The sequence below is a fragment of the Stenoxybacter acetivorans DSM 19021 genome (genome assembly GCF_000745895.1).
In the GTDB taxonomy this organism is placed as follows: Bacteria; Pseudomonadota; Gammaproteobacteria; order Burkholderiales; family Neisseriaceae; genus Stenoxybacter; species Stenoxybacter acetivorans.
Genome location: NZ_KN050771.1, coordinates 1 through 57,671, shown reverse-complemented (window position 1 = coordinate 57,671; position 57,671 = coordinate 1). Strand labels below are relative to the sequence as shown.

General features: G+C 46.4%; 50 protein-coding genes, 2 tRNA genes and 2 pseudogenes (1 of these 54 running past the window's edge). 34 read left to right on the top strand and 20 right to left on the bottom strand.

What is annotated here, in order from left to right; genetic code table 11:
- From thiL to Q384_RS11295, 5 genes are all read left to right on the top strand, one after another.
- Nucleotides 1–72, top strand: the final stretch of a protein-coding gene (thiL, locus tag Q384_RS11315; protein WP_037588266.1) for a thiamine-phosphate kinase. It extends 912 nt beyond the left edge of the window; the window shows 72 of its 984 coding nt (coding positions 913–984); its start codon lies beyond the left edge, outside the window; it ends in the stop codon at nt 70–72.
- The gene (locus tag Q384_RS11310; protein ID WP_245608553.1) at nt 65–565 is read left to right on the top strand and encodes a phosphatidylglycerophosphatase A family protein; all 501 of its coding nucleotides are present in this window, start codon (nt 65–67) and stop codon (nt 563–565) included. Before thiL ends, Q384_RS11310 begins: the two co-directional genes overlap by 8 nt.
- A 69-nt stretch (nt 566–634) precedes the next feature.
- Complete coding sequence (gene apaG / locus Q384_RS11305) at nt 635–1,000, top strand: Co2+/Mg2+ efflux protein ApaG (protein ID WP_037588264.1); 366 nt, start codon at nt 635–637, stop codon at nt 998–1,000.
- A 63-nt stretch (nt 1,001–1,063) separates the two neighbouring features.
- Nucleotides 1,064–1,312 carry a hypothetical protein gene (locus Q384_RS11300; RefSeq protein WP_037588262.1) on the top strand — a complete coding sequence of 83 codons (249 nt, stop codon included), beginning with the start codon at nt 1,064–1,066 and terminating at the stop codon, nt 1,310–1,312.
- Nucleotides 1,313–1,577: 265 nt separating this feature from the next.
- Nucleotides 1,578–2,606, top strand: coding sequence for an ABC transporter substrate-binding protein (locus Q384_RS11295; RefSeq protein ID WP_037588259.1), 1,029 nt, complete (start codon nt 1,578–1,580; stop codon nt 2,604–2,606).
- A 213-nt stretch (nt 2,607–2,819) separates the two neighbouring features.
- Here Q384_RS11295 and Q384_RS11290 read toward each other — a convergent pair whose 3' ends face one another.
- Nucleotides 2,820–3,494: a TetR family transcriptional regulator gene (locus Q384_RS11290; protein WP_051940962.1), complete on the bottom strand. Its 675-nt coding sequence runs from the start codon at nt 3,492–3,494 to the stop codon at nt 2,820–2,822.
- 340 nt (nt 3,495–3,834) lie between these two features.
- Here Q384_RS11290 and Q384_RS11285 point away from each other — a divergent pair, with 340 nt between their 5' ends.
- Genes Q384_RS11285 through Q384_RS11275 form a run of 3 tightly spaced genes read left to right on the top strand, consistent with a single transcriptional unit; the run spans nt 3,835 to nt 9,752 of the window.
- Nucleotides 3,835–5,028, top strand: coding sequence for an efflux RND transporter periplasmic adaptor subunit (locus Q384_RS11285; RefSeq protein WP_425423492.1), 1,194 nt, complete (start codon nt 3,835–3,837; stop codon nt 5,026–5,028).
- A gap of 9 nt (nt 5,029–5,037) precedes the next feature.
- The gene (locus Q384_RS11280; protein WP_084224478.1) at nt 5,038–8,292 is read left to right on the top strand and encodes an efflux RND transporter permease subunit; all 3,255 of its coding nucleotides are present in this window, start codon (nt 5,038–5,040) and stop codon (nt 8,290–8,292) included.
- Nucleotides 8,292–9,752 (top strand): efflux transporter outer membrane subunit, encoded by a 1,461-nt coding sequence (locus Q384_RS11275; protein ID WP_037588256.1) that lies wholly within the window; start codon nt 8,292–8,294, stop codon nt 9,750–9,752. The genes Q384_RS11280 and Q384_RS11275 overlap by 1 nt, the downstream gene beginning before the upstream one ends.
- Before the next feature lie 173 nt (nt 9,753–9,925).
- Here Q384_RS11275 and Q384_RS11270 read toward each other — a convergent pair.
- Nucleotides 9,926–11,344 (bottom strand): annotated as a pseudogene (locus Q384_RS11270) (amino acid permease).
- A gap of 792 nt (nt 11,345–12,136) precedes the next feature.
- Here Q384_RS11270 and Q384_RS11260 point away from each other — a divergent pair.
- A tRNA-Pro gene (locus Q384_RS11260) sits at nt 12,137–12,213 on the top strand.
- Between the two features lie 79 nt (nt 12,214–12,292).
- Here the strand turns inward: Q384_RS11260 and Q384_RS11255 are convergent.
- Nucleotides 12,293–13,576 carry an aldehyde dehydrogenase family protein gene (locus Q384_RS11255; protein WP_245608555.1) on the bottom strand — a complete coding sequence of 428 codons (1,284 nt, stop codon included), beginning with the start codon at nt 13,574–13,576 and terminating at the stop codon, nt 12,293–12,295.
- 195 nt (nt 13,577–13,771) lie between these two features.
- On the opposite strand from Q384_RS11255, the gene Q384_RS14440 reads away from it, so the two are divergent.
- A complete protein-coding gene (locus Q384_RS14440; protein ID WP_281174545.1) occupies nt 13,772–13,894 on the top strand; it encodes a hypothetical protein in 123 nt (40 codons plus the stop codon).
- 1,145 nt (nt 13,895–15,039) lie between these two features.
- Here Q384_RS14440 and Q384_RS14185 read toward each other — a convergent pair.
- Together Q384_RS14185 and Q384_RS11245 are read right to left on the bottom strand one after the other, a co-directional pair.
- Nucleotides 15,040–15,361: pseudogene (locus tag Q384_RS14185) on the bottom strand (IS1595 family transposase); the annotation flags it as partial.
- 239 nt (nt 15,362–15,600) lie between these two features.
- Nucleotides 15,601–16,200 (bottom strand): LURP-one-related/scramblase family protein, encoded by a 600-nt coding sequence (locus Q384_RS11245; RefSeq protein ID WP_037588251.1) that lies wholly within the window; start codon nt 16,198–16,200, stop codon nt 15,601–15,603.
- A 134-nt stretch (nt 16,201–16,334) separates the two neighbouring features.
- Here Q384_RS11245 and Q384_RS11240 point away from each other — a divergent pair, with 134 nt between their 5' ends.
- The 7 genes from Q384_RS11240 to Q384_RS11215 all read left to right on the top strand — a co-directional run bounded on the left by Q384_RS11240 (nt 16,335) and on the right by Q384_RS11215 (nt 23,459).
- Complete coding sequence (locus Q384_RS11240; protein ID WP_051940954.1) at nt 16,335–17,240, top strand: alpha/beta hydrolase; 906 nt, start codon at nt 16,335–16,337, stop codon at nt 17,238–17,240.
- A gap of 95 nt (nt 17,241–17,335) precedes the next feature.
- A complete protein-coding gene (locus Q384_RS11235) occupies nt 17,336–18,247 on the top strand; it encodes a DMT family transporter (protein WP_051940952.1) in 912 nt (303 codons plus the stop codon).
- Between the two features lie 163 nt (nt 18,248–18,410).
- Nucleotides 18,411–18,545, top strand: coding sequence for a hypothetical protein (locus Q384_RS14435; RefSeq protein ID WP_281174544.1), 135 nt, complete (start codon nt 18,411–18,413; stop codon nt 18,543–18,545).
- Between the two features lie 191 nt (nt 18,546–18,736).
- The gene (locus Q384_RS11230) at nt 18,737–20,122 is read left to right on the top strand and encodes a phosphomannomutase/phosphoglucomutase (RefSeq protein ID WP_037588249.1); all 1,386 of its coding nucleotides are present in this window, start codon (nt 18,737–18,739) and stop codon (nt 20,120–20,122) included.
- A 405-nt stretch (nt 20,123–20,527) separates the two neighbouring features.
- The gene (locus tag Q384_RS11225; protein ID WP_037588247.1) at nt 20,528–21,205 is read left to right on the top strand and encodes a response regulator transcription factor; all 678 of its coding nucleotides are present in this window, start codon (nt 20,528–20,530) and stop codon (nt 21,203–21,205) included.
- A gap of 254 nt (nt 21,206–21,459) precedes the next feature.
- Nucleotides 21,460–22,872 carry a HAMP domain-containing sensor histidine kinase gene (locus tag Q384_RS11220; protein WP_037588246.1) on the top strand — a complete coding sequence of 471 codons (1,413 nt, stop codon included), beginning with the start codon at nt 21,460–21,462 and terminating at the stop codon, nt 22,870–22,872.
- Nucleotides 22,873–22,973: 101 nt separating this feature from the next.
- The gene (locus Q384_RS11215; RefSeq protein WP_037588243.1) at nt 22,974–23,459 is read left to right on the top strand and encodes a PAS domain-containing protein; all 486 of its coding nucleotides are present in this window, start codon (nt 22,974–22,976) and stop codon (nt 23,457–23,459) included.
- Between the two features lie 285 nt (nt 23,460–23,744).
- Here Q384_RS11215 and Q384_RS11210 read toward each other — a convergent pair whose 3' ends face one another.
- The 4 genes from Q384_RS11210 to Q384_RS11195 all read right to left on the bottom strand — a co-directional run bounded on the left by Q384_RS11210 (nt 23,745) and on the right by Q384_RS11195 (nt 26,221).
- On the bottom strand, nt 23,745–24,038 hold the full coding sequence (locus Q384_RS11210) for a type II toxin-antitoxin system RelE family toxin (protein WP_037588242.1): 294 nt from the start codon (nt 24,036–24,038) through the stop codon (nt 23,745–23,747).
- The gene (locus Q384_RS11205) at nt 24,025–24,267 is read right to left on the bottom strand and encodes a type II toxin-antitoxin system Phd/YefM family antitoxin (protein ID WP_037588241.1); all 243 of its coding nucleotides are present in this window, start codon (nt 24,265–24,267) and stop codon (nt 24,025–24,027) included. The genes Q384_RS11210 and Q384_RS11205 overlap by 14 nt, the downstream gene beginning before the upstream one ends.
- Nucleotides 24,268–24,534: 267 nt before the next feature.
- Nucleotides 24,535–25,842: an ammonium transporter gene (locus tag Q384_RS11200; protein ID WP_037588236.1), complete on the bottom strand. Its 1,308-nt coding sequence runs from the start codon at nt 25,840–25,842 to the stop codon at nt 24,535–24,537.
- A 40-nt stretch (nt 25,843–25,882) separates the two neighbouring features.
- The gene (locus Q384_RS11195; protein WP_037588235.1) at nt 25,883–26,221 is read right to left on the bottom strand and encodes a P-II family nitrogen regulator; all 339 of its coding nucleotides are present in this window, start codon (nt 26,219–26,221) and stop codon (nt 25,883–25,885) included.
- Between the two features lie 604 nt (nt 26,222–26,825).
- On the opposite strand from Q384_RS11195, the gene gap reads away from it, so the two are divergent.
- From gap to mutL, 3 genes are all read left to right on the top strand, one after another.
- Nucleotides 26,826–27,854: a type I glyceraldehyde-3-phosphate dehydrogenase gene (gap, locus tag Q384_RS11190; RefSeq protein ID WP_037588234.1), complete on the top strand. Its 1,029-nt coding sequence runs from the start codon at nt 26,826–26,828 to the stop codon at nt 27,852–27,854.
- A 122-nt stretch (nt 27,855–27,976) separates the two neighbouring features.
- Nucleotides 27,977–28,639: a DedA family protein gene (locus tag Q384_RS11185; RefSeq protein WP_037588232.1), complete on the top strand. Its 663-nt coding sequence runs from the start codon at nt 27,977–27,979 to the stop codon at nt 28,637–28,639.
- A gap of 38 nt (nt 28,640–28,677) precedes the next feature.
- Nucleotides 28,678–30,627 (top strand): DNA mismatch repair endonuclease MutL, encoded by a 1,950-nt coding sequence (gene mutL / locus Q384_RS11180; protein WP_037588231.1) that lies wholly within the window; start codon nt 28,678–28,680, stop codon nt 30,625–30,627.
- 346 nt (nt 30,628–30,973) lie between these two features.
- On the opposite strand, the gene Q384_RS11175 is transcribed toward mutL, so the two are convergent.
- The 3 genes from Q384_RS11175 to Q384_RS11165 form a co-directional block, all read right to left on the bottom strand.
- Nucleotides 30,974–32,380 (bottom strand): MFS transporter, encoded by a 1,407-nt coding sequence (locus tag Q384_RS11175; RefSeq protein ID WP_037588230.1) that lies wholly within the window; start codon nt 32,378–32,380, stop codon nt 30,974–30,976.
- Nucleotides 32,381–32,532: 152 nt separating this feature from the next.
- Nucleotides 32,533–33,942 carry an MFS transporter gene (locus Q384_RS11170; RefSeq protein ID WP_037588229.1) on the bottom strand — a complete coding sequence of 470 codons (1,410 nt, stop codon included), beginning with the start codon at nt 33,940–33,942 and terminating at the stop codon, nt 32,533–32,535.
- An 80-nt stretch (nt 33,943–34,022) separates the two neighbouring features.
- A complete protein-coding gene (locus Q384_RS11165) occupies nt 34,023–35,180 on the bottom strand; it encodes a M20 aminoacylase family protein (RefSeq protein ID WP_037588227.1) in 1,158 nt (385 codons plus the stop codon).
- A 271-nt stretch (nt 35,181–35,451) separates the two neighbouring features.
- Between Q384_RS11165 and Q384_RS11160 the strand changes: the two genes are divergently transcribed.
- The 3 genes from Q384_RS11160 to Q384_RS11150 all read left to right on the top strand — a co-directional run bounded on the left by Q384_RS11160 (nt 35,452) and on the right by Q384_RS11150 (nt 38,372).
- A complete protein-coding gene (locus tag Q384_RS11160; RefSeq protein WP_037588225.1) occupies nt 35,452–37,809 on the top strand; it encodes a helix-turn-helix transcriptional regulator in 2,358 nt (785 codons plus the stop codon).
- Nucleotides 37,810–37,971: 162 nt separating this feature from the next.
- Nucleotides 37,972–38,190 (top strand): transposase, encoded by a 219-nt coding sequence (locus tag Q384_RS14575; RefSeq protein WP_037588223.1) that lies wholly within the window; start codon nt 37,972–37,974, stop codon nt 38,188–38,190.
- On the top strand, nt 38,106–38,372 hold the full coding sequence (locus tag Q384_RS11150) for a hypothetical protein (RefSeq protein WP_156956563.1): 267 nt from the start codon (nt 38,106–38,108) through the stop codon (nt 38,370–38,372). Before Q384_RS14575 ends, Q384_RS11150 begins: the two co-directional genes overlap by 85 nt.
- Before the next feature lie 203 nt (nt 38,373–38,575).
- Here Q384_RS11150 and Q384_RS13695 read toward each other — a convergent pair whose 3' ends face one another.
- Complete coding sequence (locus tag Q384_RS13695) at nt 38,576–38,716, bottom strand: hypothetical protein (RefSeq protein ID WP_169740864.1); 141 nt, start codon at nt 38,714–38,716, stop codon at nt 38,576–38,578.
- The gene (locus Q384_RS11145) at nt 38,713–39,264 is read right to left on the bottom strand and encodes a gamma carbonic anhydrase family protein (RefSeq protein ID WP_037588358.1); all 552 of its coding nucleotides are present in this window, start codon (nt 39,262–39,264) and stop codon (nt 38,713–38,715) included. Before Q384_RS11145 ends, Q384_RS13695 begins: the two co-directional genes overlap by 4 nt.
- A 113-nt stretch (nt 39,265–39,377) precedes the next feature.
- Between Q384_RS11145 and Q384_RS11140 the strand changes: the two genes are divergently transcribed.
- Nucleotides 39,378–41,420 (top strand): M3 family metallopeptidase, encoded by a 2,043-nt coding sequence (locus tag Q384_RS11140; RefSeq protein ID WP_037588217.1) that lies wholly within the window; start codon nt 39,378–39,380, stop codon nt 41,418–41,420.
- 269 nt (nt 41,421–41,689) lie between these two features.
- Here Q384_RS11140 and Q384_RS11135 read toward each other — a convergent pair whose 3' ends face one another.
- The 4 genes from Q384_RS11135 to Q384_RS11120 all read right to left on the bottom strand — a co-directional run bounded on the left by Q384_RS11135 (nt 41,690) and on the right by Q384_RS11120 (nt 44,325).
- Nucleotides 41,690–42,007 carry an H-NS histone family protein gene (locus Q384_RS11135; protein WP_037588357.1) on the bottom strand — a complete coding sequence of 106 codons (318 nt, stop codon included), beginning with the start codon at nt 42,005–42,007 and terminating at the stop codon, nt 41,690–41,692.
- 257 nt (nt 42,008–42,264) lie between these two features.
- A complete protein-coding gene (locus Q384_RS11130) occupies nt 42,265–42,624 on the bottom strand; it encodes a roadblock/LC7 domain-containing protein (RefSeq protein ID WP_037588214.1) in 360 nt (119 codons plus the stop codon).
- Nucleotides 42,625–42,832: 208 nt separating this feature from the next.
- Nucleotides 42,833–43,840 (bottom strand): DNA polymerase III subunit delta, encoded by a 1,008-nt coding sequence (gene holA, locus Q384_RS11125; RefSeq protein WP_037588212.1) that lies wholly within the window; start codon nt 43,838–43,840, stop codon nt 42,833–42,835.
- Nucleotides 43,841–43,842: 2 nt separating this feature from the next.
- Nucleotides 43,843–44,325 (bottom strand): LPS-assembly lipoprotein LptE, encoded by a 483-nt coding sequence (locus tag Q384_RS11120; protein ID WP_037588355.1) that lies wholly within the window; start codon nt 44,323–44,325, stop codon nt 43,843–43,845.
- A 127-nt stretch (nt 44,326–44,452) separates the two neighbouring features.
- Between Q384_RS11120 and Q384_RS11115 the strand changes: the two genes are divergently transcribed.
- From Q384_RS11115 to Q384_RS11105, 3 genes are all read left to right on the top strand, one after another.
- Nucleotides 44,453–44,537, top strand: a tRNA-Leu gene (locus tag Q384_RS11115).
- A gap of 263 nt (nt 44,538–44,800) precedes the next feature.
- Entirely contained in the window at nt 44,801–46,483 is a 1,683-nt protein-coding gene (locus Q384_RS11110) for a glutamine--tRNA ligase/YqeY domain fusion protein (RefSeq protein WP_037588209.1), read from the top strand.
- Nucleotides 46,484–46,501: 18 nt separating this feature from the next.
- Nucleotides 46,502–48,748, top strand: coding sequence for a UvrD-helicase domain-containing protein (locus Q384_RS11105; protein ID WP_037588207.1), 2,247 nt, complete (start codon nt 46,502–46,504; stop codon nt 48,746–48,748).
- Nucleotides 48,749–48,940: 192 nt separating this feature from the next.
- On the opposite strand, the gene lolA is transcribed toward Q384_RS11105, so the two are convergent.
- On the bottom strand, nt 48,941–49,540 hold the full coding sequence (gene lolA / locus Q384_RS11100) for an outer membrane lipoprotein periplasmic chaperone LolA (RefSeq protein WP_245608552.1): 600 nt from the start codon (nt 49,538–49,540) through the stop codon (nt 48,941–48,943).
- 382 nt (nt 49,541–49,922) lie between these two features.
- Here lolA and Q384_RS11095 point away from each other — a divergent pair, with 382 nt between their 5' ends.
- Genes Q384_RS11095 through Q384_RS11085 form a run of 3 tightly spaced genes read left to right on the top strand, consistent with a single transcriptional unit; the run spans nt 49,923 to nt 51,646 of the window.
- Nucleotides 49,923–50,594: a CsgG/HfaB family protein gene (locus Q384_RS11095; protein WP_211251112.1), complete on the top strand. Its 672-nt coding sequence runs from the start codon at nt 49,923–49,925 to the stop codon at nt 50,592–50,594.
- 18 nt (nt 50,595–50,612) lie between these two features.
- Nucleotides 50,613–50,978 carry a DUF4810 domain-containing protein gene (locus Q384_RS11090; protein ID WP_051940943.1) on the top strand — a complete coding sequence of 122 codons (366 nt, stop codon included), beginning with the start codon at nt 50,613–50,615 and terminating at the stop codon, nt 50,976–50,978.
- Complete coding sequence (locus Q384_RS11085) at nt 50,975–51,646, top strand: DUF799 domain-containing protein (RefSeq protein WP_037588202.1); 672 nt, start codon at nt 50,975–50,977, stop codon at nt 51,644–51,646. Before Q384_RS11090 ends, Q384_RS11085 begins: the two co-directional genes overlap by 4 nt.
- 154 nt (nt 51,647–51,800) lie before the next feature.
- Here Q384_RS11085 and Q384_RS14430 read toward each other — a convergent pair whose 3' ends face one another.
- The gene (locus Q384_RS14430) at nt 51,801–51,932 is read right to left on the bottom strand and encodes a hypothetical protein (protein ID WP_281174543.1); all 132 of its coding nucleotides are present in this window, start codon (nt 51,930–51,932) and stop codon (nt 51,801–51,803) included.
- A 27-nt stretch (nt 51,933–51,959) separates the two neighbouring features.
- On the opposite strand from Q384_RS14430, the gene Q384_RS11080 reads away from it, so the two are divergent.
- The 4 genes from Q384_RS11080 to Q384_RS11065 all read left to right on the top strand — a co-directional run.
- Nucleotides 51,960–52,805 (top strand): class II glutamine amidotransferase, encoded by an 846-nt coding sequence (locus Q384_RS11080; RefSeq protein ID WP_037588192.1) that lies wholly within the window; start codon nt 51,960–51,962, stop codon nt 52,803–52,805.
- 144 nt (nt 52,806–52,949) lie between these two features.
- Complete coding sequence (locus Q384_RS11075; protein WP_037588189.1) at nt 52,950–56,576, top strand: SNF2-related protein; 3,627 nt, start codon at nt 52,950–52,952, stop codon at nt 56,574–56,576.
- A 101-nt stretch (nt 56,577–56,677) separates the two neighbouring features.
- Complete coding sequence (locus tag Q384_RS11070) at nt 56,678–57,265, top strand: phosphatase domain-containing protein (RefSeq protein WP_037588186.1); 588 nt, start codon at nt 56,678–56,680, stop codon at nt 57,263–57,265.
- A gap of 224 nt (nt 57,266–57,489) precedes the next feature.
- Nucleotides 57,490–57,671: transposase family protein (locus tag Q384_RS11065; RefSeq protein ID WP_037588185.1), on the top strand; the 182-nt coding region annotated here is incomplete at its 3' end.

Here is a 57,671-nt window from a genome sequence, read left to right as displayed (position 1 = left end):
TCATTGATGCTTGAAAATGAGCAAAAACAAATAATTGCGTTTCAGCCACAAGGATTTGACCATTTTGTTTAATACACCACCGATTACCCCGACTTGGCGTTGGCTGTGCCGAAATCCGATTTGTTTTTTGGGCTTTGGTTTTGGCACAGGGCTGGCACCCAAAGCCCCCGGTACCTTCGGCACACTGCCCGCGCTGCCCTTGGCATGGCTGGTGTGGCAATGTCATTTTCCGTTTATGCTGAATGTGTTGATCGCGCTGCTACTGTGTGCGGTGGGTATTCCCATTTGCGGCTATACCGAGAAAATGCTGGGCAGACAAGATTATGGCGGCATTGTTTGGGACGAAATCGCTGCCATGTTTTTAATCTTAATGTTTATTCCTTTTGATTGGCTGTGGTGGTTGGCGGCATTTTTGCTGTTTCGTTTTTTTGATGCAGTGAAACCTTGGCCGATTCGTTGGTTTGATGCGCGTGTTCACGGCGGTTTTGGCATTATGTTAGATGATTGGATTGCCGCAGCATTCAGTTTATTGGTTTTATACTTGTTCTCGGGCGCATTCGCTTGATAATATACAAAATCGTCTGCTTTTCAGGCAGCCTTTAGCACAACTTTAAGAAAAATATTGGTTTAAATTATGGACATTGATATTCAAGTAGAAACCGAATTTTTACCCCAGCACAGCGACTTAATCCGCGATTACTACGCATTTGCGTATCACATTCGCATCACCAATAATGACGGTGAACCGGTAACATTGCGCAATCGCTATTGGGAAATCACCGATGCTTTGGGCAAACACGAAAGCGCGGGCGGTGTGGGCGTGGTGGGTGAACAGCCCACCTTGCAGCCGAGCGGAACATTTCGCTATACCAGCGGTGTTCGCCTAAACGCGCCTTGGGGAAAAATGAGCGGCAAATATGAGTTTGAAACCTTTAAAGGCGAACGCTTTTGGGCAGAAATTCCGCCTTTTGAATTGCGTACACCAAGGGTTTTGCAGTAACCGCTGAATAATGACGGCGCAGACAATGCGCTTGGTTTTATTACTTTTTAAAGAGATTGCATCATGATGAATATTCTGGTTCAGGCAACCAAAACGGTGGGTGTATTTGCGGCTTTGCTGTTTTTATCTGCTTGCGGCGTGGAAACCGCCGCGACTTCGGCGGGCGTGGCTAAAATGGAAGCAGATTCCGCTCAAAGAGCTGTGCGGCAAAAACAACAAATGGAAAAACAGCTGAATGAAGCGCAGCAAAAAATGGCATCGCAGCATCAGCAAATTGATGATTTAACCGGATCAGGCAAGACGGCACAGTAGTTTACTGTGCTGTGGTTTACTTGTCTCAGGCTGCCTGAAAAGTTTTTTGTACTATAAACATATTGCACCCCAAATTAAATATTGCGTTTTTGCGTCATGCGTCGTTGCAAATCGGTCAAATAGACGCCTATTTTCCTTCTTCGCACCTGACCTGACGCAAAAATCGCCTCACAATCTGACATAATATTTAATTGGGGGGGTGCAATAAAATTGTAGTCAAACTGATTTTGCCAACCGTATTTCACTCTTAAAGAGGACACACAGCATGAACTCAAGTCTTAAGTCAGTATTTACCCTCGGCGCAATGTCTGCCATTTTGGCGGCGTGTTCCCCGGCAGGACAAGAAAGCAGCACACCCGCCGCCTCCGGTGCAAGCAGTGCGCCTGTTGCTGCGCCTGCTGTCATGAAAAAAGTAGCGATTACCGCCATTGTGGAGCATCCGGCATTAGATGCTGTGCGCCAAGGCGTGATTGATGAATTGGCGGCAGAAGGCTTTAAAGAAGGCGAAAACCTGCAAATCGACTTTCAAAGCGCACAAGGCAACACGGCAACTGCGGGGCAAATTGCCAAAAAATTTGTCGGCGACAATCCCGATGTGATTGTGGCGATTGCCACGCCTTCCGCACAATCCGTGGTGGCGGCAACCAAAAATATTCCGGTGGTATTTTCGGCGATTACCGACCCGGTGGCGGCAAAATTGGTGAGTAGCTGGGAGCCGTCCGGCACCAATGTAACCGGCATTTCCGATGAATTGCCCTTGCAGCCGCAGATTGATTTGATGAAAAAAGTAGTGCCAACCTTAAAAAACGTGGGCTATGTTTACAGCCCGGGTGAAATCAATTCCACCATTGTGATGGATCAATTGAAGGAATTGTTGAAAGCACAAGGCATTGATTTGTTTTCTGTTCCCGCGCAGCGCACAACCGATGTTCCCACAGCTACCCGCAGTTTAAAAGGCAAAGTGGATTTGATTTATACCTCTTTGGACAACAACGTGGTTTCGGCGTATGAATCCATGTACAAAGTTGCGGTGGAAAACAAAATTCCTTTGATTGCGGCGGATACGGATTCTGTTGCCCGCGGTGCGGTGGCGGCTTTGGGCATCAATTATCATGATTTGGGCATGGAAACCGGCAAGGTGGTGGCGCGTATTCTGAACGGCGAAAAAGCGGGTGATATTGCACCAACGCGTGTGAATAAATTGGATTTGTATGTCAATAAAAAACACGCAGAGCAAGAGGGTGCTGTATTGTCTGATGAATTGCTGAAAGAAGCTGCTAAAGTAATGGAATGATTTTGATTGCTTGCGGTTGCTTTGGCTTTTCAGGCAGCCGCATAAAAAGCCGCGTTATGTGTATCGCATAATGCGGCTTTTATTTACTTTAGCAAGCAGCAATATTTCAGGTTGCCTGAAATATTGCCGCCGGGTCAAATTGGTTTGTTTTATGGCACGGCATCATTACAGGCGGGTATTTTGATTGAGAATGGCTGTATCCGCGCACCGATTTTATGCTGTTAACGGCGAATCATTTTGCTGTTCTGCCGGTGGTTTTTTGGCAAAATGAGGACTGCTGCGCAATGTGTCAATGGCAACGGCAATCAGACGTTCTGCCGCATCATCTAAATCAAATTGCTGTGGATTACTCAGCCAGACATCGGTTAAGCCCAGCATTAACGATTGAAAATACAATGCTGCTAAAGTAATGTCGGTGTTCTGTGGCAGGCTTTTTTGCTGCAAGCACAATTGAAAAACGGTTTGCAGGTGATCGTGCCATTCGCGGCGGTATTTTTGCAATAGCCGGGAAATGGTTTGGTTGTCGTCGGTGTATTCGCAGTTTAGTTGTATGACGTGAAAAAATTGATAATAAGCGCGGTCATGAGCCATTTGCTTAAATTTTTGGGCGGTGGTTTGTTGTAAAGTTGTCAAAGCATCAGTTGTTCCTGTGATGATGTCTTCATTGAGTTGTTTTTCACGAGTTCCGCTGAATTGCCGCTGAAACAGTGCGTCAAAAATGTCTTCTTTGTTTTTAAAATGCCAATACACCGCGCCGCGGGTCATGCCGGCGGTTTTGGCGATTTCTTGCAGACTCGCCCGTGCCACGCCGCGTTGATAAAACACTTCTAAGGCGGCATCAAGCAAGGATTCTCGGGTTTGCAGGGCTTCGGCTTTGGTTTTTCTCATAATATTGCGGCACAAAAAGGTTTTCAGGCAGCCTGATTGTTTTCAGGCGAGGTGTTAAAAAATGAGTGGAATGGTCAAAACAATTGATTGCATACATTCTTGCATGTATCATGACACACGTAAACCCCAAAAGGCATTTTGTCGGGTTTTTTAGTTTCGCTGGGCATTGCACACAGTTTGTTTTGGCGGCACGGTTATTTTTCTGAATAAAAAATTAAAAACAGTTATAAAATAAATACATCTGAAACCATGCATAAAGTACCTTTTGTGTATTTGGTTAAAATTTGTGTTTACATGCAGAAATAGTTCAATCATTTTAAAACCATAACAACACATCGAGGTGTTTATGTATTCTTTTAACACACAAGCAAAACCGTGGCGGCTGCGTATTGCCGTATTGGCAACGGCGGCGGCTTTGGCTGCCTGCGGCGGTAAACAAGACGATGCGGCAGGCAAAGCAGGGCAGCAAGCACCTGTGGTGAGCGTGATTATCGCTCAGCCGCAAACGGTAACGCTCACGTCCGAATTAAGCGGCCGTTTGCAGCCGATACGTGAGGCACAAATCCGCGCCCGAGTTGCCGGTGTGGTGCAAAAGCGGTTGTTTACCGAGGGCGGCTATGTCAAAGCCGGCCAGCCCTTATTCAAAATTGACGATGCGCTTTATGCTGCCAATTTAGACAGTGCCAAAGCCAATTATGCCAAAGCCAGTGCGGATTTGGCGCGTTACCGTCCGTTGGCGGCGGCAAACGCCATCAGTAAACAAGAATTTGATCAGGCGGTGGCACAAGAACGTTTAACCCGCGCCGCCATGAAAACCGCGCAAATCAATGTGGGTTACACCAATGTATATGCGCCCATCAGCGGGCGCATCGGCAAGGCTTTGGTCACTGAAGGTGCATTGGTGGGGCAAGGTGATGCAACACAGCTGGCATTGATTCAGCAAACCGATACTTTATATGTGGATTTGAATCAAACGGCTTTGCAGGCGATGAAAATTCGTCAGGCAGCCGCCGAAGGTAAGCTGAAAGTAATAGACGGCGGCGCGGAAGTAACCATTTTGTTGGACGACGGCAGTGAATACCCGCAAAAAGGGCGTTTGCTGTTTACCGACATGACGGTGAACGAGAATACGGGGCAGGTGAGCTTACGTGCTGAAGTACCCAATGGCGGCAATATCTTATTGCCGGGCATGTTTGTGCGCGTGTTGATTCCGCAGGCACAAATGGATAATGCCATGCTGATTCCGCAGCAAGCGGTTACGCGCGGTTCACAAGGCGATACCCTGATGGTTGCCAATGCCGACGGCAGCTTCGCACCGCGCCCGATTACGATTGCACAAGGACAGGGCAATAATTGGGTGGTTACCGGCGGATTGCGCGCGGGTGATCAGGTGATTATGGACGGTTTGGCAGCGGTGCAGATGACCGGTGCAAAAAAAGTAAAACCCGAGCCGTGGAAAAATCCCGCTGATAAAGCCGCCGCGCCGATTCAGGCAGCCCAAGAACAGCCTGCTTCGGCAGCCTCAGCCGAATAAGGGGATCACATGGCTAAGTTTTTTATTGACCGCCCGATTTTCGCTTGGGTGGTGGCGATGTTTATTATGATTGCGGGGGTGGTTTCCATCACGCAGCTGCCTGTGTCGCAATACCCAACGGTTGCGCCGCCCACCATTACTTTGCAAGTAACTTACCCGGGTGCAGATGCACAAACCATTGAAGACAGCGTGTTGTCTTTGATTGAGCGTGAAATGAACGGGGTGGAAAACTTGGAGTACATGGAATCCAAAGCCTTATCCAACGGCACGGGTTCATTGACTTTAACGTTCAAAACCGGCACGGATTCCGATATTGCCCAAATGGACGTGCAAAATCAATTGGCAAGAGCAGAGTCGCGTTTGCCCGCTATGGTGAGGCAATTGGGCGTGGAAGTCGAAAAATCGCGTTCCAACTTTTTGCTGGTGGCGATGTTTACTTCTGATGATCCCAATGCGAATACCCGTGAAATCAGCGACTATGTGGCGCGGAATGTAGTGCCGGAATTGCAGCGTTTGGACGGCATCGGCGGCGTGAATTTGTTTGGTTCGGAACGCGCCATGCGCGTGTGGCTGGATACGGAAAAATTGCGCGGTTTGAATTTAACGGCGGCAGATGTCAATAATGCCATTATGGCGCAGAACATGCAGATTTCCGCCGGCAGTATCGGTGATTTGCCCAACAGCCAAGGTCAAACCATTTCGGCAAAAGTGATTGCACCCGGCCAGCTCCAAACAACGGAAGAGTTTGAAAACATTGTTTTGCGTGCCTCAACCGACGGTTCGATGGTGTATTTGAAAGATGTGGCGCGGGTGGAATTGGGTGCGCAGTCGTATGCCGCATCGGCACGGCTGAACGGCAAACCGGTAGTGGGTATGGGTGTGTCTTTGTCCACCGACGGCAACGCGATTGCCGCATCAAAATTGGTGAATGCCAAACTAACCGAATTGCAAAAATTCTTTCCGGCGGGCGTGCGTTGGGCTATTCCGTATGACAGTTCCAAATTCGTGGGCTTGTCGATTGAAAAAGTGGTGCATACCTTACTGGAAGCCATTGCGCTGGTGTTTTTGGTGATGCTGCTGTTTTTGCAAAATTTCCGTTACACCATTATTCCGACCATTGTTGTGCCGATTGCTTTATTGGGCGCATTGGCAGTGGTTTACGCCGTGGGCATGTCCATTAATGTATTAACCATGTTTGCGATGGTGCTGGTGATTGGTATCGTTGTGGACGATGCGATTGTGGTGGTGGAAAACGTTGAGCGCATCATGGCAGAAGAACGCCTGCCGCCGCTGGAAGCCACGCGCAAAGCCATGAGCCAAATTTCAAGTGCGGTTGTTGGGATTACCGTGGTATTGATTTCGGTATTTATCCCGATGGCGTTTTTTTCGGGATCTACCGGCAATATTTACCGCCAATTTTCGGTGGTGATGGCGGTGTCAATTTTCTTCTCGGCATTTATGGCGTTGTCGCTCACACCCGCTTTGTGTGCCACACTTTTGAAACCGGTTGATAAAAATCATCATGAAAAAACAGGTTTTTTCGGCTGGTTTAACCGCGTGTTTCACAAAGGCAGTAAACGTTATGAAACCGGTGTTGCCAAATTATTGCGGCGCGGCGGCAGAATGCTGGTGATTTATTTGATATTGATGAGTGTGGGTTTGTTTGTGCTGCTGCGTTTGCCCACTTCGTTTTTACCCGCTGAAGACCAAGGTGTGGTGCTGGCGGTTATTCAATTGCCGCCGGGCGCAACGCAGGCGCGTACCCTGGAAACCGTTAAAACCTATGAAAATTTTGTGTTGAAGCAGCCTGAAGTACAAGATGTGATAACGGTGGTGGGATTCAGTTTCAGCGGTCAAGGTCAAAACATGGGCATGAGCTTCGTTCCTTTGAAAGATTGGTCTGAACGCACCGCCGCCGGTTCTGATGCAGATTCTCTTGCTCATCGGATTACCGGCGCGATGATGGGCATGAACCGAGACGGTACTATTTTTGCATTAACGCTGCCCGCCATTCCTGAATTGGGCAGCAGCTCCGGCTTTAATTTCCGCTTGCAAGACCGCGGCGATAAAGGACACGATGCTTTACTGGCGGCGCGCAATCAATTGCTGGGCATGGCAAGGCAAAGCAAGGTGCTCACAGATGTTCGCCCCGACGGCATGGAAGATGCGCCGCAATTGCGTATTGACATTGACCGCGAAGCCGCCGCCGCACAAGGCGTTAGTTTCACCGCGATTGGTTCGGTGTTGTCCACTGCCTTGGGTTCAAACTATGTAAACGATTTCCCGAATAAAGGCCGTTTACAGCGTGTGGTGGTGCAGGGCGATGTCAGCACGCGTATGCAGCCTGAAGACATATTGCGATTAACGGTGAACAATCAATTGGGGCAAGCCGTTCCATTATCCAGCATGGTGAAAACCAGCTGGGTAACCGGACCGATGCAAACCACGCGCTACAATGGCTACTCGGCAATGGCGATTACCGGCAATGCCGCACCGGGTTACAGCTCGGGTGATGCGATGGCGGAAATGGCAAAATTAGCAGAAAAATTACCTGATGGCTTTGGCTTTGAATGGACGGGACAATCGCGTGAAGAACAAGAATCCGGTTCGCAAACCATTATCTTGTATGCGTTTTCCATTTTGGCGGTTTTCCTGTGCTTGGCGGCGTTGTATGAAAGCTGGACAATTCCGGTTGCCGTATTGTTGGTTGTTCCTTTGGGCTTTTTGGGTGCGGTATTGGGCGTCTGGGGACGCGGCTTGTTAAATGACGTGTATTTCCAAGTGGGCTTGATCACGGTGATTGGTTTGAGCGCAAAAAATTCCATTTTGATTGTGGAATTTGCCAAAGACCTGCAAGCGGAAGGATACAATGCCTTTGAAGCGGCTTTGGCGGCGGCGCATTTGCGGTTTCGTCCGATTTTAATGACTTCCCTGGCATTTATTATTGGCGTGGTGCCGCTGTATTTTGCATCAGGCGCATCTTCTGCCAGCCAGCGCGCCATTGGTACGAGCGTGTTTTGGGGCATGTTGATCGGTACATTTTTATCGGTATTTTTCGTGCCGATGTTCTATACCGCCGTGCGCAGCTTCTTCCACCACACCAAACGGCAAAATGAACGTTTTGCCAAACATGCCGCTGAAGCGGGCATGACGCGCGAATTGGGTAAACAGTATTTGCAAGAGGCGGAATCCTCATTGACTGATGAAGAACGCCGTGCCTTGCATGAGGCGAGTCAACGCTACGCCAAGAAAAAGGACGAATAATGATTAAAAATAAAATGCTGTTGTCTGTTGTGGCAGCGGCGGTGTTGTCTGCTTGTTCCATGGCGCCGAATTATCAGCAGCCCACCGTTGAACTGGCCAACCATTTCCCTGCTGTTTCAGGTAGCCGAAATCAAGGAAATATCTTGGCGGATCACTTGGGCTGGCAAGACTATTTTGCCGATGAACGCTTGAGAAGCCTGATGGCTTTGGCACTGCAAAACAACCGCGATTTACGCGTGGCTGCCTTAAATGTTGAAGCTGTCCGCGCGCAATATGCGATTGCCCGTGCCAATCAATTGCCGGCATTGGGCGTAACCGGCAGTGCGCAGAAAGGGCGCACGGCACAAGACTTAAGCTCCCGCGTGGATGCGCAAGGTCAGCAAGTGAGTTTTGTCAGCGAGGCTTATAATGTTGGCTTCGGCGTTACTGCGTTTGAGCTGGATTTGTTCGGGCGCGTAAACAGCTTATCGAAAAGCGCGTTAAATCGGTATTTCGGGCAAATTCAAAACCGCGATGCCGCACAAATAAGCTTGATTGCCTCTGTGGCAGACGCCTATTTTGCCGAGCGGGTGGCGCAGGAAAGCATGGATTTGGCACAGCGCGTTTTACAATCGCGTGAAGAAAGCAAACGTTTAACGGATTTGTCATACAAAGCAGGCGTGATTTCTGCCATTGACGTGAACATTGCTGAAACCCAAATCGAAACCGCCCGCGCCGGTTATGCCTCGGCACAGCAAGCGCGTGATCAGGCGCAAAATGCGATGGCATTGCTGATTGGTCAACCGATACCTGCGGGTTTACCGCCGGCATTGCCGCTGAACCAACAATTTGCCCACGTTGAACTGCCTGTGGGCTTGCCTTCAGACGTGTTATACCGCCGCCCCGATGTGCGCGAAGCCGAGTTTGCACTTAAATCTGCCAACGCCGACATCGGCGCGGCGCGCGCGGCATTTTTCCCGCGCATTAACCTGATTGGCAGCATCGGCAGCGGTAGCACTGAATTAAACGGTTTGTTCGACGGCGTAAACCGCACATGGAGTTTCATGCCGCAAATCACCCTGCCGATTTTCACGTGGGGACAAAACAAAGCCAATCTGGATTTGGCAGAGGTGCGCAAAAACATCGCCGTTGCCCAATACGAAAAAACGGTTCAGGCGGCTTTCCGTGATGTTGCCGATGCTTTGGTTGCCCGTTCGGCACTGCGGCAGCAATACCAAGCTCAGCAAAAAAGCACCCAAGCGCAATTGAATCGCTATCGTTTGGTGAAAATGCGGTATGACCACGGTATTTCCAGCTCATTGGAATTATTAGACGCCGAGCGCGACAGCTATTCCGCACAACAGGCTTTGCTGCAAACCCAACAGATGCTGCTGCAAAACCGTGCGGATTTATACAAAGCCTTGGGCGGTGGTTTGAATGAAGAAACGCAAACCGCAGCGAATGAGACGGCGGCACAGTAATCAGGTTGCCTGAAAAAAGCCAAACCGAATGATTTGTTCGGTTTGGCTTTTTATTTGCTTTTTAAGGAAGGAATCTTCAGATCGGCGTAATTCGGCGTTTGGGCGCAGCTTTCACCGTACCCAAGCCACGCGCCGCCCGAAACCCTGCCCTTTGGGACGGGGTTTAAGATTTTTTATTTTTGATGTAAGTGAGAATGTTTGCGGCTGTAGGTAAAGAACACGACCAAACCAATCACCAGCCACACCAAAAACCGCAGCCAAGTATCCCAATTCAAACCCGCAATCAATGTCAGGCAAAACAGAATGGAAATAATCGGTGTAATCGGCACCCAAGGCGTTTTAAAACCGCGCGGTACATTGGGTTGTTTGTAACGCATCCAAATGACCCCTGCGGATACCAATACAAATGCCGCCAATGTGCCGATATTCACCATTTCCGCCAAGATATTGATATTAACAAAACCGGCGGCTAAAGATGCCAAGACACCAAAAAACCATGTACCCAAAAACGGTGTGCGGTAAGTTGAATGAACTTTACCCAAAAAGCTCGGGAATAAGCCATCGCGGCTCATGGCGTAGCTGACGCGGGTTTGGCCATACAGCATCACCAAAATCACAGTGGTAATGCCCAAAATAGCGCCCAAGCTCACCAATATACCCAGCCAAGTTTGTTCGGTTGCTTCAATAACAGCCATTACCGGTGCGGTGAGATAACGTTCATACACGGTATAAGGCACAACACCGGTCATGATTAATGTCATGGCAATGTACAAAATGGTTGCCAGCAACAAAGAACCCATAATCCCGCGCGGTAATGATTTACTGGGATTAACCGCTTCTTCCGCGCTGGCAGAGACGGCATCAAAACCGATAAAGGCGAAGAACACAATGGAAGCCGCCGGAATCACCCCTGCCGCCAACCCATTATTGAAGGAATACCAGCCAAACGGGGTGAACGGCTACCAATTAGATGGGTTAATAAACCATACTGTCGCCACAATAAAGGTAATCACCACCGCCAATTTGATGATAACCATCACATCATTCACCCGTTTGGTTTGGTTAATACCAATGGACAAAAAGAATGTTAATACCAATACAATTAAAGCAGCAAACAAATCAAAAACGGTGTGTGTACCCGGTATCGTTCCTGCGGCTGCCCGCAGCGCATCGGGTAAATGAATACCCACGCTGGCAAGAATACTTTGGAAATATCCCGACCAGCCCACCGCAACGGTTGACACCGCCAGCCCATATTCCAAAATCAAATCCCAGCCCATCATAAAGGCAATCAGCTCACCAAAAGAAACATAGGCATACGAATAAGCAGAGCCGGAAATAGGCACCATAGACGCAAATTCGGCATAGCATAAACCGGCAAAACCGCAGCAAATCGCCGCCAGTAAAAATGACAAGGACAATGCAGGTCCTGCTGTCAGCGCACCTTTGCCGGTTAATACAAAAATACCTGTGCCGATAATTGCGCCAATACCCAAGAAAACCAAGTCTTTGGTTGTCAGTCCTCGCTTCAGCGGCGTTTCATAACGGGCAATTTCCGCTACATTTTTTTTCCGAAAAAGGTTGTTGCTCATGAAATATATACCTCAGGCTGTCTAAAAATTAATCTCAAAACAATCGTCAATTATTTTGCCCTTTGCGCAAGAGATTGAGCGCAGGGCACAGTAATGATCTGTAAGCATGGCTGTGATAATAAATTAAATAACTTTAACTAACATTATCACGATAGTTACTATAATAGCGACTAAGTGAACTTGCATGGTTCTTGTGATAAAAAATATCTATAATTATGATATTTTATATTTATTTATAAATACACTATTGTTTTTGCAGAGAGAATCATGACCTGCTCTTTGTTTAGATGAGATCGGATTTCAGCAAGATGGGTAATATTCGGATGCTTGGCAAAAGAAATATGATGCTGTGGTGTTTTTTTATGCGTACGCCGACAGGTTTTGCTGCCAGAATTGCCAAAAAAATGGTTTTGGGCATGAATAATGTACCTTTCATAAGCATAAAAGCATCAAGATACGCTTGAATGGGCATAGGTAAAAGCCATTACAGGTTATTAAGGCTTAATGATATTGATGCGCTGTGCAAATTGTGCATGGGAATTATTTCAACTGAATGGTTTATTTGATTAATTATTTTGAAAAACCGAATTGTTTGGCTGTATTTATTTTTTTGCTTTAAAAAGGCTTTTTGCAAGGCATTTTTGGTATTGCTTTAGCAGCCTGTTTTCACCTTGCCGCGTGTTGCTTCAATTGGACTGAGAATGCTGTACCCGATTTTAACCGCTGTTTTCAATGTGTTTTATTTGGTTGGCATTGCCAAACCAAAATCAAGTCATTATAATGCCCGTCTTTCGGAGTGTAGCGCAGCCCGGTAGCGCACCTCGTTCGGGACGAGGGGGTCGAAGGTTCGAATCCTTTCACTCCGACCAACACAACACAAACCGCTTTGTTATTGATTAACAAAGCGGTTTTGTTTTTGTAAGGCTGCCTGAAAAGTTTCAGGCAGCCTTATTTTTGCCAATAGCTTTTCACGTTTACAAATTCATATAAACCAAATTCCGATAATTCCCGCCCAAATCCGGAATCTTTGACACCGCCAAACGGCAGCCTCAAATCACTGCTGGTGTGGCGGTTGATGAATACGCTGCCTGTTTGCAGCTGTTTTGCCCAATGCCATGCCATGTCTGTGCTGCGGCTGTAAATTGATGCACCCAAGCCGAAAGGATTGTCGTTTGCCAGTGCAATTGCGTGTTCGGCGTTGCGGGCACGCAAGATGCCGACGGCAGGACCGAATACTTCTTCGTCATACATGCGGCATTGCGGATTGATGTGGTCCAGCACGGTGGCGGGGTAAAAATAGCCTGCACCTTCAGGCATTTCACCGCCGAGCAAACACACCGCGCCGTGAGCAAGCGCATCGCATACTTGTTCATGCACACGATCACGCAAATCGGCACGGTGCAAGGGCGCAAGCGTGGTTTCAGGCAGCCACGGCGCGCCGGTTTTCAAGCGGCGGCAATGGGTTAAAAAGCACGCAATAAAGGCATCGGCAACCGCATCGGTAACAATCAAACGTTTGGCGGCATTGCATGATTGCCCCGCATCGCGAAACCGTGAATAGCAAGCATCTTTTGCCGCTTCTTCAATGTCGGCATCGTCCAGAACGATAAACGCATTGCTGCCGCCCAGTTCCAACACACATTTTTTCAGGTGCTTGCCCGCCAATGCCGCCAAATGGCGGCCGGTTGCGTCGGAGCCGGTAAATGCCAGCGCGTGTGTTTGCGCAATGGCGGCTTCCACGTCGTCATCGGCTAACCATGCTGCCTGAAACGGCAAATCATCACCAACGGCGTCAAACAGAGCCTGTGTTACGCCGGCAACGGTGGGCGCGGGTTTGACCAAACAGGCATTGCCCGCACATAAGGCAGGTACGGCAAAACGCAATAATTGCCAAACGGGATAGTTCCACGGCATCACCGCCAGCACCACGCCCAAAGGCTCAAAGCGTACTTGGCTGAGCTGCGCTTGAGTGGCGATTATTTTCGGTTGCAGTAACTCAGGTGATAAACGTGCATAATAACGAATCAAATCCAGTGATTTTTCCAATTCGGCTTCGCATTCGCGCAAACACCGCCCCACCTCCAAACAAATCTGCATCGCCAAATCGTGTTTGGCTGCGTTTAAGCGTTCGGCAAAAGCCAATAATTTTGCCGTGCGCTGCGTTACTGAGTATTCGGCAAAGATTTGTTGTTGCGTTTTCAGTGTGTTATTTTGCTCAGTAAACGCATCAATTTGGCTTGCTTCGCGTTCAAATAAAATATGTTGGTCTAAAATATGGCGGCTGCAAAACACAATTTATCCTTGTATTCATCAATACAATATCATCATACAAAAATACTGTCTGAAACACATGCTATTTTTCAGGCAGCCTGAAAATACATGCGCTGCTTCAAATAAAATACTATTTATCCGCAAGGAATTATTTTTATGAAAATTCTATCTAAAGCATTCAATGTTCGCATTACCGGAATGGCGTTATTAATCATTACGCTCAGTGGCTGTGCATTGATATCCGACATCAAAGGAGCGGTGATGGCGGAAGGCACTTAATATGCCGGTAGATCAAATGCCCATGTATGGCGGGGTGGATCGAAGCTTCGTCCCTGCATTGGCGGCTGCTGACGAAAAACTGATAATTGTTATCCCTCATTCTCTTCATACAATGTCGCGCAAGTACTATAGGTACCAGCTGTACTCAAGGTTCCGGTATCGCGGTTGTAATGTACAATGCCGTCGCAAACCATCCCTTCCAGCTTATGTGCCAACTCCGGCCAGTCACGCAGCAAGGAAGGCTCTTTCATCCATGAGGGTGGACTTTCAAAGCGCAGACGTTGGCGATAATACACCGTGACGTTCATCTGCGAGTATTCGGGTTTGATTTCAAGAACAAGTAACTGCGTTGTAGGCTTACCCAGATACAGGCGTCCTCCTCCTTTGTTACTAGCGTCAATACGGGCGCGATAGGAAGGCGTCAATCGGTAGACTTCGCCATCCGCGCGCGCTGGATTATTATGATTGGGGTATAGTGGTAAATTCTGCTCAAATGTTTTTTGCAAAACACCAATGTCAACCAGGCGTTCCATGTAATGCCGGATTGGTTTGTTGATGGCAGCCTGATAAGGTTTTATTTCTGGGGGTGGGTCGGTAAAAATCACGCCACTGTATTCTGATCTATCCAGATAATTGTCAATATATGGTGGCCAGGGTAGACTGAAGTAGGCGATATGTTCGTGAAATGAGGAAAAAGTTCCTGTCGCCAATTTTTCTTCAATTTTATTTCTATCTAGTTTTGATAGCGTAAAGGAATTACGCTGAAAAAATTTTACGATGGAATCAAACAAACGCAGGCCGGGTTGTATATACAGCACTTCTTCCTTGCCCTGAAGCGCACGTTTGATTTCAGGGAAAGCGGTCTGCACATCGGCATTCATTGCCCATGCCGCAATTTTGTCCGGATCTGATATTCCAGTTTGTATGGTAACGGCGTAACCACTGCTGTCGATTTTCTTGATGTTATTGATTTTGATGAATTCATTTTCTCCATAGTTCAGACAGGGATCTTCCGATTTTCTGGTGTTGTAATTTGTTTCAGCCCAACCTTTCTCACTGATCCGATAATAAACGCCGCGCAGCCATTCATCTCCGATTTCCTGTACGCCGGAGGCGCGTTCAAAAAGCCCATGCTGCACCAATACATCAGGGATAATTTCTGTGTAAACGCAGCCATCACGTTTAAGTAAGCCGAACACAATGGTTTTACCACCGGCACCGCACCCGCTTGGCACCGAAGTAACTTTCATCAGCTTCTAATTCCCCGTTGAAAGGCGTATTTTGCAAACAATACGTGAAAATTCGCAACCTAATCTTTGTGTATATTCGATTGATTGACTGACGACTGATTCCGGTTAATTTTGCGGTTTGAGAGGCAGTTAAATCAAGCGAAAAACACTTGATAATTTGCCGCATTTTTGCATCAGAAAGTGACGAACTTTTTTGGTACTTGCAAACCATTGCCATGACTCCTTTTCAGACATTTTAATGCCTTGTTTGGTTGTCATGTCCCATCCAAAATATGGCGGCTGCAAAACACAGCATTTCCTCAGTAAAAAAATATATTGAATTGATTCGGCGGTATCCAAATTAAGCAAGAATCAAAAAATGTTTTAAAAATAAGTAATGGCTATTGTTTTGGCTGGGTTTTTCAGGCAGCCCGAAATGGATTTATGACGATTATGGTAAAACGTCAATCAATCGGATTATCCGTCACGCCGCTCTTGCAGTACCAGCATCATGCAGGCGACCGCTGCCAAATTATCCAAGGTGATGTCGGTTTTATTGCTGTGTTTTTCCAAACGGTAACGGCGTTCCCAGAAAGAAGCCTGTTTTTTCAAGCGGTATTGTTCGTGCCCTTGTGAATCCAATAAGGCATATTTTGGGTTGAGAAAATAACCGCTTAACCAGCCCAAAACGGGCACTTCCGATACCAAGCCATTTAACACGGCAATCCAAGGATTGGCTTCCTGAATGTCCAATACCAATTGTGATTGGGTATCATAAACGCTATAGTGTGTTCGCCATAGCGATTTCATGCCTTGGCGGCGAATTTGCCCCAGCTCCGTGTTTTTATTGTCAAAAATAGTGTAACGGGCGTTAAAATCAATGATGCGGTCGGCACGAATGGTGTAGCGTTTTTCGCGGCGGCTGTTGTCGGTGAATACGTCCACTGCCTCTTTGATGCGGAAAAATTGCTGGCGTGTATAAGCAATTTGTTGTCTCTGTGCATCGAAAACATTGAAGTCATTAGACGGAGTAAAGATTTTAAAGTGGAAATCCAAAGGAAATAAGAGTGGCTGCATGGTGGTTTTTTAAGTGGTTTTTAACGAAGTGATTATACAATTATTCCTCAGCCATTCTATTTAACCACGCTCGAACACTGTAAAAATTCAGGCAGCCGTTGTTTGGATTTTTACTCATTATAAGGAAAATGCAAATGTTGCAAAAATTATGGCAGCAGTGTTGCAAATACAGTGTTGGCTTGACCAATCACCACATTTATCATCCTGCGATACCATTGCTGTGGCAGCGCACGGTTGCAGACAGCGTTGGCCACATACCGTTTTTATTGCCCGATGGTGTATCGGAAACCGAATATTCTTTTGCCGGCCGCGATGTGTGCTGTTTTAATGCGGATAACAGCCAAAACGATGGGGTGATTGCTTTTTTTCACGGCGGCGGATTTACAACGGGTTCGATTACCAGCCACCGTCCGATGTGCCGCCATTTGGCAAAGGTAAGCCAAATGCCGATTTACAGTGTTGATTATCGGCTTGCCCCCGAACACCCGTTTCCCGCCGCGTTAGATGATGTGGAAGCGGTGGTGTTGTCATTACTACAAACATTAAATATTGATGCGGGTAAACTGATTTTGGCAGGCGATTCCGCAGGCGGCAATTTGGCACTGGCGGCTGCCAAACGTTTGCAAATACAGCAAAAACAGCCTGCTGCTTTAATTCTGCTGTCGCCGTGGGTAGAACCGATGGATACCCGCTTGACGTGGCGGTTTGATCCTGTAATCAATCCTTTATGGGGCATCATGAGTGCGCAGGCATATCGCGGTGAAGCGGAAGACCGCAATCCTGAATTTGCGCCGATTTATGCCGATTTAGCGGGTTTGCCGCCGATATTGCTACAAGTGGGGCGTGAAGAAATTTTATTGCCGCAAATTGAGCGGCTGGCAAACAAATTACAAGAAGCCAATGTCCCACTCACCTTTGAAATTTATGATTATTTGTGGCACAGCGGTCAAATGTCGGCAAGCATCAATCCGGTGGCTACCGAAGCGGTGAAAAGTTGCGGTGAATTTGTGCAGAATATCCGCCGAAACCGTCAAAAGTAAATGTATTCAGGCAGCCTGATTTAAACACAGGCTGCCTGAATTGTTTGCTATCGGCATAATTTCCGGAATAATTATCATGGTAATAGAGAAGACTGATGATAAACATTGATAAATTCAAAATAGCTTTCCTTTTTTTGATTGTTTGTCTGGCATGGGGAACAACATGGATAACAATCAAATTCAGCGTAGAAAGTATTCCGCCCATTTTATCTTCTGCCTTACGATTTATTGTGGCATTTCCCGCCTTTCTGTTTTTAGCCAAAATAACCCATACCAAAATTTTCCCCAAGCCTGAAGAAATACGATTTTATTGCATCGCAACTGTTTTTTATTATTCTCTCCCTTATGCGCTGATTAATTATGGTGAACTGTATTTAACCTCAGGGCTTGCCGCACTTATTTTCAGTACCATGCCAATATTGATTTTAATATTTTCTCATTTTCTTTTAAAAGAAAAGATTAATATTTTTCAGGTTATGGGAATTTTAATAGGATTGATTGGGTTTTATTTTATTATTAAGATTCAACACAAAGAATTGGGGTTTCAAAATATTATCGGCATCATTGCCTTATTTGCAGCAGCCATTATGCACGCAGGTTATTATGTTTATGTTAAAAAATCAGGTGCAAGCGTCAGCTCCATCGCAATGAATACCATTCCTTTGGGGCTGGCTGGGATTGGGTTGTTGGTAACCAGTTTATTTTTTGAATCGATAAATATTAATCAGATAAGCACTAAATCAATTCTCGCTACTGTCTATTTGGGTATTTTTGCCTCAGTGATTGGTTTTATTGCTTATTTTGAATTGCTGAAGAAGATAAGCCCGATTGTTATTTCTTTTGTATTTTTAATTTTTCCGGTTTTCGCTATTATTTTTTCATCAATGTTTGAATCAGCTTCAAATATTAATTTTGAATTTATTCTGTATTTTATCGTTATATTATTTGGCTTTATCATGACAAAGATTAATACAAAACCAAAAGAAGAGCATGATAAAGATAATTGAAAATACAAATAGATAAAATTTATCCGTATAGAGCCATTGGTAAGCAGTCTTATGATGTGGCTTGGTTTGTTTGTGTAAAGCCAAATAGCAGACCACCTGAGGAAAGCTCGGTTGTTGGGTAATCAAGCATTCAACCCAATCAATTACTTAGGGTGTCTTTTTCGTGCTTTTTGGAACAGCTGTTGCTGATGCTGTTGATGCACCTGATGAACCTGTTTTGAGCAGCAGTTTCGTTACCTTTGATAATGCGTCAACTCACGGCAAATGGCAGAAACACGGTGATTTGATTGGCAAGTGATTTGGTTTTGTGATAATCCTGCTTTCAAAAGGCTGTAAATCTGGTATCGTTCTGTCTTGGGCAGGTGTTTGTCGTTCATTATTCATTTTCCTTTGATGAGAAAAGTGTCGAACCAAACAACCACCTTACCTCTGAAATTGCTATTGACTGTGCGAAATCGCCATATCCAGCACCACAAAACAGAGAAAAAAATGAAGGCATCAACCATAGACTCAAGTATTTTCAAAGCCTACGACATTCGCGGCGTTGTCGGTAAAACCCTCACCGTTGATACCGCCTACCAAATCGGGCGAGCCTTGGCTGCTGAAGCGGCACAGCGCGGTGCATCGGTGATTGCTGTCGGGCGTGACGGGCGGTTATCCGGTCCGCAGCTGGCAGAAGCCTTAATCAGCGGCATCACCGACAGCGGCATTCAGGCAGCCGATGCGGGCATGGTTGCCACGCCGATGCTGTATTTTGCTGCCATACAGCATTGCGGCGGCAGCGGCGTGATGATTACCGGCAGCCACAATCCGCCGGAATACAACGGCTTTAAAATGATGCTGGCGCACGACACCTTGGCAGGTGATGATATTCAAGCCTTGTACAAACGCATTGAAGCTGGTGATTTGCTGCTCAAAGCCGCTGTGCCTGCTGCCGTTTCCAAATTAAATATTGCTGACGAATACATCAAACACATTGCCGATCATATTAAACTCAAACGCCCGATGAAAATTGCCGTTGATGCGGGTAATGGCGTGGCGGGTGCGTTTGCCGGTGATTTATACCGTGCTTTGGGCTGTGAAGTAACCGAATTATTCTGTGATGTGGACGGACACTTTCCAAATCACCACCCTGACCCCGCCAAAGCCGCTAATTTACAGGATTTGATTCAAGCCTTGCGCAAAAGTGATGCGGAAATCGGTTTGGCATTTGACGGCGACGGCGACCGCTTGGGCGTGGTTACCAAAGACGGACAAATTATTTATCCCGACCGCCAATTGATGTTGTTCGCCGCCGATGTACTCAGCCGCAATGCGGGGACGACGGTGATTTTTGATGTAAAATCCACGCGTCTGCTGACACCGTGGATTGAACAGCATGGCGGCAAACCTTTGATGAGTAAAACCGGACACAGTTTTATCAAAGCCGCGATCAAACAGCATGGTGCATTGCTGGCGGGTGAAATGAGCGGGCATGTGTTTTTTAAAGAACGCTGGTTTGGCTTTGACGACGGTTTGTATGCGGGCGCGCGGCTCTTGGAAATTTTGTCTGCCGCCGATGTGCCGTCAGATGTATTAAATGCGCTGCCCAACAGCGTTTCCACGCCCGAAATCAATATTGATGTGCCCGAGGGTTTATCGGGGCATGTCGTGATTGAAGAATTGGCGAAGCAAGCCCGCTTTGTAGGTGAACAAAGCCGAATCACCATTGATGGCTTGCGCGTGGAGTTTGCCGATGGTTTCGGTTTAATGCGCGCTTCCAACACCACGCCGGTATTGGTGTTGCGCTTTGAAGCCGATAGTGAAGCGGCTCTGGCACGAATTCAAGCGCAGTTTAAAGAAGTGATTACACGGAATCCGGCATTGCGTTGGTGAGGCGCACTTGCTTAAATTGTTTGGCGTGAATTTGCGGCAAGCTGTCTTTGAAATGATATGCGGTTGTAAAATTCAGATTACCGTACGGTTTGCCGCTGCTCGTTTTGGGTAAATATTGTGAATTTCAGGCTGCCTGAAGCATTGTATCAGCAGATTTTTTTTGACGGCTGGTGTATTTTAGAATAGATTGTTAATGTTATACCCGCAAAATGAGCGGTTTTCTGTATCAATGTATTTTCAGACAACTTGACTTTATTTTGCATAAAATCAAGTTGTTTTTAGGTTAATTTGTGCCACAATGTAAAACCGATCATAAACTCAGGTACATGAAAATAATGTATTCGGATTGTGTTAGGACTGGGGGAATTATTAACCATCTTCAATTACTCCTTTTGAGGAATAGCCATGAATCGTGTTTTATTGGTTGATGATGATCAAGAGCTTACTGAATTATTAACGGAATATCTGCGCTCAAGCGGCTTAGATGTCAGCAGTGTCGGGGACGGAGAATCAGGGGTCCATGAAATTTTATCGGGTCATTATGACGTGGTGGTTTTGGATTCCATGATGCCCAGGAAAAATGGCTTAGATGTCCTGAAAGAAGTGCGCATGACCAGCAGAATTCCTGTGATTATGCTCACTGCCAAAGGTGATGACATCGATCGCATCATCGGCTTGGAAATGGGTGCGGACGATTATGTTCCCAAACCTTGCCAGCCGCGTGAATTGCAGGCGCGCATTAACGCCATTTTGCGCCGCGTGCAGCAGCCCATCAATTCAGGCAGTGCGGTGGGCAGTATTTCAGCCAGCGGTGTTACTTTGTTTCCCGCCAAGCGTCAAGCCACTTTAAACAATGAAATTTTGGAATTAACCAGCACCGAATTCAATTTACTGGAAGTGCTGATTCGCCACGCAGGACAAGTGGTGAGCAAAGAAAGTCTGTCGGAAGATGCGCTGGATCGCAAGCTGGCGAAATTTGATCGCAGTATTGATGTGCATATTTCCAGTATCCGCCATAAATTGGGCGATCCTCGGTTGATTCAAACCGTGCGCGGGCTGGGATATTTGTTTGTTAAAGAATAAATCCGATTTCGTCTTGACTGATTTCTCGAATTGATGCCGCTCAGAAATTGCTCGTTCCAATCGCATTAACGATTGTTGATGATGTCCGTAAATTTATGCTGATGCAGCCAAAATATCAGTGGTCGTCCACGCCATTATTGCGTGGCAGGGTGCGAACACACGGCACCCAATTGTTTATCGCTCAGTGTCTTAATGAGCTTGTTGCATTGGTGTGTCGTTTCCTTGTAATTGCTGTTTAGCCCTATTTCCGTATCATGAAACTTTTCCAACGCATCTTCACCACTTTTTGCGCCGTGATTATTTGCGCCATTTTTGTGGTTTGCTTTTCTTTTTGGCTGGTGCAAAACATACTGGCGGAAAGTCAATTCAAACAACAACGTGAATTTGAAACGGAGTTGCTGCGCAGTGCCGTTTCCGCATTTTATCTGCGTGGTGATACCGGTGTTGTGGATCGCTTGAATGAATGGAGCGATACGGCAGGCGGCGATAGCCTGTATGTGGTTGTGGGTGATAACGGTGTTGATCTTTTGAATAGACCCGTTAGCAAACAAAATATTCAGGAAGCCCGAGAATATGCACTCGTAAACCCCGATTCGCCACTGGTTCAAATTGGGTATAGCCGCTTGGGTGAGGAATATCTTTTTTTTCTGCGCAATTGGCAGCAAAAACAAGCATTGTCAGTACCCACTTTTTTTGTGATTCCCGGACTGTCCTTTGCACCCATTTGGCATGAACTCATTCTTTTGGTGAGTGTTGTGATTGCCGGTTTGGTGATTGCGTATATTTTGGCAAGTTACATCACCCGCCCGATACACATTTTATCTCAAGGCATGAAACAGCTTGCCAGCGGTGATTTAAAAACGCGGGTGGCGCATCGGCTGGTTGATCGCCGCGATGAATTGGAAGAACTTGCCACACAATTCGACCTTATGGCGGGGAAACTGCAAAATTTGGTTGAAAAAGAACGGCATTTATTGCATCACGTATCGCATGAAATGCGATCGCCCTTGGCACGTATGCAAGCAATTTTGGGTTTGGTGCAAGTGCAGCCGGAAAAACAGGAGCAGCATTTGAATCGTTTGGAAACCGAGCTTATGCGTATGAACGGCTTGGTTGATGAATTGCTCACCCTGTCGCGCTTGGAAACCATTGATGTGTTTGCCGATAAAGAGCATTTGGCACTCATTCCGTTTTTGCAGCAAGTTGTGGACGACAATCAGGCATTGGCACAAAAAAATAATCAGCAATTGGCGTTTCACAGTGAAATCACGCAGGAAGCCTATATTGACGGCAATGAAAATTACCTTTACCGCGCTTTTGACAATGTGATTCGCAACGCGATTGCTTACAGCCCGTCGCACAGCACCATCAGCGTTGTCTTGAAAAACAATAACAAACAACAATGGACGGTTGATGTTGCCGATGATGGTCCCGGTGTGCCACCCGGGCAATTGCCGCATATTTTTGCCACATTTTACCGTGCAGACAGCAGTGCCAATAAACCCGGCACCGGCTTGGGGCTGGCACTGACAAAACACATTATTGAAAAACACAACGGTAAAATTTTTGCCGAAAACCGTCAGCCGCACGGTTTGGTAATGCATTTTTTATTGCCTAAGATACACACCAAAAAAGTAAAGACCGATGTTGTCAAACAAGCTGTCTGAATGGTTGAATTCGGTGTTGAAATGAAAAGACGGTTGCAGAAAGATAGGCAATACATTGCAGATTTGATAGAATAATCGGTTTATTATCAATTAAATGATATATGTCAAATATTATTCTGCCCACTCAACCCAAACCCGCCGCAGATGCTGTTGCGCATGAACTGCATTACTGGAGCGGTGAAACGCGCACTGTTTACACCATTGATGAAGAATTGGCTTGGCCCGACGGTCATCTGATTGTATCGCGCACTGATGTAAACGGCATTATTACCCATGCCAATGAAGCATTCGTTACCATCAGCGGCTGGACTCGTGATGAATTAATTGGTACGCCGCATTGTATTTTGCGTCATCCCGACATGCCAAAAGCAGCATTTGCCGATTTATGGGCAACGGTTCAAAGCGGCAAACGCTGGACGGGTTATGTGAAAAATCTCACTAAAAATGGTGCTTATTATTGGGTATATGCCACCGTTCTGCCCAATGTACGGCAAGGAAAGTTGGAAGGGTACAGCTCAATCCGCCGCAAACCCAGCCGCACCAAAATTGAGGAAATGAAGAAAATTTACGCAGAAATGCGTGATTAACAAGCCCGTGATGCTGATAATTCTGCTGAATAATCCCATACATTGATGTAGCCTATCCGCTGAAAGTGTGCGGTGTGGCAAGCTGTTTAACAGTGTATATGGCTTCAACGCCAAATCTGATGAATGATTGATATTCTTTCAGGTAGCCTGTGATAGGCAATCTTGGACAATTTTGCCTATCCGCCCGAACGGAAAAGAAAAATCCTTTGCACATGCAAACCGCACCTCAAAGTTGGGTTGCGGTGTCCAACTTTCGGGGTGCAGTTCATTTGGCGTGTTTTTTCTCTACTCAATTAAGCGTTTATCCGCTTGCGTGTAAGCCTTGTTTTTATCACGTTTGCCAACGGCAATGACTGTAACCACGACAACATTATCATCAACTTGATAGATTAAGCGATAACCTACTTTTCTTAATTTGATTTTGTAGCAATCCGACATTCCGTGTAATGCCGCAGACGGTATGTGTGGATTTGTCAGACGTTCAGCCAGCTTCTTTTTAAATTGAGTACGGATACTGCCGTCTAATTTTTTCCATTCAGCCAACGCAGGTTCAATGAAAGCCAGTTCATAAGTCTTCAAGATTAACCTTTCTGGCAGGTAAGCCCATGCGTTCATGAGCCAATTTTAGGTCTTCTAAATCTTCCAGATAATCCATAAGGGCTTCGTAACGTTGCGCTGAAAGCAAGTAGGCTTCGGGTTTATTATGGTTTAAAACAGCAACTGCGCCGTCAGCTTCACTGACAATGTGGCTGAAGTTTCGTTTTAGGTCAGTAACACTGACTGCATAATCGGCAAGTACGATATTCATTTTTATTTCATCCTAAATTTGATGCTTAATTATACTCTTTTTCGGGGCTGATTTTAAAGTTCCACAATCACTACAGGATATGCTTCAGACAGCCAAAACATTATTAGCTTCCAGAAGTTCGGGAATCATGTATTCGAGTTTCATGGGTAAGGCTTCCTGAAAAAAGTGAGTGAGTAATAAAAAAAAACTGCACCTCAAAGTTGGGTTGGGTGTCCAACTTTCGGGGTGCAGTTCAATGCAAAGGGGTTTTATCTTACCAAGCGATGTTTATTCCACACGTTCGCCGTGTATAGCCAAATCCAAGCCTTCGCGCTCTTCATCGCGTTCCACACGCAAGCCGCCGCAAATTAAACCAACTGCTTTCAGAATAATCCAGCTGACCGCGCCGCTGTACACCACGCTGATGATGACGTCTTTGATTTGAATCCACAATTGGCTGCCAATGGCGGCATCGCCGCCAAAAATCATATTGGAGAACAATGCGCCGGTTAAAATTGAACCGATGATGCCGCCGAAGCCGTGAATGCCGAATGCGTCGAAAGAATCATCATAACCCAATCTGCGTTTCAGCACGACAGAAGCGAGATACGCGCCGACTGCGGTAACAATACCAATAACCAAAGCCGCTTGCGGACCGACAAAACCGGCAGCAGGCGTAATGCCCACCAAACCGGCTACCGCACCGGAAGCCAAGCCCAAAGCAGAGGGTTTGTGCCCTGCCAGCTTTTCACACAGCATCCAAGTTAATGCGGCAACGGCGGCGGCAATTTGGGTAACTGCCATTGCCATGCCGGCTGACGCATTGGCGGCAACGGCAGAACCTGCGTTAAAACCGAACCAACCCAGCCACAGCATGGCAGCACCGGTTAAGGTGAAAGCCATATTGTGCGGTGCCATCGATTCTTTGCCGTAGCCTAAGCGCGGACCAATCACCAAAGCCGCCACCAAACCGGCAACACCGGCATTGATGTGCACAACCGTACCGCCGGCATAATCCATCACGCCGCCTGCAGCCATAAAGCCGCCGCCCCATACCCAGTGTGCCACAGGTACATACACCAACAGGGAATATGCACCGGAAAACAACAGCATGGCAGAAAATTTCATGCGACCGGCAAATGCACCGGTAACAATGGCAGTGGAAATCACGGCAAAAGTCATTTGGAAGAACATAAACACGCTTTCGGGAACAGAACCCGCATTCGGCGCGATTGTGCCGACTTCTTTTGCCAAATCCAAACCCATGCCGCTCAAAAAGAAACGGTCTAAGCCGCCGATAAAAGCGTTGCCCGGCGTAAATGCCAGTGAGTAGCCGACGATCATCCACAATACACTGACCAAAGCGGCAATTGAAAAACTGTGCATCATGGTGCCGAGCACATTTTTCTTACGATCCATACCGCCGTAAAACAAGGCAATGCCGGGAATGGTCATAAACAATACCAAAACGGCGGAAGTCATTACCCAAGCGGTGTCCCCCGAGTCAATGGCAGACAATGGCTGCCACCAATCGGCGACTCCTTCGGCGAAAGCGGCGGCAGGCAGTAACCCCCCAGTTGCCGAAAGCAATTTCATCATATTTTTCATGATTTTTAACCCCCAAAAAGTTTTGGTATCAAACCGCCGCTTCACCGGTTTCACCGGTGCGAATACGGATCACTTGTTCCACCGGTGAAACAAATACTTTACCGTCGCCCACTTTGCCGGTATTGGCTGCCTGAACAATGGCTTCAACGGCGCGATCCACCATGTCGTCAGACAACACGATTTCGATTTTGATTTTCGGCAAAAAGTCCACCGCGTATTCTGCGCCGCGATAGATTTCAGTGTGTCCTTTCTGACGGCCAAAACCCTTGACCTCGCTTACAGTCATGCCTTGAACACCCACTTCAGCCAAAGCCTCGCGGACATCATCAAGTTTAAACGGCTTAATCATTGCGGTGATTTGTTTCATAATCGTTCTCCTAAGGCTTAATGCAACACAGAAAATTTTCAAGCCAATGCAATATTCAGCACGGGTGGCTTAACAAAAAGAGACTTAACCTTAACCAAATTATTTTTGCAGTGCAATAGAAATTTTCAAAAAATACATCTTTATTTTAAAAAAGAACAGATGTTTTAATTTTTAATTAAAAATATAAATTTAATTTTAATAAAAATAGAATTTTTAAAATTAATTTATTTTTGCTGATTTTAGACCGCATGCAAAACACGAATTGGGATTATTTTCTTGACAGAATTCAATCTGTTTTCAAAACAAATGATTTTTTTCGGTAATTTTTGTTTTTTAACAAAGTATTGTGCCTTCAATTAAATATTGCGTATCTTGCGGGCGCTTTTTGAGGTACACGGTTGTTGCGCATTGATCAAACAGACGCCTGTTTTCCCTTTTTCCACTCGGGCTGACGCAAAAATCCCCTCACAATCTGATGCAATATTTATAATTAGGACGCAATAAAAACACGAATGACTATTTCACCATACACAGCCAAAGGCAAAAAGCGTACAATTTAGGAATTTGATTGACACAACAACGACACACCCCAAGGAACAATCCCATGAGTTTGAAAGTTGCCATTAATGGTTATGGTCGCATTGGTCGCCAGATTTTGCGGGCCATTTATGAATACAATCTGCGCCACCAATTTGAAATTGTGGCGGTAAATGTTACCGGTGATTTGGCAACCAATGCACACATCACCCAATTTGATACGGTACATGGCCGCTTTCCGGCAGCCGTTGCTCATGATGAAAATCATTTATTGATAAATGGCGACAAAATTCCGGTTTTCTCTACCCGCGACCCCGCCCAATTGCCTTGGCGCGATTTGGGCGTGGATTTGGTGTTTGAATGCACAGGGGCGTTTACCAGCAAAGAAAAATGCCAAGCCCATTTAAACGCAGGTGCAAAAAAAGTGCTGATTTCCGCGCCCGGCGGCAACGATGTTGATGCCACCATTGTTTACGGTGTGAACCATGATGTGCTTACCGCAGACATGACAGTGGTATCCAACGCTTCTTGCACCACCAACTGCTTGGCGCCTGTGGCAAAAGCCTTGCATGACGGCTTGGGCATCACCAAAGGGCTGATGACCACCATTCATGCTTTCACCAGCGACCAGCTCTTAACCGATAACGCCCACAGCGACCTGCGCCGCGCCCGCAGTGCGGTGGAAAACATGATTCCCACCAAAACCGGTGCGGCAAAGGCCGTGGGTTTGGTATTGCCTGCATTGAAAGGCAAACTCGACGGTTTTGCCGTGCGTGTGCCAACCATTAACGTGTCTTTGGTGGATTTAACTTTTGAAGCCGCGCGTGATACCACGGTGGAAGAAGTGAATGCGCTGGTGAAAGCCGCGAGTGAAGGCACGATGAAGCACATACTTGCTTACAACACGCTGCCTTTGGTATCAATGGACTTTAACCACACCACACAAGCCTCCACTTTTGACAGCACGTTAACCAAAGTGTCCAACGGCAATATGGTAAAAGTGTTGTCGTGGTACGACAACGAGTGGGGCTTCAGCTGTCAAATGCTCAATACCGCGCGCGCCATGTTTGGTATGGACGTTGCTGCATTGGTTTAACAGATTGTTTCTGCTGATTAAAAACAGGCTGCCTGAAAGTTTTCAGGCAGCCTGTTTTTTACTGTTACCCGCCAATCAAATTCGGCTAGAATGCGCTTATTCTCATCATATACTGCTTCGTTATGGAATTCATCGGTGCTTTGATTGATTTTATTCTGCACATCGACCAACATTTACAACAATTAAGTCATCAATACGGCGTATGGATTTATGCCATTTTAATTGTGATTATTTTTTGCGAAACCGGTTTGGTGGCAACACCGTTTTTACCCGGTGATTCTTTATTATTTGCCGCCGGCAGCATTGCGGCGGTGGGCGGTATGAATATTTATCTTATGGTGGCATTATTGTTTGCCGCTGCCGTGTTGGGTGATGCCGCCAATTTCAGTATCGGTAAATATTTTGGGAAGAAATTATTTGCCAATCCCGATTCCAAAATATTTAAGCGCAAGTATTTACTGCAAACGGAAGCCTTTTATGCCAAGCATGGCGGGAAAACCATTATTTTGGCGCGGTTTATTCCGATTATCCGTACATTTGCACCGTTTGTGGCGGGCATGGGACACATGCATTACGGACGGTTTTTGCGCTATAACATTATTGGTGCGTTGATGTGGGTACTGCTATTTTCGTTTGCCGGTTATTTCTTCGGACAATTGCCTATCGTTAAAGATAATTTATCTTTAATTTTATTGGCGATTATTATTTTATCTGTTGTCCCTGTTGTGATTGAAATTATTCGGCATCGTTATCTTGCCAAGCGGGAAAAGACAGCGGTGCAATAATGCCATCATCAAATATTTAAAAAGATATTGAAGCACACATGAATCATATTAACCTGTTGCCCGATCATTTGGTCAATCAAATCGCCGCCGGTGAGGTAGTGGAACGCCCTGCCAACGCCTTAAAAGAATTGCTGGAAAACAGCATTGATGCAGGTGCGACCCAAATTGACATCGCACTCACAGGCGGCGGCATCAAACGATTGATTATTGCGGACAACGGCAGCGGCATTCCTGCTGATGAAATCGCGCTGGCTTTGCACCGCCATGCCACCAGTAAAATCCATAATTTGAGCGAGTTGGAAACCGTGTCAAGCATGGGTTTTCGCGGCGAAGGGTTGGCGAGCATTGCCTCGGTGAGCCGCCTCACCTTAACCAGCCGCACCGCCGATGCCGATATTGCCGCCAGTGTTTACGCTGAAGACGGTGTATTGGGTGAAACCCGTGCCGCCGTCCGCGCCGTCGGTACAACCATTGAAGCGGCAGAGCTTTTTTTCAACACACCGGCGCGGCGCAAATTTCTTAAATCGGAAGCCACCGAATACGCCCATTGCCTCAACATGACGGAACGGTTGGCATTGTCGCATCCGCACATCGCGTTTACCCTCAAACACAACGACAAAACCACGCTGTCTTTACCGGTACAAACCATTGCTGAACGGGTTGCCGCCTTACTGGGCAGTGATTTTCAGGCAGCCTCATTAAGCATAGACAGCAAAGAAGCAGCAATTCGGCTCAGTGGGTTTATCAGCAAGCCCACGTTTGCGCAGGGCAAAAGCAATCAGCAATATTTGTTTGTGAACCGCCGTTTTGTGCGCGACAAAGTACTGCTTCACGCCGTCAAACAAGCCTACCGTGATGTGCTGCATCACGCGATAACGCCCGCATTTGCCTTGTTTTTGGAAATGCCGCCCGCTGATGTGGACGTAAACGTACACCCCGCTAAAACCGAAGTGCGCTTTCGCCAAAGCCAGCAGATTCACCAATTGGTATTTCATACCCTCAACAAAGCCTTGGCAGACACCAACGCCGCAAACACCGCGTCTTTATCGCAAGCGGGCGCAGTATTGCGGCAAATCACGGCAAATGAAGCCCAAAATGAAACGGCGTTACCCACATACAACAATTCCGCCGAATCTTTTTCAGGCAGCCATCGCAGCACCCCCGTGCCGTATCAAGCTGCCCGCGCGCCGATACAGCGCGGTTTGAGCTTAAAAGAATCGCAGGCGGCCTTAAACACCTATGCCGAACTTTATCGAGAAGATGCGCAAAAATTTGATAATCCCATTGAGGATAATCCAATTGAAAATGACAGTGAATTGGCGCAATGGGAGCGCGAACGCGGCATTTTCCCGCCCGAAGATACAAATAACACCAATCATCGATATGACGAAACCGTCGCCGCACTGCCTTTGGGCTATGCCATTGCGCAACTGTCTGATATTTATATTTTGGCGCAGGGTCAAGACGCTTTATTGCTGATAGACATGCACGCCGCAGCAGAGCGCGTGAATTATGAAAAAATGAAACACCAACGCAGTGAGCAAGGCAGCCTTGTCAGCCAAGCCTTGCTGATGCCGATTGTTTTTTCAGCCGACCATGAAGAGATGGCAACTGCTGTTGAATATGCTGACAATTTGCGCGGTTTTGGTTTGGAACTCACCGCTTTAGATGAAAACCGACTCGCCATTCACACCGCACCGGCACTGCTTGCCAAGAGCGATTTGGTTACACTTGCCCGTACTGTATTGGCAGAACTGGCAACCATCGGCAGCAGCCAACACATCGCCGCCGAAGAAAACCGCATACTTGCCAATATGGCGTGCCACGGTTCGGTACGCGCCGGTCGTAAACTCACCCTGCCTGAAATGAACGCTTTGCTGCGCGACATGGAACACACCGAGCGCGCCAATCAATGCAATCATGGCCGTCCAACATGGGTAAAACTGAGCTTACAAGACTTAGACGCGCTGTTTTTGCGTGGGCAATAAATAACAGGCAGCCTGAATGAAATCCTTTAAGATAGATCCTCCCTGTCATGCAAGATATAGCTGAACTATTAAATTTTTCAAAATGACTAGCCAGAAAAATTACGGCTAATTATCTGAAATCTACTGAATAGGCTATGTTTTCTTTTTTGAAAAAATAATAGTACAGCTATAAATGAGACTGGGAAGGATAAAGAAAGACAGAATGGGATAGGCAAAATGAAATTGAATTTCACCCAGTGAAACAAAAAAGGCTTTGAGACAGGTATGACTACTGCCAGTACAGTAGTCATCCTGTAAACCATAATGTTACTCCATAACTTTTTCGGTTTTAGCTTTGAAGACCTCCCTAACTTTGTACTTTCTTTTGCCCGGGAACAATAAATATAACAGCCAACAACGCCAGTACACCAAACCCGACATTCAGCCACAGCCCTGCGGCTCCGGCTTTATTTATATCATCAAAAACAGAGAATACTGCGAGGGAAAGTGCAACACCGATTGCGCCGCCCAATGAAGAAGCCAACTTATAAATTCCGGCTGCAACAGCGGCTTTTTCTTGAGGGGCAGCGGAAACAGCTGTATAAATTGACGGAGTAGCATAAGTCCCAAGCCCTAAACCAAATAAAGCATATCCTACGATAACAAGTATTTTATATAAACCAATATCTTCAATACCAGTGAAGGACATCAAAATCACACCGGAAAATGTAATCACAGTGCCAATAATCATTGGTAATCTGCCACCGAATTTAAACAGGATTTTTTGGCCAACGGGTAACAGTGCCAGTACAGCAATGGCATAAGTTATCGTCATTAAAGCAACCTCACCTGTACTCATTCCCCTGCCTCTAAGCATATAAGTATTGACAACAACCATTGCACCGACAATTGAGTTCACCAAGAAATTGGATAGTGTTGCTCCGAAGTAACCGCGAGAAGTGAACAGGCTGAAATCAACAAGCTGAGCAATGCCCCGTGAATCGGCTTTCTTCTCCACGTAGTAAAAAGTAATCAGCCCCAGGATAGCTGCGGCGAGCGTTCCGATAAAGCGAATATCGGTATATCCCCAGCTGCGGCCTTTGGATACGGAAAGTACAAGGCAGATCAGAGAGACAATAAAAATCATGGCTCCGACCATGTCGAATTTCTTGTCGGTAGGGGCAGCTTTCACTTCCGGCGTTCCCAGTATCAGGGTAAAGCCAATAATAGCCACAACAGTACTTATCCAGAAAATAGCCTGCCAGCCAAGATTAGGTTCAACCAACCCCGCGAGAATGGCACAAAAGCCGGACCCGCCCCAGGAACCAACCGACCACCATGTTAATGCAGTCGCTTGTTTCTTTTCTTCAAAATAGGTTTTCACCAGTGCTATCGTTGCCGGCATAATACAGGCTGCGGAAATGCCCTGTAATGCACGCCCGACAATCAGTATGTCAACATTCCAGGAGATGGCAACCAGTGCAGAACCCGCAACACTCAATACAGTACCAATGAAAGCAAACTTTATCCGACCATACCGATCAGCAAGACCACCGGCTGCGACAACACAGGCAGCAGAAAAAAGCGGGGCAAGAGAAGCAGCAAAGTTAAGTAAATCCATCTGAGCAGGATCATTAGTGATACCAAATGACCGTGCAATTGAAGGGATCAGGGCTGCTTGCATCGATTGTGCAAACATCCAGAATGTAAGAACCAGCAGAACGATACCCAGGATAAGCCGACCATTTCCCTGGTAATTTTTAGTAGAGTTCATTGAAATTGTCCATTAATTATATTTTCCTGCACCGGACAAACTGACAATCAGATGCCGGTCTGAGACAGGTATGACTACTGCCAGTACAGTAGTCATCCTGTAAAATCAGAACATTACTTCATAACTTCTTCGGCTTTAGCTTTGAAGACCTCCTAACTTTGTACTTTCTTTTGCCCGGGAACAATAAATAAAATAGCCAGCAACGCCAGTACACCAAACCCGACATTCAGCCACAGTCCTGCGGCTCCGGCTTTATTTATATCATCAAAAACAGAGAATACTGCGAGGGAAAGTGCAACACCGATTGCGCCGCCCAATGAAGAAGCCAGTTTGTAGATTCCGGCTGCAACAGCAGCTTTTTCTTGAGGTGCAGCAGATACAGCTGTATAAGTTGACGGGGTAGCATAAATCCCCAGCCCCAAACCGAATAAAGCATACCCTACGATAACAAGCATTTTATATAAACTAAGATTTTCAATACCAGTAAAGGACATTAAAATCACACCGGAAAACGTAATCACAGTGCCAATAATCATTGGTAATCTGCCACCGAATTTAAACAGGATTTTTTGACCAACGGGTAACAGTACCAGCACAGCAATAGCATAAGTTATCGTCATTAAAGCAACTTCACTTGTACTCATTCCCCTGCCTTTGAGCATATAGGTATTTACAATAACCATTGCACCGGCAATTGCGTTCAGCAGGAAATTGGACAGTGTCGCCCCGAAGTAACCGCGAGAAGTGAACAGGCTGAAATCAACAAGCTGGGCAATGCCCCGTGAATCGGCTTTCTTCTCCACGTAGTAAAAAGTAATTAGTCCCAGGATAGCTGCGGCGAGTGTTCCGATAAAGCGAATATCGGTATATCCCCAACTGCGGCCTTTGGATACGGAAAGCACAAGGCAAATCAAAGAGGCAATAAAAATCATGGCTCCGACCGTGTCGAATTTCTTGTTGGTAGGGGCAGCCTTCACTTCCGGCGTTCCCAGCATCAGGATAAAGCCAATAACAGCCACAGCAATACTGATCCAGAAAATAGCTTGCCAGCCCAGGCGGGGTTCAATCAACCCCACGAGAATGGCACAAAAGCCGGACCCGCCCCAGGAACCAACTGACCACCATGTTAATGCAGTCGCTTGTTTCTTTCCTTCAAAATAGGTTTTCATCAGAGCTATTGTTGCCGGCATAATACAGGCGGCGGAAATGCCCTGTAATGCACGACCGATGATCAGTATGTAAACATTCCAAGAGACGGCAACCAGTGCAGAACCCGCAACACTCAATACAGTACCGATGAAAGCAAACTTCATCCGACCAAACCGATCAGCAAGACCACCGGCTGCAACAATACAGGCAGCAGAAAAAAGCGGGGTCAGAGAAGCAGCAAAGTTAAGTAAATCCATCTGAGCAGGATCATTACTGATACCAAACGTTTTTGCAATTGATGGAATTAAGGCTGCTTGCATCGATTGTGCAAACATCCAGAATGTAAGAACCAGCAGAACGATACCCAGGATAAGCCGGCCATTTCCCTGGTAATTTTTAGAATCAGAGTTCATTAGAAAATCTCAATTTAAGTATGTTTCCTGCACCAGACAAACTGATAATCAGATGCCGGTGTGCAGGAAGAATTTATTTTTTATTTAAGAAATTGTTCGGTTAGCGATGCCCAGAACTTAACGGCAGGTTTCATAACCTTGTCATTAAAATCATATCCCGGGTTATGAACAGAACAGCCATCTCCGGCTCCGACAAAGAAGTAACTGCCTTGAGGATTCTTCTCAAGCATGAAAGCAAAATCCTCACTGGCCATCATTGGCGAAGCGTTATCATTTATCAGCGAAGGTTCAAAAATACTCCGCGCAACATTAATGGCAAAATCCGTCATTTCCGGGTTATTCATCAATACGGGGCTGCCACTGAGATGCTGAACATCTGCACGGGCACCAAAACTTTCTGCCTGATGAACGGCTATTTCTTCAATTCGTTTGAGAACAAGTTTGCGTGTATCCGGATCAAGAGTACGAATACTGAGTTTTAGTGTGGCGGTATCGCTGATGATGTTGGCGACCGTTCCCGACGTGATGCTGCCGACAGTAACAACAGCCGGCTGGAATGGGGTAACATTACGGGAAACGATGGTTTGAAGTGCCGTCACGATATGGCAGGCAACAACAGTTGAATCAATGGCTCTTTCGGGGATTGCACCATGACCGCCGGTGCCGTGTACATTGATCTGCATTGTGTCAGAAGAAGAAAGCATCGCACCTTTACGGAAATGGAAACTTCCCTCTGCAAGTCCGGGCATATTATGAAGTGCAAAAATAGCATCGCACGGAAATTTCTCGAAAAGCCCGTCATCCATCATCAATTTGCCGCCGATCAACAATTCTTCGCCCGGCTGAAAAATAAGATGAAGCGTTCCGTTGAAGTTACGGCTGCGAGCAAACCATTCTGCTGCAAACAGTAACGTTGCAGTATGCCCATCGTGCCCGCATCCATGAAACTTACCTTCAGCGACACTCTTCCAGGCTTTCCCGGAGTTCTCCATCATTGGCAGGGCATCCATATCAGCCCGCAGCCCCAGGACGCGTTTCCCATCTCCCTGACGAAGCGTCCCCACTACACCGGTTCCACCAAGCCCTCTGTGAACCTCATAACCCCATTCTGTCAGCATCTTTGCCACAAGATCAGAGGTTCTTAATTCCTCAAGCCCGATCTCCGGATGCTGATGAATGTCCTGGCGAACCGCAATGTACTTCGCCTCATTACCATCAAGAAATTCCTGTAAATTCATACAAATTCTCCTGTTAAAAGATAAACTATCATGAAATTATCATGAAACTATCATGATTTATGATATGCTTTCTTTCATACTATGCTCTCTGAAGCACATAAAACAGGTAAATCTTTGATGACATTAAGGGTGGTTATTGTGTTGTTTTTTTGTTGTCAGCAGGTTGTGTCATAAAAAAGAGTGTTTTTTTTGATGTGACAGGTCAGGATGGGCTTTCATCGTATCAACATGCCCGACAACTTCCCCCTGTCTAAAAGACGAGAATAATCCCATGAAAGAACCCCTGGATTTTGACATTCATTTCATGAACATTCGGAAATACGGAAAGATTAGAAATAACGGCATCACAATAGTATTTGTCATGAAAGGAAGTGTTCTGCTAAGCACAGATGACAATGAAACCCATTCGGTTACTTGTGAAAAAGACACGCTTTACATTATCAACAGAAATGTCACATGGCATATGGAGGCATTGCAGGATAATGTTGTTTTATTCTTCCACCTGTCTTCATTATTGCTGCTCCAACAATCTGAGGATTTCTCCTCGTCAAGTTTCTCAATTGAAAATGATCTCGGTGGTAAATCGATTTTGCCCCTGCGAAACCTCCTTATCAATACCACACTGCTGTGGTTAAAAAAACAGCATGAAACCTGGCCTGTGGAGGTAAAAAGAAACCTTCTCGATATATGCTGTATTCTTTTACGCCATTTTAAAGCCACATCCGCACACAGTATAAAATCACAGTACAGTGAAAGAGTCAGCAAGGTAATCAACATACTGGAGGATCACTGGAATACAAATATTAAAGTACAGGATATCGCACAAAAACTGTATATAACCACACCACATCTCTCCAGACAATTCAGCCGGGAAACGGGCATCAGTATTCAACACTATCTGACAAATTGTCGTTTCAGGCACGCCGTAAAGGATATCGCCCAGACGACGCACCCTATCAGCCAGATAGCCAGCGAAAATGGATTTTTGTCTGTAAAACGGCTTACTGCGTTGTTCAGAGAAACCTGGAACATGACCCCCGGTGAATACAGACGTAAAATTAAATCAGGAACACTGGACTATAACGACAGGAGTGATACCAGCTCCATGACAACAGAGCTGACTGAAGATATCAGTACAACCGAGCTGTTTTCTTTATTGACAGTACCCGAACTCCTGACACAATCCCCTCCCGCGACATCAAATGAAAACAAATCGGAATATATAAATGTTCGCCTTTGCGGAGAAGACACAGGACATCCCCTGAAACAACAGCATTATGTGATTTCTGTGCGCTCTCCGGAGGATCTGCTGAAAGAGCATATCCAGGCACAAATTATTCGTTTACAGGAACAATTCACCGTCTCGCTGCTGGAATGCGGCGAACCGTTGGATCAACATTTGTTACCTCTCCAGTACATCCATACCGGAGAAACGATGCCAACATGGTCTGTATGGGATGAACTTGATCTTGCTTTCAGATTTTTGCAAAAAAGAAAAATTACACCGCTTTTTCGGCTGACCGTTTTCACCAAAGATACGCACCTTCAGTTTAGCGAATACCTGATCTGGCTGAGACGTTTCATCAGACACAATATCGTCATTTATGGGACGGAACAGATTAACGAATGGCAGTTTATTCTGGATTTGCGCTCCCTGCCTACAGAACTGAGTCATAAAGAACTTGTTGAGCGCTGCCTGGAACTATTCAGTATGCTGCATCAATTACTGCCTCATTGCAGGGTTGGATTATCGCTGGACAACAGTTTACTGAAAGAAAAGTATCACCATATACTTAGCTCAAATGAACTTATGGCATTTATTCATTTTCTGGGGATTTCGATTATCCAGAAGAGCCACGGCAATATATTCAGCTCGGCACAAAAAGAACGATCTGTTCAGGAAGGCCTGCATCAGATTAATGCAACGATACAGACACTCAGACATTACGGCCTGCATCGACCGATATGGCTTGAACAATGGGGGAGTCTGACAGGGAATACATTGAGAACAAGCGGTCTTTTTTTCCGGGGAGCACTACTGATGGATACCCTGCTAAACTTACCAAAAGAGATTACAATGCTGGGATTCTGGCTGAACTCCCGTTTACAAAACGAAGTATCAGGCAATCACATTATCAGAACTGACAGTCTGTCATTGTTTTTCAATGGCAAAACCCGCCGCCCTGTCTTTCATGTCCTGTCAATAAAAGAAAGACTCACCGGAAATATCATTGATTCCGGGTGCAACTACATTGTTACCAGCCACAATGACACCATCAGGCTCCTTTTGATCAATCCGGTGACAATTGACCCTGCATTTTCGTTACAACAGCATCTGCTGAATGATTACACAAGACGTTTTTATATCACACTGGACTTACCTGAAAATGCCAGCGGTCTCTGGCGGATAAAACAATGGATATTTGACCAGAAAAACGGGGCGTTGTATCACCAGTATGGTTTACAACCCACACGATATGATCGTGATGATGAGACAATGGAATATATCAATCGCCGTTCTGAACCAACTTTGACTGTAAGTGATAAAAGGCTGAAAAATCACTGGTATTCAGAAATTGATATGGATATCAATGCAATCTGCCTGATTGAACTCAGAAAGATTTCCTGAGGGGAAATATGTCAGACAGAATGGCTTTTCGTGAGACAGACGCTGGCTATGCAGCCGCTCCTGAATTATCTGCAAGTAATTGAAAATTATATAATAAATACTAATTTTATGTTATAGCTCACTGCAATAAATCTGTTCAAGCACCAAGAAAACCTTGCAGTTATGAAGCCGAAACAACCCAACAATCACCCTGATTTATTCCAGTTACAATTATCTCAAATTATTAATATAAATCACCCTTTGGTGAAATTATCTCATCGAATTAATTGGGGTAGATTGGCAGAAAAAATCGAAGCATGTTACACCACAGAAAAAGGTGGACAACCGCCGTTACCGACACGCTTATTGATTGGTTTATATTATCTCAAGTATGCTTTTTGAATGACGTGGAAATAGTCCGCGCCGATTTCAGGGATTTACTGGCGCGATACCATGAAACACCAAATACTTTGTTTGCGCTTGATCCGCCCTATATCAGCACTTTGCAGGGCATGTATACCAACAAGTATTACTTCCGCGATGCGAAATATGAAGATAATATGGTTTTTAAGTCACTTGATTGAAGTGGGTAAATTGAAAACTACCCATTCAGCTGAATTAAACTGAACGGGTGGTTTGGGTGGTGTACCGATGTGAAAATGAAATGCCGTTGCACAGGGTGAAATAAAATAAAAGAAGGTTTATCGTGCGCGGCATCACCTGAAAGAAACAATAGGCTGCCTGAAAGTTTTTATTTTCCGGCTGCAAAAATGGATTAACCCATTGCTTAACGGCTGATTTTGGTGTGGGACGTTTCGTAGCCCGCAGAAATTTCGCCGTACAATTCATTTTGTGCCGTACCTGTACCGGAAGCGCAGGCGGCAAGTAACAGAGACAATGCCAAAGCAAAGCATGCAGTGATTTTCATTTTGTTTCCTTTTGGTGTTTTTTGTGGTTTTGCATCAAACACACATAATGTTGTGCCGAATACGGCAAAAATGCCCGTTCTTCTTCAGTTAAAGGGCGTATTTTCTTAACCGGCTGTCCCATGTACAAAAAGCCGCTTTCCAAAACCTTGCGCGGCGGCACCAAACTGTATGCGCCGATCATGACATCGTCTTCGATCACCGCGTCGTCCAGCACCACGCTGTTAATTCCCACCAACACCCGATTACCGATGGTGCAGCCGTGTAAAGTTACGTGATGCCCCACGGTAACGTCGCTGCCGATGTGCAAAGGCGAACCTTGCGGTTTGCTGTCGCTTTTGTGGCTTACGTGCAGCATGCAATGGTCTTGCACATTGCTGTTCTTACCGATGCGGATATGGTTCACATCGGCACGTATTACCGCACAAGGCCACACCGATACATTTTCGTCCAGCACCACATCACCGATAACCACCGCCGTGTCATCAATATAACAACTTTCGTTGATGATTGGTACGGTGTTTAAAAAAGGCCGGATATTGTTTTTCATGGGTTTGTCCTTATTTGGGTGTTGCACCCATGCCTGAATGTTAACCATATTAACCCACAAACAGGCTGCCTGAAAACTGATTTTGGCAGCCGTAACCTTATTATGAGAAGAATATGCCTGAAAACAGCCTGTTGAATTTGCAAGATGAACCGCGTTTTGACGCAATAAGCACAGACGACATCAAACCCGCCGTTACCCAAGTCATTACAGAAGCGCAAGCCGCGATTGCCGCTGTTAAGACTGAAGCCGAAATCACTTGGCAAAACACAGTTGAACCGCTCACTGACGCTACCGAGCGCGTCGGGCGCGTGTGGGGCGTGGTGTCGCATTTAAACAGCGTAGCGGATACACCGGCATTGCGCGCGGTGTATAACGAACTCATGCCGGCAGTAACCGAATTTTTCACTGCCGTTGGGCAGGATTTGGCATTGTTTGAGCGATTTCAAGCAATTAAAAATAATGAGACGGCTTTTTCCGAATTAAGCGCGGCACAGCAAACCAAATTGGCGCATGATTTGCGCGATTTTGTGTTAAGCGGTGCGCAGCTGCCACCCGAACAGCAGGCGCAATTGGCTCAGATTAACAACGAAGCGGCGCAATTGGGTGCGCAATTCAGCCAAAATGTGTTGGACGCCACCGATGCGTTTGCCTTGTATTTTGACCGCGCCGATGATTTGAGCGGGCTGCCTGAAGACGCGCTGGCCATGTTTGCCGCCGCTGCTGCCGCCGAACAGCGGCAGGGTTATAAAATCGGTTTACAAATGCCGCATTATGTGGCGGTGATGCAATATGCCGATGACCGCGCTTTGCGTGAACAGATTTACACAGGCTATAACACCCGCGCCAGCGAATTGGGCAAACCCGAATGGGATAACACTGCCAACATCAGCCGCCGCCTCGAATTGGCACAACGTGAAGCCGAATTACTCGGGTTTGCCAATTATGCCGAATTGTCGCTTGCCACCAAAATGGCAGACACCCCTGCCGAAGTGCTGGCATTTTTGCGTGATTTGGCGGCGCGTTCCAAACCGTATGCCGAACGCGATTTGGCTGAACTCTCTGCCTTTGCCGCCAAGCATTTGGGTTTGCATGACTTGCAAGCGTGGGACATTGCTTATGCCAGCGAAAAACTGCGCCAAGCCAAATATGCTTTCAGCGAAACCGAAGTGAAAAAATATTTTCCCGCCGACCGTGTGCTGCATGGCTTGTTCGCACAAATTGAACGCTTGTATGGTGTGCAGTTGATTGAAAAATCAGTGCCGACTTGGCATAAAGATGTGCGTTATTATGAATTGATGCAGGGCGGTGCGGTTATTGGCGGTGTGTATATGGATTTATATGCACGGGAAGGCAAGCGAGGCGGTGCATGGATGAATGATTATCGCGGCCGCCGCCGTTTTGTCGGCGGTGCGCGTGCCGGACAATTGCAAACACCGATTGCTTATTTGGTGTGCAATTTCACGCCGCCCGTAAACAGTAAGCCCGCTCAATTAAGCCACGATGAAATCATTACCTTGTTTCACGAAATGGGACACGGTTTGCACCATTTACTCACCCAAGTTGATGAATTGGGTGTGTCGGGCATCAACGGCGTGGAATGGGACGCAGTGGAATTGCCAAGCCAGTTTATGGAAAATTTTGTGTGGGAATACGATGTTTTGGCACAAATGAGCAGCCGTCAAGACAGCGGCGAAACCTTGCCGCGCACTTTGTTTGACAAAATGCTGGCGGCAAAAAACTTCCAGCGCGGCTTGTTTATGGTGCGGCAAATGGAATTTGCGCTGTTTGATATGCGCATCTACAGCGAACCCGCCGCCGATTGGCAGCAGGTGCTGCAAGAAGTACGCCAAGCGGTTGCCGTGATTAAAGTGCCGCCGTTCAACCGCTTTGCCCATGCCTTTGGTCATATCTTTGCCGGCGGCTATGCCGCAGGCTATTACAGCTATAGCTGGGCGGAGGTATTGTCGGCTGATGTCTATGCTGCATTTGAAGAAGAGAATGATGCCCCAAGCACCGGCAAACGTTTTTGGCGTGAAGTTTTAGCGGCAGGCGGCTCTCGAGACGCCATGACTTCGTTTCAAGCCTTTCGCGGACGAAAACCAAAAATTGATGCTTTGCTGCGACACAGCGGTTTTATTGAGAATGAGGCTGCCTGAAAATGCTTTTCTGAACATTCCGAAACGCAACATCAAGCCGCTTTTCCCAAAGGGAAAGCGGTCTGATGCTGTTTGATACAGAATAGGCTTGTCTGCGCTTAAGTTACTCGGCACAAGCTGTTTGTTCGGTATTCAGCGGCATTTTTTTAAATACCGCTGAATATTTTGCGGCAACTGAGAAAGCCATCTTAATGATGCCGGACAGGAACAAACCGAATGAACAGCAAACCTTAATACAAATGCCCCACAGAGATGGGGCATTTGTATTTTTATTTCTCAATTAAAAGTTCGTCCAAAGATTTTCCTGCTTCTAAATGATCCACAACCCATTTCGGTCTTTTACCTGCACCGCTCCATGTTTGGCCGGTTAAGGGGTTTTGGTATTTGGCTCGGCTTTGTGGTTCAGCATCAACATTATCATACGTTTCGCGAAGCTCTTCAAAGCTGATTTCAAAGCTTTTCATTGCTCTGGCAATGTCTGCTTTTACTCTGCTTCTTTCTTTCCTTTTGATTCGCTCAATATACACTTCTAACCGTGCTTTTTCTTTTTCTAATTCGGCTAAGTCATGAGTAAGATTAATGTCCATTTGGTTTTGCTCCTTAAGTTTAAGGTCTGGGGAAAATACTGAATATTTGCATATATTACGATAAAAAAAAAAAATAAACAAAAAAATTTTGTTTTTTTCAAATATTAAACCCATTACCCAAGTGAAATTGTATTATTTAGTAATGGGTCTGTTTCTAAAATATCACAAAAAAAGCCAAGATTGAAATACATCAATTTTGGCTTTTTGTTTTTCAGGCAGCTTGCAGAATCACTTTCAGGCTACCTGAAGATATTGTTTTAAAATTCAGTGGCAATTTCTTTGATGGCACGTTTGGCTTCGTATAAAACCAAACCCAATTTCGCGTCTTCTGTGGTGGAGATGGCGAGTAAAATGAAATCATTTACTTCAAATAACAACATATAGCCGTTATTGGCATGAATAATGGCATGGTCCAATCGGCCTTCCAATACTTCTTTGGAAGCCCTGCTGCCTAAAGACAAAATTGCGGCAGACATTGCACCAATACGATCTTCGTCAATACCCGCACGAAGCGCACTCACAATAGGCAAACCATCCACGGACACCACTGCCGAAGAAGTAATGTCTTCGGTGGCATTCAGGTTTTCTAAAATTGTTTTGATGGCATCATACTTCATGGTGTTCGTCCTAATCAAGTACTCGTTCTGCACGCAAAAATCAATTGACGCATATATTTTGCGTATATTTTGATTGAGTGATATTTTACTTGATTACGGATTATAAGTAAAACAGGGAATTGTAATTTTAGAAATAATATTGTATTAAATGCAGACTGCCGTCTTTGCGTCAGTTTTCGCTATGCAGAACCATTCGATAAGCCGAAAATCAGCTTGCCAAAGTCATCAGCAAATGACGAATACCCGACCAAGCGTTGCCGTTTTCCGCGCCTTTAATGCAGCGATCAATGCGGGCGCATTCTTGCAATGCGGCAAGCAGACGCCGGATACCAATGCGCTTTGCCGCTTGCGGTGCAAGGGTTTGTTTTTCACCCCACAACCGCAAACTACCGCGTACTTCAGCGATGTTTTGACCTTGCTTTAATGCTGCCAAAAGCCGAATCAATGTGCGAATGTCTTCGCTCACCGCCCACAGCAACAACACCGGTTCGCTGCCGTCTGCTGCCAAGCCGTCGCTTAACCGCGATACCCGTTCGCCGTCGCCGCTCATCCACGCTGATGACAATTGAAATACATCGAAACGCGCCACATTCGCCACGGCTTGTTCGGTATCTGCCAGCGTTACCAAATGTCCTTTGTGTAAGAGCAGTGCCAGCTTATCAATTTCTTGCTTGGCTGCCAGCAAATTGCCTTCCACGCGATCAACAAACAGCTGCAAGGCTTCGGGCTCAATATCCAAACCGTGCCGCGACAGCCGTGTGCGTATCCATTGCGGCAGTGCCGAATCAGTAACGGCTTTTACTTCCACCACGGCGGCGTGTTTGGCAAATGCGGTAAACCATTTGCTTTGGGTTTGTGTCCGTTCCAGCTTGGGCAGCACCAGCAGTACGCATGTATCGGGCGGCAGGTTTTCAGCCAGCCTGAGCAAGGCTTCGCCGCCGTCTTTGCCGACTTTGCCGCCGGGTATGTGAATTTCCAATAATTTCAGTTCGGCAAATAAACCCACTGATTGCGCTTCTGCCAGCAGAGCTGTCCAGTCGAAATGGTTATCAACGGTAAACGACACGCGCTGATAGCCCAAGCGGCGGGCGGCTGCGCGGACGGCATCTACGGCTTCTATGCGCAATAAATCTTCTTCACCGTGAATCAAACAGGCTGCCTGAAGATGATCCGCACCCAAACTTTCCAGCCATTGCGGCAAGCTGAGCGATGGCATATTTACTGCTCCGCCGGCAAATATGCCAAGCGGCGTATCAGTTGTTCCGCCGCATCAAGACGCATGCTTTGCCAGATTTGCACTTCTTCTTCTTGCTTGCCCAACACTTCGCTGTCGGCGTAATCCATGTAACGCGATACCATCACATTCATGGGCTCACCCAAAGCAATACCGCCGTGATAGGCTTGTGAATCCACGCGTAAAGTCAGCAGATATTCAATGGTGTTGCCGCCTAAATTAACGGCTGAAGCGGTTTTGTCTTGCCGGACATTCAATATTTTAACCACTGCTTGAGCGTGCGCTGAATCCACTTCCGCTTGCGGTTGGCGGCGCAAAACATCTTCCAATATGTTTTGCATTGTTCCGCCGCCGTCCACCGCCCATACGCGGTAAGGCAGCCTGACTTGATTGCTGCCCGTGCCTTTTAAATGAAAACCACATGAAATGAGTAAGCAGCTGAGTAGTAATGCAATTGATAATCTCATGGAAATAACCTGTTCGGAATAATTTGTCATTGCGCTGAATTTGAATGGGAAACGGCGGCGCGTTTGGCGAAACACATATTATCTATTATAATTGCGGGAATCTATTATAATTACGCGGATTACTCCAGCGGATGTGGCGAAATTGGCAGACGCACCGGATTTAGGTTCCGGCGCCGCAAGGCGTGAGAGTTCGAGTCTCTCCATCCGCACCAAGCTGTCTGATATTTGGCATCGGTAGGTCTTGTGAAGTATAGCCAAATTCAAGCCGAATTTCCGCAAATTTTTCTGTTGCTTTAAAATACATCAATCGGTTAAACAGAAAACTGCCGCCGAGAACGGCGGTATTTTCGATACACCCTTTCATACTTAATTTGAATATTTTGGAACACATAAAGATATACGGGTTTAGAATACGTGAATCCGCTTGCCTTGTACCTCAAAACCACAATAAATATCCCCCACAAATACCCCCGCCATGATAAATAAAGACCAATTTGCCGATAATCATTTTATTCGCAACATCATTGATGAAGATTTAGCTGCTCAGAGAGCCGTACGCATTATCACCCGTTTCCCGCCTGAGCCGAATGGCTATCTGCACATTGGTCACGCCAAATCTATTTGCCTGAATTTCGGCTTGGCTTATATTTACGATGGTTTTTGCAATCTGCGTTTTGACGACACCAATCCCGAAAAAGAGTCTGACGAATATGTGCGCGCCATTAAAGAAGACGTGCAGTGGCTTGGATTTCAATGGCACGAAGAGCATTTTGCCTCCGATTACTTTGAAACCTTGTATCAATACGCCATTGAGCTAATCCAAGCAGGCAAAGCCTATGTGGACGACTTAGATGCGGAAGAAATCCGCCGATACCGAGGCACACTTACCGAAGCGGGCAAAAACAGCCCTTACCGTGAGCGCAGCATCGAAGAAAATTTAGACCTGTTTCAAAGAATGCGCAGCGGCGAATTTCCCGACGGCAGCAAAACCCTGCGTCTGAAAATTGACATGGCTTCAGGCAACATCAATTTACGCGATCCGGTGATTTACCGCATTCGCCGCGTGCATCACCACCGCACCGCTGATGATTGGGTGATTTATCCGATGTATGACTATACCCACGCCATTTCCGATGCACTGGAGCGGGTTACGCATTCATTGTGTACGCTGGAATTTGAAGCGCACCGTCCGCTGTATGATTGGGTGGTGGAAAACATCAGCATCGACAATCACCCGCATCAATACGAATTTTCGCGCTTGGAATTGCTGTATTCGATTACCTCCAAACGAAAACTCAATCAATTGGTGAGTGAAAACCACGTCAGCGGCTGGGACGATCCGCGCATGCCCACCATTTCCGGTATGCGCCGGCGCGGTTACACGCCCGAAGGTTTGCGCCTGTTCAGCAAACGTGTCGGCATTTCCAAAAGCGAAAATGTGGTGGACATGAGTGTACTGGAAGGCGCAATTCGTGAAGACTTGGAAAATACAGCCCCGCGTATGATGGCGGTGTTAAACCCGATTAAAGTGGAACTCATCAATTACGATGAAGCGCTTACCCAAAGCCGTAGCGCACCTTATCACCCGAATCACCCCGAATTCGGTGAACGTGAAGTACCTGTCAGCAAAAATCTCTATATAGAAGCCGATGATTTTTCCCTTGATCCGCCTGCGGGCTGGCAACGCCTCACTTTAGGCGGTGAAGTACGCTTGCGCTACAGTTATGTGATTAAATGTGAGGAAGCCGTGCAAGACAGCAGCGGGCGGGTGGTGTTGCTTAAATGCAGCATTGACCACGACACTTTGGGCAAAAAACCCGAAGGGCGCAAAGTGAAAGGCGTGATTCATTGGTTGTCTGCCAAACACGCCGTGCGTACCACTGTGCGGCTTTATGATCGATTATTCACCGAATCCCGTCCCGATGCTGTGCGCGGTGCAGACGGTCAATACCGCCCGTTCACCGAATTTCTCAATCCCAACTCCATGACCGAAATCAATGCTTGGGTTGAACCCGTTGCCAACACCTTGCCGCCTGAATCACGTTATCAATTTGAGCGTTTAGGCTATTTTGTTACCGATCGTTATGATCACAGTGCAGAGAAACCCATATTTAACCGCACGGTTACTTTACGGGACACATGGCTGCCTGAAAAATAAATTCAGACTGCCCAAATCATGGAAACCCTAACCGATACCACTTTGCTGCAAGGCTTAAATCCCGAGCAGCTCGCCGCTGTTACCTATCCGCCGCAGGCCGCTTTGGTGCTGGCGGGTGCGGGCAGCGGCAAGACGCGGGTATTGACTACGCGCATTGCTTGGCTGCTGCAAACACACCAAGCCAGTGTTCACAGCATATTGGCGGTAACGTTTACCAACAAAGCCGCCAAAGAAATGCAAACGCGGTTGTCGGCAATGTTGCCGATTTCCGTTCGTGCCATGTGGCTGGGTACATTTCACGGATTGTGCCACCGTTTTTTGCGGCTGCATTACCGCGAAGCCCTGCTGCCCAAAGACTTTCAAATTCTTGACAGCGGCGACCAGCTCAGTTTGATTAAACGGCTGCTCAAAAATTTAAACATTGCCGAAACAGTGCTTGCACCGCGCAGTCTGCAAGGCTTTATCAATGCCCAAAAAGAAGCCGGTTTGCGCGCGGGACAATTGCAGGCAGACAGCAGCGACCCGCATTCACGCAAAATGATTGAATGCTATGCCGCTTATGATGAAATCTGTCAGCGCGAGGGCGTGGTGGATTTTGCTGAATTGATGCTGCGCAGCTTTGAATTACTCAGCAACAACGCTGCTTTGCGCACCCATTATCAAAATCGCTTCAATCATATTTTGGTGGACGAATTTCAAGACACCAACAAATTGCAATATGCGTGGCTGAAATTATTGGCAGGTGAACACGCCGCCGTGTTTGCGGTGGGCGATGATGACCAAAGCATTTACCGTTTCCGCGGCGCGAACGTCGGCAATATGACAACATTTTTGCGTGAATTTCAGGCAGCCGCACCGATTAAATTGGAACAAAATTACCGTTCCGACGGTTATATTCTGATTGCCGCCAATGCCGTGATTGCGCACAACGCCGAACGGCTGGGCAAAGATTTACGCACCGATGCGAACGTGGGCGAAAAAATTCGCTTTTTGGCGGCAAATAACGACGGCGAAGAAGCGCAATTTGTGGTGGACGAAGCCAAAACCTTGCACCGCGAAGGCATTGATTATGCACAAATGGCTGTTTTGTATCGCAGCAATGCGCAATCACGTATTTTGGAACAAACACTGTTCCGCGCCGGCGTGCCTTACAAAATTTACGGCGGCTTGCGTTTTTATGAACGCCAAGAAATCAAACACGCCTTGGCATATCTGCGTTTGGCAATTAACCCGCATGACGATAACGCCTTATTGCGCGTGATTAACGTTCCCGCACGCGGCATTGGTACACGCACTGTGGAAAATATTCAGGCAGCCGCTACTGATGAAAACATTTCTTTGTGGCAGTCCGCCTGTGCTTTTGCCAAAAAACAAGCCAAAGTGTCGGCATTTATCCACATCATCAAACAATTGCAGGAACAAGCCCAAACGGAAAACTTGCCGCAGCTGATGACCGCTGTGATTCACGACAGCGGCTTAATGGCACACTATCGCAATCAAAAAGGCGAACATCAGGAACGCATTGATAACTTGGAAGAATTGGTCAATAGCGCGCTGGTGTTCAATCCGCATGAATCCAGCTTTTTTGAGATACTGCAAACCAGCGAAGCGGGAGAAGCTTTGCTGAGTGAAAATGAAATAGCAAGCCCCACATTTGCGGCACAGGCCTTTTTAAGCAATGCCGCGCTGGAGTCGGGCGAACATCAAGCCGAAAACGGTAAAGATGCCGTGCAGCTGATGACCATACACGCCGCCAAAGGTTTGGAATTTACAACCGTTTTTCTCACCGGCATGGAAGAAGGTTTGTTTCCCAGTGAATACAGCTTGGCAGAGCGCAAAGGTTTGGAAGAAGAACGCCGCCTGATGTATGTTGCCATTACCCGTGCACGCAAGCGGCTGTACATCAGCATGGCACAGCAGCGAATGCTGCACGGGCAAACTCATTTCGGCGTTCCCTCTCGTTTTGTTGATGAGATTCCCGCCGAAGTGCTGCACCCGCTATCACCGCGTAAAAACACCGCGTATCACAGCAATTCACAGCCGGTAGCACTGCGTCAGATTAAGCAGTTGTCAAATACACCGGCTACCGGTAATCCTTTATTCGGCGGTTTTTATATCGGTCAGATTGTTCGCCATGATAAATTCGGTACAGGCGTGATTATTGATGCGTTAAGCAAAGGCGAAAGTGCCAAATTAACCATTAATTTCGGCAAACAGGGCATCAAAAATTTGGACAGTGCATTTGCCAAGCTGGAAGCCGTTTGATTGCGGGCAACGCAATCCGCAATCATTGTTTTCAGGCAACCTGAATCTTGAGATTTGTCATTACGGACGCTGCACGGCATTTCCCGCACGGCAGTTCATATTGTCTTTTTTATAACCCTTGCAACAGCGTTTTGCGCACTGCTTTTCGGTTTATTGCAGCGGTATTGAAAGGGCGTTATTTAGGCCGCCGTTTCATTGGCTGATAATATCCACACCTTTGGGCGGGGTAAAGCGAAAACGCTCCCGAGCAATGGCGGTGTTTTCCTGAATGTTTTTAAAGTGAATCACCGTTTGATTACCGAATTGGTCTTTCAGCTGCAATTGAGTTAATTTGCCTGCCTGAAAACCAATGCGAATATATTGATAATTACTGTTGCTGCTTTTGGGCGCGGCGCGAACATAGCTCACATCATTGTTGCTGCCGTCTTCAGTCAGCGTATACCTGCTGTTTAACGCATTTTTATCAGACAAAATGGCGGCGGGGCTGTCGCCCAAAGACTCGTTTTGTGCTCGTTTGCTCACTTGTGCCAAATCTTGGTCATACAGCCACACGGTTTTGCCGTCGCCCACAATCAATTGCTGATAAGGTTTGTTGTATTCCCAGCGAAATAAGCCTGGACGCACAATCTGAAATTCGCCGCTCGTGGTTTGGGTGCGCTTTTTACCGCTTACGGTTTGAGTAAATTGCCCGCTGATGCTGCTGACGTCGGCATTGAATTTTTGTAAATCATCAATGCCGCCGGCAATAACTGTATTTGCAGAAAAAGAGACAGCAAGTAACAGCAACGCCATTATTTTTTTGCTTGAGAACATAACAATACCAAATCAAAAAAGACTTGTCAGTATAAGCAAAGGCTGCCTGATGAACAATGTTTCAGGCAGCCTGTTTTCATTGATTTACAGAGGGTTTCTGTTCTGAAACATCTGAACAGATTAGCAACGCCCAAAGATGCGTCTTGCCTGCGGCAAACGGTTTCGGTATTCGGCTTGTCCCATGAAACACGGGTTATTCATCATTGCTTATCAATTTATTTGTCATTTACCAAATTTCAAATTGATTTTTTTGTTTACTCTTGTTACATTTTGTAATTCAGTAGCTGAATTTCCGAGATTTGATTTTGGATTCGGAATTTTTTTGACTTATTATTGCTAAGTTCAATAGGAAAAACGACAAATGAATATCATGAAAACAGGGCTGATTCTTGCGGCGGCAAGCATGGCACTGGCGGCTTGTGCCACTGAGTCTTCACGGGTGGTGGAAAATACGCAGACAATTGGTGCGCAAAAGCCTTATCAGGGTGTGCGTACACCGATTGCGGTGGGTAAATTTGATAATCGATCCGGCTTTTTACAAGGCGTTTTTTCCGATGGTGTGGACCGTTTGGGCAATCAAGCCAAAACCATTTTGATTACTCATTTGCAGCAAAGCGGGCGATTTAATGTATTGGATCGCACCAATATGGCGGAAATCAAAGAAGAAGCGGGTATCCGCGGTGCAAGCCAAGCACTGAAAGGCGCGAACTACGTCATCACCGGCGATGTTACCGAATTTGGCAGAAAAGAAGTGGGCGATCATCAATTATTCGGTATTTTAGGGCGCGGTAAATCACAAGTTGCTTATGCCAAAGTGAGCCTGAATGTGGTCAATGTGCTTACTTCGGAAGTGGTTTATTCCGCGCAGGGCGCAGGTGAATTCAGTCTCTCTAACCGCGAAATCATCGGCTTTGGCGGCACAGCCGGCTATGACTCAACCTTAAGTGCCAAAGTGTTGGATTTGGCGATTCGCGAGGCGGTGAATAATTTGGTCGGCAGCATAGACAACGGCGCATGGCAGCCCAATCGTTAATTGTGAAAGAGTGTGTCTATGAAACATTTTTTATGCGGTATTGGTGCTGTCTGCACGGCGGTAATGCTTTCAGCCTGTGGTGCAAATTCCAATAAATCTTTATATTACTGGGGAAATTACCCGGATACCGTCTATAAGGGTTTACAAAATAAACAAACACCGGGCGCGCAGTTGGCTGTTTTACAGGAATATTTGGAAAAAGCCAAGTCTGCAAACCAAGCAGTGGCTCCGGGGGTGTACGCTCAAATGGGTATGCTGTATGTGCAAATGGGCAACAGTGAGCAGGCGTATAAAGCCTTTGCCGAAGAAAAAACAAGATTTCCCGAGTCCGCGCAATTGATGGACTTCTTAATGGGCAATAAAAACAAAGGAGGCATGCAATGAAACGGAATGGTATCGGTTTGGCAGCCATGCTTGCCGCTTTATTGTTGTCGGCTTGCGCCGTGCAGCAAGAACCTTATGACTACACCGCATTCAAACAAAGCAACCCGCGCTCCATTTTGGTATTGCCGCCCATGAATGATTCACCTGATGTAAACGCATCTAACGGAATGCTGGCAAAAAGCGTTGTGCCGCTGGCTGAATCAGGGTATTACGTTTTCCCGATAGCCGTGGTAAAAGAAACTTTTCAGCAAAATGGCTTGAGCGATCCCGGCGATATTCATCAAATATCGTCTGAACGGTTAAATAAAATATTCGGTGCAGATGCTGTTTTGTACATTAAAGTAAAAGAATACGGCAGCAGTTACCAAGTTATTCAAAGCAAAACGCAAGTAACGGCAGAGGCAACTTTGGTGGACGGTAAAACGGGGCAAATGCTGTGGCAAGGAGAGGCAACTGCGTCTGATGCGGGACAAAACCAACAGCAAAACTCGCTTATCGGTGCGTTGGTTAATGCGGTTATCAATCAGGTTGTCAACAACTTATCTGATAAAAGCTATGATGTTGCCGGTTTTACTGCCAACCGATTATTGCAGGCAGGCGGAAATAAAGGATTGTTGTACGGTCCGCGCTCAAAGATGTATTGGCAGAATCAGTTGCCGGCACAATAACTTTGTTTATTAACATGCAAATTGTATAAACCATTTCAGGCAGCCTTTATACAGGCTGCCTGAAAGTTTTGGTCAGGTAAACTCATGGCTGCGGCAAAATGACGGCAAGATACGCTTGCAAAGCCGTATGATGGCGCAGAATAACTTACACGGTTCACCGATTATGACGGTGCAGAGTCAATCGTGCGGAAAAGACAGCGTGCAGCGGTAAATTTGGCTGCAAACCGTTGGCATAACGATAGGCAAATAAACCGAACCGTAAAACCATGTTGTACAATTCACCCATTTACAGCCGCTGCAAAAGGATAAACTCATGTGCCAGCTTTTGGGCATGAACTGCAACACCCCCACGGATATTGTTTTTTCATTTGAAGCCTTTCGCCGCAGGGGTGGAATAACCGATGTGCATGCCGACGGTTTCGGTATCGGTTTTTTTGAAGGCAAAGGCATTCGCTTATTGCATGACGACCAACCCTGCGCCCATTCACCGATTGCCGATTTGGTCAGACAATACCAAATCAAATCCACCAATGTGATTGCTCATATTCGCAAAGCCACACAAGGGCAAATTTCTTTGGCAAATACCCACCCATTTGTGCGCGAATTGTGGGGCGAGTATTGGCTGTTTGCACACAACGGCCATTTGAGTGATATTCAGGCAGCCGCTGATGATGTTTATCACGCAGTGGGCAGCACCGATTCCGAACGCGCATTTTGTTATATGCTCAATCAATTACGCCGGCGTTTTTCAAAAAAACCAAATAAAAATCAATTATTTGATGCCATCAGCGAATTGGCTACCGAATTGCGGGAACGTGGATTATTCAATTTTATGCTCTCTAATGGTGAATGTTTATTGACCCATGCCGGTTCTTTATTGTTCTACATTATCCGCAAAGCACCGTTTGGCGAAGCGCATCTGCTGGACGACGACCTCAGCGTGGACTTTGCCGCCGTAACCACACCGAAAGACAAAGTGGCGGTGATTGCTACTTTGCCCTTAACTGCCAATGAAGTTTGGCAGCAATTGGCGGTGAATGAACTCGTGATGTTTGCCGACGGCGATATTGTGTGCCGCAATACACCGGTGATGCCGCGCTACTTGAGCAAAGAAGAAGGCTTGGCAATCGCACGCGCATACGGCAGTGCCGCCGAATAAATCGCTGAAATACCAATCACCGCATATTCCTCAACCATTTGTATTATGAGACAGCGTCGGCGGCAAGGTACAAAAGACGGCGCAAGTTTTTCAACAGTACCCGCAAGAAATTCTGTTGATTTGACAAGGAAAAATATCAAAGTTATGGCAAAAAAATTTGGAAACACCTGGTGGAGCCGGCAATGGCTGAATGCTTTAAAAAACGTTACTGATGAAAATCGATTGCCGCGCGGAGCCACTTATGCTCGCCAAGGTCATGTTTTATCCATTCGTCTCAAAACACATGGAGAAGTCGAAGCCAACGTAGCGGGCAGCCGTCCCACTCCTTATCAAGTGCGCCTCAAAATCCCCACGTTCAGCACACAACAAATTGATGCTTTGTGCCAAGCCATCAGTAATACCCCCAGTGTTTTGGCAAAGTTACTGAATAATGAACTTGACCCGGCGGTTCTCCAAATTGCCGAAGAATTAAATATTCCGCTGTTTCCCAAAACCGCCTTTACTGAACTTAAATCTGCAAACAAAAATAAACGTTCCCGCCTTGAACAAGACGGGGTCAATCAAAGCTGGCAAATGTCCTGTTCTTGTCCCGATGCTGCCTTGCCGTGTAAGCACCAAGCCGCCGTTTTGTATTGCCTTGGTGAAGAATTGGATCAAGATCCAATGCAGCTGTTCCATCTGCACTATCTGAATTTACCGCAAGAATTGAAAAACCGCGGTACCGAATTTGACAATGATGAGCATTTGCTGATTCCTTTTATTCTTAATGTTTTAGATGTAAGTGAAACGCCGGAACAGGCAGTTTTTCCGGAACACATTTACCGTGGTTTGGATTTTTCGCGCTTACAAAACCATTCCCAAGCCTTGCTGACCCTATTAGAACCTGATCCGCCGTTTTATCCTTTCGGATTTTATCGGCAGGTTTATACCATGCACTTGCGCAATGCCATGAAGCAAGCCAAAAGCATTTTGGAAAAACCGGAACGATTTTCCAAAATGTTGCAAAAAAAACGAATTCGCGATGCCCAAACGACAATAAATCACCACAGCCATTGGCATATTGTGATGAACTTTGATCAAAACGGCGTGTGGCGATTTTCAGTGGACGGTAAAGACGCACAAGGTATGATTATGCCGCGTCTGTTGGAGCAATTACTGCTGCTCAATCCCGCCGACTTGCGCAATCACACCCACCATACGGCTGCTTTGCACCAAGCCTGTTTATGTGCTTTGCATTTATTAAAAAACGGCATGGTGATTCCGCAGCTTGTGAACATCGGCTTAGACTCTCCTCTGATTTCTGTCTTGTGGAAACCCGCGCTGCAAGATGAACAGGTCAGAATCTTGTTGGACGACCTCAGCCAGCGCGTTCCCGCCGATGTATTGATGTGGTGTGCGCCGACTTCTAAAGGCGTGGCTAAAAAACAAATCAACGTGCATGTCAAAAATCGAGGCACCGCTTTGGTCAGCATATTTGCCAACATGTTGATGTTTTTTTGCTATGAAGAGCGCGGTATTGAGCAGTACGACAATGCGCTGTTATTTGGCCTGCAACCTTTTCCGCCCAATGAACGCAAAGATCACCACCACTTCCGTGCCATGCAGCGTTGGCTGTCCCCTTATTATTTGGCAGATTTAAGCAGTAAACCGGTATTACTGATCAGCGAAGAAACCGATGAAAAATTTGGCATTCATTTGGGCATCACCGATCCGAAAAATCCGCAAGCCGAACCGATTTCATTGCAGCAAGTTTTTGCCTTAAAAAAATACGAAAGCCAACGCTTCAGTATTCTGGCAACCTTATCCTTGTTGGAACACTTTGTCCCGCACCTAAGCAACTACATCAATCAGCGTGCTGCCAAACCAATTGTGCTAAATAACCAAGAATTTACTCAATTCTTTGTTGAAATTTTGCCCGCGATCCGGCTTTTGAATATTCCGGTGATTTTGCCCAAATCTTTGCAGCACCTGGTTCGCCCGCAAGTCAGCATGAAAATCAAATCGTCGAAGAAAAGCATCAGTTTTTTAAGCCTTAACGATATTTTGAGTTTCGATTGGCAAGTCGCACTGGGTGATGAATTGGTGTCGCCGCAAGAATTCAAAGCCTTGGCAAAACAAGCCGGTAAACTGGTGAAATTCAAAGGGCAGTATATCTATGTTGATGCAGCGGATTTGGAAAAATTCACCCAAACCTTTAAAGAAAAGCCCTCCGCCGCCGAATTATTGCAAACTGCCTTAAGCGGCAGCTATCACGGGGCAGCCATTTCCTTAAGCGAAGAAGTCAGCGCAATCATTCGCGAATTAACCGAAACCGACAGCATCAGGCTGCCTGAAAACCTGCAAACCACTTTGCGCCCGTATCAAGAGCGCGGCTACGCTTGGCTTTACCGCAACGCCAAAATCGGCTTTGGCAGCATTATTGCCGACGACATGGGCTTGGGTAAAACCGTGCAAGTGATTGCCTTTTTGTTGAAACAGCAAGAAGAAGGTTTGCTTGACAACACCAAGCCGGCCTTGGTGGCAGTTCCAACCGGTTTGCTCAGCAACTGGCAAACGGAATTGGCAAAATTTGCTCCTTCTTTAAATGTGGCGGTCTATCACAGCAGCAAACGCGACTTGAACAACATCAATGCCGATGTGGTCTTAACCACCTACGGTACTGTGCGCAGCGATGTGGAAAAACTGCAAGAGCGTGAGTGGCAAATCATCATCATTGATGAAGCGCAAAACATCAAAAACCACGGAACCAGCCAAAGCAAAGCCATTAAAAACATCAGTGCACCATTGCGCATCGCCATGAGCGGCACACCGGTGGAAAATCACTTGTCGGAATTTTGGTCGATTATGGACTTTGCCAACCACGGCTATTTGAGCAATCTCACCGCTTTTAGCCGAGATTATGCCACCCCGATTATTCAGGAAAACAACCGCCAAGCGGCAGAGCGTTTTAAAAAAGTGACTGCTCCGTTTTTGTTACGGCGCATGAAAACCGACAAAAGCATCATCAGCGATCTGCCCGATAAAATCGAAAAAAACGAATTGGTGCAATTGGTCAAAAAACAAACCGCCCTCTACCAAAAAACCGTTGAAGAAGGCATGAAAGCCATTACCGCCATTGACACCAATGGAGCCGACCACCAAACCCTGTTCAAACGCCAAGGTTTGGTCTTGCAAATGATGTTGGCACTCAAACAAATCTGCAATCATCCGGTGCAGTTTTTAAAAGCAGGCAAAGCTGATGTTGCTTCATCAGGCAAAACCGAGCTGTTATTGACCCTGTTGGACAGCATTGTCCAAAGCGATGAAAAGGTGCTGGTTTTTACCCAATTCAAAGAAATGGGTAATTTATTGGTGCAGATGATTGGCAATCAATTCGGCGAAATTCCAATGTTTTTACACGGCGGATGCAGCGTCAAAAAACGCCAAGAGATGGTGGACTGCTTTCAAAACAGCCGTGCCGACAAAATTTTTATCTTGTCATTGAAAGCCGCCGGCACCGGCTTAAATCTCACCGCCGCCAGCCACGTGATTCACTACGATTTGTGGTGGAATCCGGCGGTGGAAAACCAAGCCACTGATCGCGCCTACCGCATTGGTCAAAAAAACAATGTCATGGTGCATCGATTGATCTGTAAAGACACCTTTGAAGAAAAAATTGATGCCATGATTCGGTACAAACAAGAATTGGCTGAATTAACCGTTGGTTCCGGCGAACACTGGGTCGGGCAACTGAGTAACCAAGAATTGCGCGATTTGTTTCAGGCAGCCTGAAAAATTACCGGTATTGCATTTTGAGAAAACGTAAACTTATCCATTCAACGCATAAAAACTTAATTTGGTTGCTATGACTCTTAATTTAAGATCCAAACAAAATGACACAGCATACTAAAACAGCTCTGCTGATGCCCGCCTTAATCGCACTGATATTAAATTCAGGCTGCCTGAAAGCCGAGCCGTTGGCGGTGGGACAACGCCCCGAAAACTGGGCAGCTGTTGTCAGTGCCGAGCATAATTTGTATCGTGTCAGCAACTGGCTGTATCGCAGCGAGCAATTAAGCCGTGCCGATGCGGACGAATTGCGGCAATTGGGCGTGAGCCGGATCATCAATTTACGCAGCCGCGATAAAGATGCCCAAGAATTCGGCGGGCAAGGTTTTCATTTAACCCACGTGCCGATTCACACATGGAAGATCAGCCGCAACGATGTATTAGCCGTGATGCGCCATTTACAAGCCGCACACCAACAAGGGCAGAAAGTATTGATTCATTGCTACCACGGCTCAGACCGCACCGGCACGATGGCGGCGATGTATCGAATTGTGTTTGAAAACTGGACGATTGACGCAGCGGTTGCCGAAATGAAACATGGCGGCTACGGCTTTCATTCGATTTGGGGTAATATTGACGATTTGTTTACGCCTGATAATATTGCTTGGTTAAAAACACAGTTGGCACATTAATGCTTTTTTAAGACTTCAACGAAATTGTTTATATAAACTTATTTGGTTGGCGGTGCGTGATAAGTTATTGAGTTTGCCCGTATCCGACCGCGATTGGGTGATCGTGGGTTCAAATGCAGTTAACATGATTTTAAATTAGCTGGAGTATACTTAACAATAAACAAAGGGATGTATACAGACCAACAGCATTTACTTTTTTCCATAAAAGCCATAACCCATCGCCCATGAGTACAACAAAATTAAAAGAAGCTGTTTCAGGCTTATCCGATCCTCGCCGTCCTTACGGAAATCTTCGGCACAAATTGGAAGATATTGTTATTATTGGATTATTATCAGTTATTTGCATGGGTGAAGATTTTGTTGATATGGAGATGTTTGGGCGGGAACGGGAAGAAACGTTACGAAC

What these genes read in the sequence shown, in the direction of transcription:
- lolA (WP_245608552.1), bottom strand. Translation starts at nt 49,540, where the DNA reads ATGGCGTTGCTGTTACTTGCTGTCTCTTTTTCTGCAAATACAGTTATT.
- Q384_RS11200 (WP_037588236.1), bottom strand. Translation starts at nt 25,842, where the DNA reads ATGAAATTGCTTTCGGCAACTGGGGGGTTACTGCCTGCCGCCGCTTTC.
- Q384_RS11145 (WP_037588358.1), bottom strand. Translation starts at nt 39,264, where the DNA reads ATGAAAAACAATATCCGGCCTTTTTTAAACACCGTACCAATCATCAAC.
- Q384_RS11105 (WP_037588207.1), top strand. Translation starts at nt 46,502, where the DNA reads ATGGAAACCCTAACCGATACCACTTTGCTGCAAGGCTTAAATCCCGAG.
- Q384_RS11135 (WP_037588357.1), bottom strand. Translation starts at nt 42,007, where the DNA reads ATGGACATTAATCTTACTCATGACTTAGCCGAATTAGAAAAAGAAAAA.
- Q384_RS11290 (WP_051940962.1), bottom strand. Translation starts at nt 3,494, where the DNA reads ATGAGAAAAACCAAAGCCGAAGCCCTGCAAACCCGAGAATCCTTGCTT.
- Q384_RS11195 (WP_037588235.1), bottom strand. Translation starts at nt 26,221, where the DNA reads ATGAAACAAATCACCGCAATGATTAAGCCGTTTAAACTTGATGATGTC.
- Q384_RS11205 (WP_037588241.1), bottom strand. Translation starts at nt 24,267, where the DNA reads ATGAATATCGTACTTGCCGATTATGCAGTCAGTGTTACTGACCTAAAA.
- Q384_RS11090 (WP_051940943.1), top strand. Translation starts at nt 50,613, where the DNA reads ATGAAACATTTTTTATGCGGTATTGGTGCTGTCTGCACGGCGGTAATG.
- gap (WP_037588234.1), top strand. Translation starts at nt 26,826, where the DNA reads ATGAGTTTGAAAGTTGCCATTAATGGTTATGGTCGCATTGGTCGCCAG.
- Q384_RS11160 (WP_037588225.1), top strand. Translation starts at nt 35,452, where the DNA reads ATGAAAGAACCCCTGGATTTTGACATTCATTTCATGAACATTCGGAAA.
- Q384_RS11075 (WP_037588189.1), top strand. Translation starts at nt 52,950, where the DNA reads ATGGCAAAAAAATTTGGAAACACCTGGTGGAGCCGGCAATGGCTGAAT.
- Q384_RS11230 (WP_037588249.1), top strand. Translation starts at nt 18,737, where the DNA reads ATGAAGGCATCAACCATAGACTCAAGTATTTTCAAAGCCTACGACATT.
- apaG (WP_037588264.1), top strand. Translation starts at nt 635, where the DNA reads ATGGACATTGATATTCAAGTAGAAACCGAATTTTTACCCCAGCACAGC.
- Q384_RS11120 (WP_037588355.1), bottom strand. Translation starts at nt 44,325, where the DNA reads ATGAGATTATCAATTGCATTACTACTCAGCTGCTTACTCATTTCATGT.
- Q384_RS11280 (WP_084224478.1), top strand. Translation starts at nt 5,038, where the DNA reads ATGGCTAAGTTTTTTATTGACCGCCCGATTTTCGCTTGGGTGGTGGCG.
- Q384_RS11295 (WP_037588259.1), top strand. Translation starts at nt 1,578, where the DNA reads ATGAACTCAAGTCTTAAGTCAGTATTTACCCTCGGCGCAATGTCTGCC.
- Q384_RS14440 (WP_281174545.1), top strand. Translation starts at nt 13,772, where the DNA reads ATGAAAATTCTATCTAAAGCATTCAATGTTCGCATTACCGGAATGGCG.
- Q384_RS11185 (WP_037588232.1), top strand. Translation starts at nt 27,977, where the DNA reads ATGGAATTCATCGGTGCTTTGATTGATTTTATTCTGCACATCGACCAA.
- Q384_RS11150 (WP_156956563.1), top strand. Translation starts at nt 38,106, where the DNA reads ATGTTACACCACAGAAAAAGGTGGACAACCGCCGTTACCGACACGCTT.
- Q384_RS11140 (WP_037588217.1), top strand. Translation starts at nt 39,378, where the DNA reads ATGCCTGAAAACAGCCTGTTGAATTTGCAAGATGAACCGCGTTTTGAC.
- Q384_RS14575 (WP_037588223.1), top strand. Translation starts at nt 37,972, where the DNA reads ATGAAGCCGAAACAACCCAACAATCACCCTGATTTATTCCAGTTACAA.
- Q384_RS11095 (WP_211251112.1), top strand. Translation starts at nt 49,923, where the DNA reads ATGAATATCATGAAAACAGGGCTGATTCTTGCGGCGGCAAGCATGGCA.
- Q384_RS11245 (WP_037588251.1), bottom strand. Translation starts at nt 16,200, where the DNA reads ATGCAGCCACTCTTATTTCCTTTGGATTTCCACTTTAAAATCTTTACT.
- holA (WP_037588212.1), bottom strand. Translation starts at nt 43,840, where the DNA reads ATGCCATCGCTCAGCTTGCCGCAATGGCTGGAAAGTTTGGGTGCGGAT.
- Q384_RS11225 (WP_037588247.1), top strand. Translation starts at nt 20,528, where the DNA reads ATGAATCGTGTTTTATTGGTTGATGATGATCAAGAGCTTACTGAATTA.
- Q384_RS11240 (WP_051940954.1), top strand. Translation starts at nt 16,335, where the DNA reads ATGTTGCAAAAATTATGGCAGCAGTGTTGCAAATACAGTGTTGGCTTG.
- Q384_RS11220 (WP_037588246.1), top strand. Translation starts at nt 21,460, where the DNA reads ATGAAACTTTTCCAACGCATCTTCACCACTTTTTGCGCCGTGATTATT.
- mutL (WP_037588231.1), top strand. Translation starts at nt 28,678, where the DNA reads ATGAATCATATTAACCTGTTGCCCGATCATTTGGTCAATCAAATCGCC.
- Q384_RS11130 (WP_037588214.1), bottom strand. Translation starts at nt 42,624, where the DNA reads ATGAAGTATGATGCCATCAAAACAATTTTAGAAAACCTGAATGCCACC.
- Q384_RS11175 (WP_037588230.1), bottom strand. Translation starts at nt 32,380, where the DNA reads ATGAACTCTACTAAAAATTACCAGGGAAATGGTCGGCTTATCCTGGGT.
- Q384_RS11170 (WP_037588229.1), bottom strand. Translation starts at nt 33,942, where the DNA reads ATGAACTCTGATTCTAAAAATTACCAGGGAAATGGCCGGCTTATCCTG.
- Q384_RS11110 (WP_037588209.1), top strand. Translation starts at nt 44,801, where the DNA reads ATGATAAATAAAGACCAATTTGCCGATAATCATTTTATTCGCAACATC.
- Q384_RS11165 (WP_037588227.1), bottom strand. Translation starts at nt 35,180, where the DNA reads ATGAATTTACAGGAATTTCTTGATGGTAATGAGGCGAAGTACATTGCG.
- Q384_RS13695 (WP_169740864.1), bottom strand. Translation starts at nt 38,716, where the DNA reads ATGAAAATCACTGCATGCTTTGCTTTGGCATTGTCTCTGTTACTTGCC.
- Q384_RS14430 (WP_281174543.1), bottom strand. Translation starts at nt 51,932, where the DNA reads ATGGGTGAATTGTACAACATGGTTTTACGGTTCGGTTTATTTGCCTAT.
- Q384_RS11300 (WP_037588262.1), top strand. Translation starts at nt 1,064, where the DNA reads ATGATGAATATTCTGGTTCAGGCAACCAAAACGGTGGGTGTATTTGCG.
- Q384_RS11080 (WP_037588192.1), top strand. Translation starts at nt 51,960, where the DNA reads ATGTGCCAGCTTTTGGGCATGAACTGCAACACCCCCACGGATATTGTT.
- Q384_RS11275 (WP_037588256.1), top strand. Translation starts at nt 8,292, where the DNA reads ATGATTAAAAATAAAATGCTGTTGTCTGTTGTGGCAGCGGCGGTGTTG.
- Q384_RS11085 (WP_037588202.1), top strand. Translation starts at nt 50,975, where the DNA reads ATGAAACGGAATGGTATCGGTTTGGCAGCCATGCTTGCCGCTTTATTG.
- Q384_RS11235 (WP_051940952.1), top strand. Translation starts at nt 17,336, where the DNA reads ATGATAAACATTGATAAATTCAAAATAGCTTTCCTTTTTTTGATTGTT.
- Q384_RS11070 (WP_037588186.1), top strand. Translation starts at nt 56,678, where the DNA reads ATGACACAGCATACTAAAACAGCTCTGCTGATGCCCGCCTTAATCGCA.
- Q384_RS11215 (WP_037588243.1), top strand. Translation starts at nt 22,974, where the DNA reads ATGTCAAATATTATTCTGCCCACTCAACCCAAACCCGCCGCAGATGCT.